Genomic DNA, 53,937 nt, shown 5'->3' with positions numbered 1-53,937 from the left:
CACGAAGGCGCCGCCGTCCGCGGTCTCCGCCGCCGGAGAAGACGATTCGGAGGGGGCGCCAGGCTCCGGCCCGGCGCACCCGACCAGCAGCGCGACGAGGGCCAGAGCTCCGAGCCCTGCCAGCGGCGACCGGGCACTCATCCCTTCACCGCCGCCCCGGCGACAGAATCGACGATCTGACGCTGCGCGAACGCGAACAGGATGAGCACGGGGATCGAGGCGATCGCGGCGCCCGCCATCACGATGCCGAAGTGGGTGCGGTAAGCGCCCTGCAGCATGGCGAGGCCCGGCTGCAGCGTCATGTTCTCGGGCGAGAGGAGCACGTAGACCGGCCAGAGGAAGTCGTTCCAGTTGCCGAGGAACGACAGCACCGCGAGGGTCGCGAGCGCCGGTTTCGCAAGCGGGAGCGCCACCTGGAAGAAGATCCGGAACTCCCCCGCGCCGTCGATACGCGCCGCCTCTTCGATCTCGACGGGAACGCCGAGGAAGAACTGACGCAGGAAGAAGACGCCGAAGGCACTGGCCGCCCCCGGCACCGTGATCGCGAGGATCGTGTCGAGCCAGCCGAAGTTCTCGACGATCAGGTAGTTGGGGATGAGGAACACCACCGGCGGAACCAGCAGCGTCGCGATGATCAGCCCGAACACGATGTTGCGGCCCGCGAACTCGAGCCGCGCGAGGGCGTAGGCGGCCATCGACGCGGTGACGAGGATCAAGATGGTCTGCAGCGTCGCGGCCGCGAAGCTGTTCCACAGCCACAGGAAGATGGGCTGCTGACCGCTCACCAGCAGGGTCTGGTACGCCTCGATCGACACGGGATCGGGCAGCGCGTACGGGTTGCGGACAGCATCCGCATCGGTCTTCACCGAGGTCAGCAGCATCCACACCAGCGGGAAGATGACGACGAGGGCGAGCGCTCCGAGGATGGCGTAGAGCGACGCCCGTGACGCGGCGCGGCGCACCCGAGGCCGCCGCGCTTCGCGGCGCTCACGCCCCTGGTGCGCGGCGGCCGGGCGGACGGGGTCTCGACGGACGGTGTCGGTCATGAGATGGCCTTCTCGGTGCGTTCGCGCTGGATGCGGAAGTTGACGACGCTGATGATGGCGAGGAACGCGAACAGCACATAGCTCATGGCCGAGGCCGGGGCCATGTTGTTCTGCGAGAGCCCCTGATCGGCGATGTACATGATGGCCGTGCGGGTCTCGGTTCCCGGTCCGCCGTTGGTCAGCAGGAACGACTGCCCGAACATGTTCGCCGACGCGAGCACGGTCGTCGTGGTGATGAAGAGCATCACCGGGCGAAGACCCGGCAGGGTGACGCTGAAGAACGTGCGGGCGGCGCCCGCTCCGTCGAGGGCGGCGGCCTCGTAGAGGTCGGTGTTGATGCCCTTCAAGCCGGCGAGGAAGATCACGGTGTTGAGGCCGGCCGTCCACCACACGGTGACCCCGACGAGCGACACCCACACCCAGGGTGTGTCGACGACCCAGGGTGTGTCGGAGGGGAGGCCCAGCATGCCGAGGAGATGGTTCAGGATGCCGGACTGCGTGTCGAACACGTAGCTCCAGATGACGCCGACGATCGCTACGCCGAGCACGTACGGGGCGAAGAAGACGGTGCGGAAGAACGTCGACCCGCGCAGGTTGCGGTTCAGGAGCACGGCGATGAACAGCGGCAGCACCACGAGGAACGGCACGCTCAGCACCACGAACAGCCCCGTGGCACGCATGGCACCCCAGAAGTCGCCCGAGGTGGTCGATCCTGCGGTGAACAGGTCGAGGTAGTTCTTGAGGCCGACGAAGTCCTGACTGTCGCGGAAAGGGCTCCAGTTGGTGAGGCTGATCCACAGCCCGAACACGGCGGGCACGATCACGAAGGTCGTGAACAGCACCAGGAACGGCGCGAGGAAGAGATAGCCGATCAGCGTACGACGGCGGGCAGCGGGGCGCCGGCCGGAACGGCCGCCCCGCCGGGCGCCGGAGCGCGGGGCGGGGACGGCCGTGGCGGCGGCGAGATCAATCGCCATACTTCTCCTGGTTGGACGCGATCACGGCATCCGCCTTCTTCTTGGCGTCGTCGAGCGCCTGCTTCGGCGTCTTCTTGCCTGTCAGCGCCTCGTTGATCGCGGTCGTGATGAGGGCGTTGGCCTCGTTGATGCCCGGCGAGACCGTCTCGTAGTGGGCGTAGTCGAGCTGCTCCATGAACGGCTCGAGGGCGGGGTAGGTCTCGAGCAGGCTCGGGTCCTCGCGCACCGTGTTGGCGGCGGGGAGCTCACCCGTCTCGGCCCAGCCGACGGAGTTGTCGTTCATCCACTTCACGAACGTTGCAGCCGCGGACGTCTTGTCGGCATCCTGACCCTTGTTCGCCGGGAAGACCCAGTGGGTCGAGCTCGACCAGACCGCCTTCTCGTCGCCGATCTGCGGGACCGCGGCGGCCTCCCAGTCGAGGTCGCCGAACGCCGTGTTGGTGGTCTGCCAGACGCCGTTCCAGTTGAAGGCCGTCTGCCCGGCGAGGAGCGCCTTGATGTTGCCGTCCTGGGCGACGTTCTTCGGGCTGTAGCCCTTGTCGACCAGCTCGGTCATCCAGGTGAGCGCCTCGACTCCCGCCTCGGAGTTGAAGGTCGCCTCCTCCACGTTCTCGTCGTAGAGGTCGCCGCCGAACTGCCACAGGAGACTCTGGAACTCGAAGGTCCCGGTGAAGACGTAGCCATCGACCCACTCGCCCTGCACATCGACCGCCTTCAGCGCGTCGAGAGCCGCGAGGTACCCCTCGCGGTCGGCGGGGATCTCGGTGAGATCGGCCTTGGCCATGACGTCCTTGTTGACGAAGAGGCCGAGCGGGGTGACGCTCCACGGGATGGCGTACTGCGCGTCGCGGAAGTCGCCCATCTCGAACACGCCCGGGGGGAAGTCGCCGTCGTCGTACCCGAGGCCACTGATGATCTCGTCGGCGGGCTGGAGCAGGTTCTGCGCCGCGTACGTCGCGAGGTCATCGCCGTGGAGGACCGCGACGTCCGGCCCCTTGCCGGCCTTGATGGCCAACGGCATCTTCGAGGAGATGTCGGCCCACTCCTGCGGAACGTTCTTGACGGTGATGTTCTCGTGCTCCGCGTTGAACTGGTCGATGAGCTTCGGCACGATCGTGGGGGCAGCTCCACCCGTCCAGCCGTGCCAGAACGTGATCTCGACGGCGGGACCGTCGTAGTCCTCGCCGGACACGCCCTCGGGGGCGGCAGTCGACCCGCCGCAGGCGGTCAGCGCCAATGCCAGGGTGGCCGCCAGGCCCACGCCCATCCCGCGCGCAAATCGCGATGTCATGTGATTGCTCTCCTTTGAGTCTCACCCACCCGGACCGTTCCGAGTGCGCTGTGTTGAGATTGCTGCGAATGTACAGCGCTAGAAATTGAGTGTCAATGGGGGTGCGCGCGTGCATCCCGCCGGTTCGCGCGCGGCGGGGTACTCTTTCGGCGGGCACCGGACGATCGGTGCGCCCCGAGGAGAACCGATGCGCGGACCGCGACTACAGGACGTCGCCGAACGCGCCGGCGTATCGATGAAGACCGTCTCGAACGTCGTCCGCGACTACCCGCACGTGTCGGCCCGCACCCGCGCCGTCGTGCAGAAGGCCATCGACGAACTCGGCTACCGGCCGAACATGGTCGCGCGCCGGCTGGCGACCGGTCGGACGGGGTTCATCGCGCTCGCGTTCGCCGACGTCGCGATCCCGTACTTCGCCGAGCTGGCCCATGTGGCGTCGCGCCGCGCGCCCGACTTCGACTACCGCGTGCTGCTCGAGGAGACCGACGCCACGATCGAGGGCGAACGCGCCCTCATCGCCAGCTCGGAGGCGGGCCTGATCGACGGCATGATCTTCCAGCCCTCGCAGATGACCTCCGCGGAGATCGCCCGGCACCGCTCCGAGATTCCGATCGTGCTCCTGGGCGAGACGCGCGCGCCGCTCACCATGGACCACGTGATGATCGACAACGTCGCGGCCGCGCGCGAGATCACCGAGCACCTCCTCGCTCTCGGCCGCCGCCGCATCGGGTTCGTCGGCCACGAGGCCGCGTCGCTCAGCGACACCTCGAAACAGCGCATCCTCGGCTACCAGGAGGCCCTCTCCCACGCCGGCCTCACCCCCGACCCGCGGATGCTGGTGGCCACCGCATCGATCGACGCGGCCGACACGGCGGCGGCCGTGCGGCAGGCGCTCGCCGACGGGTGGGACGTCGACGCCGTCGTCTGCCGCGACGACCTGGCCGCCATCGGCACCCTGCGCGCGCTCCACGAGCGCGGCATCCGGGTGCCGGAGGATGTCGCGGTGACGGGGTGGGACGACACGCGCCTGAGCGCCGTGACATTCCCGAGCCTCACGAGCGTCAGCCCCGACGTCGACACGCTGTTCGCCCGCGCGATGACGCTGCTGCGCGAGCGCATCGCCGGCTACGACGGGGTCGGGCGACACGAAGTCGCCCCGCACCGCATCGTGGTGCGGGAGAGCGCGCCGCACCCTCCGGCGCCGTAACAACGCGGTTTACAGCGCTGCAAACTTGGGGCATGCTGGACGCCATGATCGATGACGACCACCGCTCCACCCCGCTGACCGATCGGGACGACGGGTATCCGCGTCCTCAGCTGGTGCGGTCCGCGTGGCAGAGCCTCTGCGGCACCTGGAGCTTCGCGTACGACGATGACGACCGGGGCGTCGCCGCGGGGTGGCCGGCGGACGGTGTCGTCGACGTTCAGGACATCGCCGTCCCCTTTCCGCCCGAATCGGCCGCGTCGGGCGTGGGCGACACCGGGCTGCACCGCATCGCGTGGTACTCACGCCGCGTGTCCGCGTCCGACCTCGCCGCGGCCGGGCGGGCGGGCGGGCGGATGCTGCTGCACTTCGGCGCCGTGGACTACCGCTGCCGGGTCTGGGTCGACGGTCATCTCGTCGGCGGGCATGAGGGTGGACACACGCCCTTCTCGTTCGACGTCACCGACGCGCTCACCGGGTCGGGTGATCACCTGATCGTGGTGAGGGTCGAAGACGATCCGCACGACATCGCACAGCCCCGCGGCAAGCAGGACTGGCGCGAGCAACCGCACGTGATCTGGTACCACCGGACGAGCGGCATCTGGCAGCCCGTCTGGCTCGAATCGGTGCCCGTGATCCACCTCACGGCGCTCCACTGGACGGCGGACCCCCGTACGGGTCTCGTCACAGCGCGCATCGAGCTCTCCGCCGTGCCGCCGGAACCGGTGCCGGTCTCCGCCCGACTCCGGTTCGACGGGCGGGACCTCGGCCGGATCGCCACGACCGTCGCCGACGACGAGGCGACCCTCGTCATCCCGCTCGCCGAGCTCGCGAACGGACAGGCCTACGAGGAACTGCTCTGGTCGCCCGAGCACCCGCGCCTGATCGACGCCGACGTGCAGGTGGGCGACGACGACGTGCGGTCGTACCTCGGCATCCGGAGCGCGCATGTCGCCCGCGGCCGATTCTTCCTCAACGATCGCCCCTATTACGTGAGGTCCGTCCTGAACCAGGGCTACTGGCCCGAGAGCCACCTCGCCTCCCCCTCGCCTGGCGCTCTCGCCGACGAGGTGTCGCTGATCAAGTCCATGGGCTTCAACGCGACGCGCGTGCACCAGAAGTTCGAGGATCCGCGCTTCCTGTTCGAGGCCGACCGCCTCGGCCTGCTCGTCTGGGGCGAGGCCCCCGCGACGTTCACGTTCTCGCCCGACGCGGTAGAACGCACCACCCGCGAGTGGCTCGAAGTGGTGCGGCGCGACTTCTCGCATCCGTCGATCGTGACGTGGGTGCCACTCAACGAGAGCTGGGGGGTCCAGCACATCGCCACTGATCCGCGGATGCGGCATTTCGCCCGCGCGCTCGTCTCCCTCACCAAGGCGCTCGACCCGACCCGGCCGGTCGTGTCCAACGACGGGTGGGAGCAGGTCGATACCGACATCGTCGCGATCCACGACTACGAGTGGCGGCCCGACGTCGTCCGGGATCGCTATCGCACCCGTGCCGACGTCCAGCGCATGATCGACACCGTCGGCCCGGCCGGTCGCCTGCTGATCCTCAGCGGAGACGTGAGCGATGCCCCCGTGATGCTGACGGAGTTCGGCGGGATCTCGTTCGACGTCGATGCCGCCGACGACGCCTGGGGCTATTCGGCCGCGTCGTCGGCACCGGACTTCGACGAACGCCTCACCGGTCTGATGGCGGCGGTGCACGCGAGCGAGACGCTCGCGGGATTCTGCTACACCCAGCTCACCGACACGCTGCAGGAGACGAATGGTCTCGCGAGCGCCGACCGGACGCCGAAACTCCCGGTCGAGCGGATCCGTGCGGTGATGACGGGCGAGGCGTTCCGCGGCCGCTGAGGCCCCGGAACGCCCGGCCGACGTCAGTCGCGCTTGTGGCGCGGCTTGCGCGCGGCGTCGGAGCCGGCGGCGTCGTCGAACCGGCGCGGGCCGTCGTTCCGGCGCTGACCGGGGCGGCCGCGGTCGGGCGTGATGTTGATGAGCTGTCCCGAGATGCGGGTCGCGCGGAGCCGGTCGAGCACGCCCGGGTCCATCGACGTCGGCAGCTCGACGAGCGAGAAGTCGGGGCGGATCGTGATGGCGCCGAAGTCGTCACGGCCGAGACCGCCTTCGTTCGCGAGAGCGCCGACGATCTGCCGGGGCTCCACGCGGTGGCGACGCCCGACGTCGATGCGGTACGCCGTGAAGTCGCCGCGGCTGCGACGCTCACGCGACCCGCCGTCGGCGCGCTCGGGGCGGCTGCTGCCCTTGTCGTTGCTGCGGGTGCCGCGCTGCGCGTCGGCGGCGAGCGCCTTCGCGAGCTGGTCGCTGGCGGGGTCGAGCAGCAGCGGCGTCTCGCCCTGTGCGACGACGGCCAGCGCGGCCGCGACGTCCTGCTCGGGCACGTCGTGGTTGCGCACGTAGTGGGCGATGACATCGCGGAAGCCGTTGATCCGGTCGGTCTCGCCCAGGGCCGCGGTGATCGCATCGTCGAAGCGCGCGAGGCGGGTCGAGTTGATGTCCTCGGTCGTCGGCAGCTGCATCTGCGTGGGAGCCTGACGGGTCGCGCGCTCGATGTGCGCGAGCAGGTAGCGCTCGCGCGGTGTGACGAAGCTGATCGCGTCGCCCTTGCGGCCGGCGCGGCCCGTGCGGCCGATGCGGTGCACGTACGACTCGGTGTCGGTGGGGATGTCGAAGTTCACGACGTGGCTGATGCGCTCCACGTCGAGACCGCGGGCAGCGACGTCGGTCGCGACGAGGATGTCGAGCTTGCCGTCCTTGAGCTGCGAGATCGACCGCTCGCGCTGGGGCTGCGGGATGTCGCCGTTGATCGGCGCCGCGCTGAATCCGCGGGCGCGGAGCTTCTCGGCGAGCGTCTCGGTCTCGTTCTTCGTGCGGACGAAGATGATCATGCCGTCGAAGTCTTCGACTTCGAGGATGCGGGTGAGCGCGTCGACCTTCTGCTGGTAAGACACGATCAGGTACCGCTGCGTGATGTTGACGTTCGTCGACGTCTTGGTCTTGACGGTGATCTCTTCCGGGTCGCGCAGGTACTGCTGCGCGAGACGGCGGATCGAGGGCGGCATCGTCGCGGAGAACAGGGCGACCTGCTTCTCGGCGGGCGTCTTCGCGAGGATCTGCTCGACGTCTTCGGCGAAGCCCATCTTCAGCATCTCGTCGGCCTCGTCGAGGACGAGGTTCTTGAGCTGCGAAAGGTCGAGGGTGCCCTTCTCGAGGTGGTCCATGATGCGGCCGGGCGTGCCGACGACGATGTGCACGCCGCGCCGGAGGGCCGACAGCTGCACGCCGTAGCCCTGGCCGCCGTAGACGGGGAGGACGTGAACGCCCTTCATACGGGCGGCGTAGGACTCGAACGCCTCGCACACCTGGAGCGCGAGCTCACGGGTCGGTGCCAGGACGAGCGCCTGAGGCGTCTTCTGGGAGAGGTCGAGGTTCTCCATGATGGGCAGGGCGAAGGCTGCGGTCTTGCCGGTTCCGGTCTGCGCCATGCCGACGACGTCACGGCCGCCGAGAAGGACGGGGATCGTTGCGGCCTGGATCGCGGAGGGCGTCTCGTAGCCGAGGTCCTTGATGGCGGCGAGGACGGGACCGGTCAGGCCGAGCTCTTCGAAGCCCGGTCCCGTCGGTACGTCGGCGGATTCGGGGGCGTTTTCGATGTCACTCACCTGCCCACAGTACTAGAGGGGGCTGGGAGACCGTGGGACGGATGCGGCCGCGGGCTCAGCGGCCGACGGGCACCCGGGTTATCTCCGCCCACAGCGTGTCGAGCGAGAGCCCCAGAACACCGGCGAGCGCGGCAATGGTGGGAAAGGCGGGCGTCGCGATCCGCCCTCCCTCGATCTTGCGCACCGTCTCGGGAGACACCCCGGCGGCGAGAGCCACGTCGAGAGTCGATCGGTCACCACGCGCGGCGCGAAGCACACGTCCCAGCCGCTGGCCGCGCTGGATCTCCGCGTCGGAGAGGGCGAGCCGGACCATCATGCCCTCGATCATAACCGAACCGCCGGTATAGTTATTGGGTGATCGAGATCCTCACCCCTGACCAGATCGACCGCGCCCGCACGACGGGCGGACTCGTGGGCGACATCCTGCACGGCATCAAGGAGCGCGTGAAGCCGGGGACGAACCTCCTCGAGATCGATGCGTGGGCGAAGGACATGATTCTCGGCGCCGGAGCCGAATCCTGCTACGTCGACTACGCGCCGTCGTTCGGACGCGGCCCGTTCGGCCACTACATCTGCACCGCCGTCAACGACGCCGTGCTCCATGGCCGGCCGCGCGACCAGCGCGTCGTCGCGGGCGACCTGCTCACCCTCGACCTCGCGATCAAGACGAGCGGGGTCGCCGCCGACGCCGCCATCAGCTTCACCGTGGGCGGCGGCGCGCACGCCGAGAACGATCCGCTCATCACCGCGACGCGGGAGGCGCTCGCCGCCGGCATCGAGGCCGCGCAGCCCGGCGCACGCATCGGCGACATCTCGCACGCGATCGGCGAGGTGCTCTCGGGGGCCGGCTACCCCATCAACACCGACTTCGGCGGGCACGGCATCGGCACGACGATGCATCAGGATCCGCACGTGTCGAACACGGGGCGTCCGGGCCGCGGCTACCAGCTCCGTCCCGGCCTGATGCTCGCGATCGAGCCGTGGGTGATGGTCGACACCGCCGAGCTCGTCGTCGACGACGACGGGTGGACGCTCCGGAGCGCGACGGGATGCCGCACGGCGCACACCGAGCACACGGTCGCCATCACCGAGACCGGCAACGAGATCCTCACCCGCCCGACGCGGTGATCACCGTCGGATGCCGCGAAATGGCATCCGCCATCGGGCCCCGCTTGGGTACGCTCGGAGAGTGACCGAACGCGCTCCGCTCTCCCGCAAACTGACCGCCATCGCCGAGTCCGCGACCCTCAAGGTCGACGCGAAGGCCAAAGCGCTCCAGGCGGCCGGTCGCCCCGTGATCTCCTACGCGGCGGGCGAGCCCGACTTCCCGACGCCGCAGTTCATCGTCGACGCCGCCGCAGAGGCGCTCCGCGTGCCCGCGAACTTCCGCTACAGCCCTGCCGCCGGGCTCCCCGTGCTCCGGGAGGCGATCGCCGCGAAGACGCTGCGCGACTCCGGCCTCGAGGTCTCCCCCTCGCAGGTCGTGGTCACCAACGGCGGCAAGCAGGCCGTCTACCAGGCGTTCCAGGCCGTCGTGAACCCGGGCGACGAAGTCCTCCTCCCGGCGCCGTACTGGACCACCTACCCCGAGGCCATCGCCCTGGCCGACGGCATTCCCGTCACCGTGTTCGCCGGCGCAGACCAGGAGTACAAGGTCACCGTCGAGCAGCTCGAAGCCGCGCGCACCGAGAAGACCACCGTGCTCGTCTTCGTCTCACCCTCGAACCCGACGGGCGCGGTCTACACCGCCGACGAGACGACGGCGATCGGCGAGTGGGCGCTCGAGCACGGCATCTGGGTCATCACCGACGAGATCTACCAGAACCTCGTCTACGAGGGCGCCCGCGCCGTCTCCATCGTCGAGGCCGTTCCGGCTCTCGCCGCCCAGACGATCCTCGTCAACGGCGTCGCGAAGACCTACGCGATGACCGGCTGGCGCGTGGGCTGGATGGTCGGACCGAGCGATGTCATCAAGGCCGCCGCGAACCTGCAGTCGCACCTGAGCTCCAACGTCAACAACGTCGCCCAGCGGGCCGCGCTCGCCGCACTCACCGGGCCGCAGACCGAGGCCGAGCAGATGCGTCAGGCCTTCGACCGTCGCCGCGGCACCATCGTCGGTGAACTCGCGAAGATCCCCGGCGTGACGGTTCCGAACCCGCTCGGCGCGTTCTACGTGTACCCCGATGTGAGGGGGCTGCTCGGCAAGACCTGGGACGGCACGACCGTGACGACGTCGCTCGAGCTCGCCGATCTCATCCTCGAAAAGGCCGAAGTCGCCGTCGTCCCCGGTGAGGCCTTCGGCCCGTCGGGCTACCTGCGGCTGTCGTACGCCCTCGGCGACGACCAGCTGCTCGAGGGTGTCCAGCGCCTCCAGCGCCTGTTCAGCTGACGGCGGCCGCCGCCGGCTTCGTCCGGTCGCGCCTCAGAGCTCGACGCCGAACAGCACGGGCTCCGGCTGGAGGAGCACGCCGAACTCCGACTGCACGCGCTGCTGGATGAGCCGTGCGAGAGCCGCGAGCTCCTCCGCCGTCGCCGATCCCCGGTTGGTGAGGGCGAGGGCGTGCTTGGTCGACAGCGAGGCGCGCGAGCGGGGCAGGCGGAAGCCCTTCGGCATCCCGGCCTGCTCGATGAGCCACGCCGCACTGACCTTCACAGCGTTCGGCTCGGCGGGCCGCGGCGGAATGAACCCCTCGAAGCGGTCGAGAGGGATCACGGTGTCGGGTTCGTCCTCCCGCACGATGGGCCAGCGCGGGGCCTCGGGCGGAAGCGTCGCCGCGAACGTGGCCGAGACGACGGGGTTCTGGAAGAACGACCCGGCGCTCCAGGTGTCGGGATCGCCGTCGTCGAGCACCATGCCCTTCCGCGCCCGGATCGCGAGCACCGTGTCGCGGATCCACGAGATCGACACGGCCGCGTCGCCCGCCAGTCCCAGTGCCGTCCGCAGCTGCGCGCCCTGCACCACGACGTCACCGTGACCCACCTGGGTGAGCTCGAGGGTCACCGACAAGATGACGGCCGAGCGCTCCGGGACGGAGCCATGATGCTGCTTGAGGACCGAGGTGCGCAGGCCCAGTCCGAGCTCGGATGCCGGGACGGTCGAGACCTCCCCGGTGTCTTCGTCGATCAGGTCGACCTCGACGAGGGTCTCGACGACCTCCTGACCGTACGCCCCGATGTTCTGGATGGGCGCCGCGCCGGTCGTTCCGGGGATGCCCGACATGGCCTCGATGCCGCTCAGCCCGGCCGCGACGGTCTGAGCGACCAGGTCGTCCCACGAGTGCCCGGCCTGCACCTTGAGGCGGACCGCCCCGGGTCGGGGCGACGCCAGACGTTCGATGCCGCGCGAGCGGACGAGGATCACCGTGCCGTCGAACTCGCCGTCGCGGAAGAGGAGGTTCGATCCCCCACCGACGACGAGCCAGCGGTCGCCGCCCGCCCAGACATCGCGCAGCGCGTGCACGAGCTCGTCCTGGGTGCGCGCCTCGATCATCCGCCGGGGCGATCCGCCTACGCGGAGGGTGGTGAGGTCCGCCAACGGGACAGGGGTGATCTCGGGCATGACGGCGTTCAGGCCCCCGGCCGGATGCGGACCTGCGCCTTGCCGAGCACGGTGGTGTCGGCGTGCGTGACGGTGAGGTCGATCCGCGTGTACTCCGCGTCGACGGCGCCGACCTTGGCCACGACCGACACGTCGGCGCCGCCCTCGGCATCGACGACGACGGGGCGCGTGAAGCGGACGCCGTACTCGAGGATCCGGCCGGAGTCGCCGAGCCACTCGACGATCGTCTCGACGGCGAGCCCCATCGTCAGCATCCCGTGGGCGAGGACGCCCGGAAGGCCCACGCGGGCGGCCACGTCATCGCGGTAGTGGATGGCGTTGAAGTCGCCTGATGCGCCCGCGTAGCGGACGAGGGAGGCACGGGTCAGGTGCACGGTGCGCTCGGCGACCACGGCGCCGACCTCGAGGGCGGTCATTCGTCGCCCCCGACCAGCAGCACGGAGGTCGCCGTCACGACGTGCGACCCCGCGGCATCCGTGATCTCGGCTTCGCTTGTGACCATGGCGCCCTTTCCGAAGGCTCGGATGCCGGTGACGGTCAGTGCGCCGGTCAGTTCGTCGCCGGCGACGATCGGCCGGGTGTAGCGGAAGCGCTGCTCGGCGTGCACGACGCGCTCGAGGACGATGCCCGAGTCGGGCTCGGCGAGCAGCTGCTGCAGCGTCTGGTCCTGGATGACCATGGCGAACGTCGGCGGGGCGACGACGTCGTCGTAGCCGAGCGCGCGGGCGGCCGCAGGGTCGTCGTGCTGCGGGTCGGTCGCGAAGACAGCGCGAGCGAACTCGCGCACCTTCTCACGTCCGACGAGGTACGGTACGGTCGGCGGGAAGACACGACCTTGCAACTCGGGGTTCACGGGCACCCGACGATCCTACCGGCGCGTCCTCCGCAGGGGCTCTCGTCGGGTGTCGGCGGCGTCGACCGTGCGTCAGCGCGTACGCCGCGCGCGCCAGGCCTTGATCGACAGCTGGATGGCGATGAACGCGAGGTAGGCGGCGAAGAGGATGTTCGCGGTCATCGGATCGACGAGCGTCGCGAACCATGCGCCGAGGGCGGTGGTCGTGCACGCGGCCGCGCCGATGAGCACTCCGGCGAGCAGGTCGACGTTGCGGCGCCGGAGGTTGCCGATCGTCCCCGAGATCGCCGTCGGGATCATCATGAGCAGCGACGTGCCCTTCGCCTCGAGGTCGCTCATGCCGAAGAGGATCATGAGCGCCGGGACGACGATGACCCCGCCGCCGACCCCGAGGAGCCCGGCCATGACCCCGGTGATGAGCCCGAGCACGACGAAGCCGGTTCCGGTGAACCAGGTGAGCGGCACGTCGGCGTCGCGGGACGGGACGACGATGAAGAGCATCACGATCACGACGAGCAGGAAGCCGATGAACCCCCATCGGATGGCGTTCTGAGGCAACCGCGCGAGCAGCCAGGTGCCGATCTGCGCCCCGATGACGGCGGCGGCTGCGAGGATGACGGCCGGCACCCAGGCCACCGAGCCGACCGTCGCATACGAGATGACGCCCACGGCGGCCGTCGGGACGATCGCGGCGAGCGAGGTTCCGGCGGCGCGGCGCTGGTCGAAGCCGAGCAGGGTCACGAGCATCGGGACGATGACCGTGCCGCCGCCGACGCCGAACATGCCCGACATCAGGCCCGCGATCAGGCCGATGACGACGGCGAGGACGAAGAAGCGGGGGGTGCGGGTGGGCGCGGCCGCTTCGCTCATGCAGAGCCGCCCGGAGAGAAGATCACCGGACGAGCGTACTCCGGGCCCGCCTGCGCCGATCGTCCTACGATCGGGGTATGGCTTCTTCTCTCGTCCTCGTGGCCAACGCGGCCGACGGCTCCCTCAGCACCTTCCGCCTGAACGGCGGTCATCTCGAGCGGATGACGGTGACCCCCGGCCTGACCGGGTGCTCCACCTTCGCCGTCGACGGCGGGCGCGGATTCGTCTACGCCTCGGTGAAGCCCGACTCAGACCACCCCGAGGCGGGCATCGTCACGCTCTCGATCGACCGCGAGACGGGTGAGCTCGCTCTCCGCTCGCGCCGCGACCTGCCGGGCGGCGCGATGAACTACCTGACCCTCACCCGCGACGGCACCGCCCTGCTGGGTGCCGCCTACAGCGGGGGCTACGGCATCGTCTGCCCTGTCGAGGACGGCGCGGTCGGTGAGCCGGCCGCCGAGGTGAGCTTTCCGCGCCTCCACTCCGTGGCGGCGAGCGCTGACGGCCGGTTCGCCTACTTCGTCTCGCTCGAAGCCGACCTCGTCGCGCAGTACGCCCTCACCGACGACCTCTCCCTCGAGGCGCTCGAGCCCGCGTCGGCGCCCGCGCCCGGCGGCAGCGGCCCCCGCCACCTCGTCGTGTCGGATGCCGGCGACGCGGTCTACGTGCTGACGGAGTTCACGGCCGAGGTGCTCCGCTACGGCCGTGACCCCGAGACAGGCACGCTGACCCTGACGGATGCCGTTCCGGCCCACGACCCGGCGCTGTCGCTCGGGCGCAGCGTCATCGATGAGGATCCCCGCGCCAACGGGTACGTCTGGGGCGCGGACCTGCACCTCGGTGACGGCGTGCTCTGGGCCTCGGAGCGCACGGGGAGCACCCTCGCGGCGGTCGACGTCGGCGAGGACGGCGCGCTCTCCGCGCCGGGGTCGTTCACCGTCACCGAGACGCAGCCGCGCGGATTCGCCCTGAGCCCCGAGCGCGACCTGCTCGTCGCGGCCGGTGAGCGCTCGACGAGCGTGTCGCTGTACGCCGTCTCGGGCGAGCGTCTCGAGCTGCGTCAGCGAATCGAGACCGGGCAGGGCGCGAACTGGGTGCGCTTCGCCTGACCCGCCTCAGCGGAGGAACTGGAGCGGATCGAACTCGGCGATCGGGATGATGCGCACGCGCGGCAGCTGCGCATCGAAGGCGTGCGCGTCGTATTCGAGGTCGAAGAAGCGGATGCCGGGGATCTGAGCGAAGCCCGCGTTGCGGAACTCCTCGAAGGCGAGGACGCCCAGGCGGCGCGAACCGTCGGCGAGTGCGCCCATGTCGTCGACGAAGTCGCCGTCGTGGCTGATGAGCACGACGTCGCCCTCGCGGTCCTGCAGCGCCTGCAGGGTGCGCTGGATCGCGACGTCGACGACCTTCTCGTCGGGCTCGCCCGCCAGCGGGACAGGCTGGTAGCCCATCGCGAGGAGCGCCTGAACGAACGACATCGGCAGGTTGGTCGACGCGTTGAGGAAGAACAGGCCTCGCGCGGTCTGGTTCCACTGCCCGGCGAGGTAGGTGAGGATGCGGTCCCACCGCGGCCGCTCGTCCGGCTGCGGGCGGCGGCCGAGGATCGACCCCCCGAGCGTCGCGTCGATGTTCTCGCCGTCGACGAGCACCCACGTCGTGCGCTCTTCGGTCATGTCCTGCCTCCCGTTCGCGCATCGCGCGTCGGCCTCATCCTAGGCCGGGCGCCGGCCCTCCGATCGCCGCACGGCGCGGCCGGCGATCAGGGTCGGCGCCCGAAGATCCCGCCGAAGAGGGAGTGGAGCAGAGGGAGCACCGAGCCGGTCATGAGCACGGTGCCGAAGACCGGGTCGTCGGGTCGGAGGATCGCTCCGCCGACGAAGAGCCCTGCGAACAGCATCGCGGAGAGGGTCCGGCGGCCCAGTCGCTCGAGCCCGGCGACGCGCCGCTCGAGGGCGGGGTCGGCGCGGGTGATCCTGCCTTCCTCGAACCGGGTCAGGAAGCCGTCGACGTGACCGGGGAGCTTCGCCGCCGTGCCCACGAAGGCGACGGCGCGGGCGGCGAGGTCGCGGACGACGCCGCCACCCTCCTCGCGCACCAGGCGCCCGGCGTAGGGCTCGACCGCATCCCACAGGTTGAACTGCGGGTCGAGCGCGCTCGAGACACCCGATGTGAGCGACATCGCACGCACGATGAGCAGGAAGTTCTCGGGCAGCTGGAACGGAAGGCTCCGCACCACGTCCTGGAACTCCATCGCGAACGCGCGGAACTCCCGAGGATCGACCTCGCGCAGCTGCGCGAACCCCATCCCGCCGAAGCGCGCGAACAGCTGGGTCATGGCGCGCTCGAGCTCGGTCGTGTCGGCGGAGGGAAGCAGCACGCCCACATCGCGAATGCTCTGCACGAGCGCTGCCCCGTCGCGAGAGGCGACGGCGATCATCAGGCGCCGGAGACCGCTGCGGAGGGTCGGTGGAACCTCGCCCATCATCCCGAAGTCGATGAACGTGAGGCGCCAGCTGCGCGATTGCGGCGTCTCCTTCGGAATCCGGGTGACGAAGATGTTGCCCGGGTGGGGGTCGGCGTGGAAGAACCCGTGGGCGAAAACCTGGTCGAACATCACCGAGGCGAAGACCGCGGCGACCTCGGCCGGATCGATGCCCGCCGCCTGCAGCGCCTCATGGTCGGTGATCTTGATGGCCGACACGTCCTCGAGCGTGAGTGTGCGGCGCGAGGTCCGCTCCCACACGATGCCGGGCACACCGACGCGCTCGTCGCCGGCGAAGTTCGCCGCGAACCGCTCGGCGTTGGCGGCTTCGTTGAGGTAGTCGATCTCTTCGAGGCTCGTCACCGCGAACTCCTCGACCAGCGCCGGCGCATCGACGCGATCGGAGACGATCCGCACGCGTGTGAGCCAGCCGCCGACCCGCCGCAGTGCGGCCAGGTCGGTGTCGACGATGAGCTGAATGCCGGGGCGCTGCACCTTGACGATGACATCGCTGAGGCCCGACTGCTCGGCATCCTCCGATGAGAGGCGGGCACGATGGGCCTGGCCCAGCGAGGCGGCGGCCACGGGGGCGGGATCGAAGCGCTCGAACGCGCGGGTCAGCGGGACGCCCAGCTGCCCCTCAGCCACAGACCGGATGCCGTCGAACGAGACGGCGGGCACTTCGTCCTGCAGGCCCTCGAGCTCTTTCGTGATCTCGGGGGGCAGCACGTCGAGGCGCGACGACATGAACTGCCCCACCTTGATCATCAGTCCGCCGAGGTCGACCGCGAGGGCGTGGAAGCGCCGCGCGATGCGCTGCAGGCGCACGGCGCGGCCGCGCGCTCCCAGCGCGCCGAGTCCGATGCGCGGAAGGAACAGTTCGAACCACCAGGTGACCGCCAGTGCCCGCGCGGCGAAGCGCAGGATACGGCGGTACCGGCGGCGTGCTGAGCGGTCGTCGGGGAAATCGACCCGACGCCCCCGTGCCACGCGGCTCAGCCCTGAGCGAGCAGCGCGTACAGCCGACGACGTGCGTCGTCGATGACGTCGACCGCCTGCTGCACCTGCTCGGGGGTGCCGGTTCGCGCGACCTGCGCGGCTGCCTGTGCCAGCTCGACGCCCGCCTTGGGAAGAGCGGTCATCCGCACGTTCTCTTTGGGGGTGCTCTCCCAGGGCGCGGACTTCGTGCCGGTGGCTTCGGTCTCTGCGCGGCCGTGGTCGGTCAGCGCGTACGTCTTGCGTCCGCCCGCTTCCTCCGCGGTGATGAGGCCCTCGTCGGCGAGGAGCTGAAGGGTCGGATAGACCGACCCCGCGCTCGGCTTCCACGAGCCGTTGCTGCGCTCGTCGATCTCCTGGATGATCTGGTACCCGTGCATGGGGCGCTCGGCCAGAAGGGCGAGCACGGCGGCGCGGACATCCCCGCGGCTCATCCGCGGGGTGGCGGGACGGTGCTCGAAGGCCGTGCGGAGCTGGTCGACGGCCTCCCAGACGCCGGCGCCCAGGTTGCCGATGCCGAAGCCGGGGGTGTTGCCGCCGAAGCCGCTGCCCGAGAAGCTGCTGCCGAATGGATTGCTCATGAGGTCTCCTTCAGAGTGGTTACCGATAGTCAACGATATATCGGTAACGGGCGGCGGCGGCCGTCTCCCGACGAACTCATAGGTGCGATCGGGGGCGCATGACCGGGACTTTTCGCACTTTTGCCTGACATGCGGCGTCCAGGGAACACAAGGGAAGCGTCCAGGAACGTGGGCCAGACTCGACGACTTGTGCCCGCCCGAACGGTCACACGCGTCGTCACGACGCGCTTTCCCGACACGAAACGCTCCTCACTTCATGCCTACTGACACGACTTCGCACGCCACCCGCCGCTCCAACCGCCTCACCGAACGTCGACTCCGCCGCCGCCCCCTGCTCGTCGCGACCACCATCACCGCGACCCTCGTCGTCGCCGCCAGCGCGACTGCCATGGCACCGGTGCCCTCCGCGGCACAGGACTCCGAGCCCGCTCAGGTCACGTACGCGCTCGCATCGTTCCGCACGGCGTTGCCCGAGACTCTCGACACCGCACTCACCACGCCGCCGGCCCCGGTCGCCGAGACCGCCCTCACGAAGGCGGATGCCGCGATCGCCGCGTCAAAGGATGTCACCGCCGACATCAAGAAGTCCGGACTCGATGTCGGCACGAAGGACACCGCCGTCGACACGTCGGACCTCCTGACCGCGGTCGACACCCTCGAGACGCTGACCAGCCTTCCGCTGTTCGACGCCGATGACGCCGCTGCCGAGGTCGATGCCGAGGCCGCTCAGGTCGGTGAGGAGGCGAGCGCACTGCGCGGACGCCTCGACGCCGCCGTCGAGAAGGAGAAGGAGCGCAAGGCCGCCGAAGCCAAGCGCAAGGCCGAAGCCAAGGCCGCCGCCGAGCGCAAGGCCGCCGAAGAAGCCGCGGCCGCGGAGGCCGCAGCGGAAGAAGCCTCGTCGTCCTCGTCGTCCTCGTCTTCCTCGTCGTCGTCTTCGTCGTCCTCCTCATCGTCGTCCAGCGCCCCGCGCGCGGCGAGCGGGACCAGCGCGGGAGCCGCGCAGTCCACCGCCCGCAGCATGCTGGGTGGCTACGGCTGGGGCGACGACCAGTTCTCGTGCCTCGTCTCGCTGTGGAACAAGGAATCGTCCTGGAACTACAAGGCGTCGAACCCGTCGAGCGGTGCGTACGGCATCCCGCAGGCGCTCCCCGGCAGCAAGATGGGCAGCGCCGGCAGCGACTGGCGTACCAATCCGGCGACGCAGATCGCCTGGGGGCTCGGCTACATCGACGGTCGCTACGGCAGCCCCTGCGGCGCCTGGGGACACTCGAAGTCGGTCGGCTGGTACTGACCCTCACGAACCGTGGATGCCACGGGGATGCACCTGATCGGGTGCGCCCCGTGGCATCCGTCGTTTCGGAAGCCGGAACCGGATCGGGAACAAAACTCAGCTCGTGAAGAAGACCTCGGCGACGCGGCGCAGATCCGCCAGGTCGCTGACGCCGGCCAGTTCGCGCGCGGAGTGCATCGACAGGATCGGGATGCCGACATCGACCGTCGCGATTCCGAGACGCGTGGCCGTGATGGGGCCGATGGTCGACCCGCAGGGCACCGCGTTGTTCGAGACGAACTCCTGGCTGCCGACGCCCGCGGCGGCGCACCAGCCGTTCCAGGCGGCAGCGCCGACGCCGTCGGTCGCGTAACGCTGGTTGGCGTTGATCTTGAGGATCGGTCCCGAGCCCAGACGGGGCTGCACGACCGGGTCGTGCTTGTCGGCGTAATTCGGGTGCACCGCGTGGCCGACATCGCTCGAGACGCACCAGGAGCCCGCCAGGGCGCGGAACTGCTGTTCGCGGTCGGCGCCGAGCGAGACCTGCACGCGCTCGAGGACGTCGGCGAGGAACGGTCCTGCGGCGCCCGACCGCGTGGCGGAGCCCACCTCCTCGTGATCGAAGACGGCGAGCATCGCGATCCGGGCGCCGTCGAAGCCGTCGGCGGCCCGCCCCAGGGCGACGACGCCGGCGTGGACCGAGGCCAGGTCGTCGAGCCGGCCTGACGCGAAGAACACGTCGTCATGCCCGAACACCTCCCCGCGCGCCGCGTCGGCGGTCACGACGTCGTAGCCGCGGATGCGGGCGGCATCCACCTCGGCATGGCGGGCGAGCTCACCGAGGAGATCGGCGGAGTCCGCTTCGCCGAGCCCCCACACGGGCTGCGTCTGACGCTGACGGTCGAGCGCCAGGCCGTCGTTGACCTCGCGATCGAGGTGGATCGCGAGCTGCGGCAGCCGCAGGAGGGGCCCGGTGGCGGCGAGGACGCTCGACCCGTCGTCGAGGACGAGGCGTCCCGCGAGGCGGAGCTCCCGGTCGAGCCAGGAGTTCAGCAGCGGCCCGCCGTAGACCTCGACGCCGGCCTGCAGCCAGCCGAGCGAGCCGGTCGTCGGCCGGGGCTTCAGCTTGAAGGCCGGCGAATCGCTGTGGGCGCCGAAGATGTGCACCCCCGTGGCCGCATCGGCGGTTGCCGGAACCACCCAGCCGATCACCGCGCCGTCGCGGACGACGAAGAAGCGGCCGCCGGGCTGCGAGGGCCACGCGTCGCGCTCGCTCAGCTCACGGAAGCCGGCGCCCCGAAGCCGACGGGCCACCTCGGCCGCGGCGTGGTAGCTCGACGGCGACGCCGCCACGAAGTCGGCGAGGTCGTCGGCGTGCCCCCGGGCCGCCGTGCCTGCCGGGGCGACGGAACGATCAGGATCGGCGGACTCGGGCAGGACGGCATCGGACACAGAAGACCTCCGGGGGACGCGAGCGGACCCTCCGATCGTAGTTCGCGGCCTCAGGGGGTCGCGTCTGCCGCGGCTCGCTCCCCCGCACCATCGGCCTCGCGCCGCGACGGACGCGAGCCGCCGAGCGCCAGCGTCGCCGCGAGCCCGATTGTGAGGAACCCGGCGGCGGTGAAGGCGGACGCCCGGGTGCCGTCCGAGAACGCCGCGCGGGCGGCATCCGCATACGACGCGGTCGCCGGATCGGCGGCGAGACCGTCGATCGCCGCTCCGGCGGAATCGACGACGGCGGCGACGACCTGATCGCGCTGGGCGGCGGGAGCGCCGGCATCGTCGAGCGACGAGCCCAGGAGTCCGCTCGTGGTGGTGAACAGCACGGTGCCGAGGATCGCGACGCCGAGCGCCGACCCGACCTGCCGCGCGGTCGACTGCGTGCCCGAGGCCTGACCCGACTGCTCCACCGGGATGTCCTGCAGGACGACGCCGGTGAGCTGGGCCGTGGCGAGCCCGACCCCGAAACCGTAGACGCCGAGCGCAGGGATCAGCCATCCCCATGCGGCATCCGGACCGACGATCAGACCCACCCAGACGATGCCGACGATCTCGGCGGCGATGCCGACCCGCACGATCACGACGGCCGGGATCCGGTTCGACAGGGCTCCCGCCGCGCCGCTGGCGAAGAACGAGCCGGCGGCGAGCGCCAGCAGGAGGAAGCCGACCTGGAGAGCGTCGAAGCCGAGGACGAACTGCAGCCACAGCGGCAGGGACAAGATGATGCCGAACTCGCCCAGGGAGACGACCAGCGCCGCCACGTTGCCGTTGCGGAACGATGCCGTGCGGAACAGCGAGAAGTCGATGAGCGAGCTGCGACCCGCCCGCGCCCTCGCGAGACCCCACCAGATGAAGGCTGCCAGCGAGAGAGCCGACGTCGCGAACGCGAACGGGATCGGCGAGACGCTGAGCGGCCAGGTCCGCCCGCCGATCGAGAGCCCCTCCTCTGTCGTCCACCATCCGAACGACCGGCCCTCGATGAGGCCGAACACGAGGAACCCGAAGAGAAAGACCGACAGGAGTGCGCCCACGCCGTCGATGGGACGCCGCACGCGCTCCCGCGACTCGGCGACCGTCAGCAGCACGCCCACGATGATGATCGCTCCGAGCGGCACGTTGATGCCGAACGCCCAGCGCCACGAGAAGGCGGTCGTGAGCCACCCGCCGAGGAGCGGGCCCACCGCGGCCATGCCGCCGATCGTCGACCCCCAGACGGCGAAGGCGATCCCGCGCTCTTTGCCGCGGAACGTCGAGTTGATGAGCGAGAGTGTGGTGGGGAGGATCATCGCCCCGCCGACGCCCTGCACCAGCCGCGCGAGGATCAGCAGCTCCCCGTTCGGGGCGAGTCCCGCCAGCACCGACGACGCGGCGAAGACGGTCACGCCGATGAGCATGACGCGGCGCCGTCCGAACCGGTCGGCGAAAGCGCCGAACAGGAGCAGGAGCGAGGCGAAGACGAGGGTGTATGCCTCCTGGACCCACTGGACCTCCGTCGAGGTGATCTGCAGCTCCTCGACGATCGACGGCACCGCCACGTTGACGATCGTCGAGTCGACGATGATCAGGGAGACGGCGACGCTGATGAAGACCAGCCCGAGCCAGCGGCGCGATTCCTTGGCCATGACATTTCCCTCGCTTATCTAGCAATACCGGGTAGACGATACTCCTTCGCGGGAGGGATGCACGTCGCGGAACGTCAGAGGCGCACGAGCTCGACCTCGGTCAGCGCTCCGCTGTCGACGGTGACGCGGAGGAGGGTGTGATCGGGCTGGCGTCGCCGGTCGGTCGGCGAACCCGGGTTGAGGAGGCGGAGTCCGCCCGGGGTGGTCGTATCCCAGGGGATGTGGCTGTGACCGAAGACCAGCAGGTCGGTGTCCGGGTACGCGGCATCCATCCGCTGCTCGCGGCGGGTCGCCCCTCCGGTCTCGTGCACGACCGCGACCCGCACGCCCTCGATGACCCGCCGCGCAACCTCGGGGAGCCTCCCGCGGAGGTCGTCGCCGTCGTTGTTGCCGTACACGCCGAGCACGTCGCCGTGCATCTCGAGCTCGTCGAGGACGGATACCGAGACCCAGTCGCCCGCGTGGACGATGAGATCCGCGTCGTCGGCGGCGCGGAGGACAGCGTCCGGCAGCGCCCGGGCCCGGCCGGGGATGTGCGTGTCGGAGAGGAGGAGCAGTCGTGTGGTCACTCCTCGATCGTGGGGGCTCGGCGCTCCCCTGTCGAGCGGGGGTGTCGAGCGGGGGTGTCGAGCGGGGATCCCTATCGAGCGGGGATCGCAGGGTAGCGGCATCGCGCGGCCGGCGACACCCCGTCGTGACCTGCCCACCCGCGCGGCACACTCGTCGAGTCCGCCGACCGGCGGGCGCCGCGACACGAAGGAGCGACGATGAGCCTGAACGACGATTCCACGCCCAGCGAGATCACCATCGATCCCGCCGACGCGCCGCTCGGCGACACGACGGTGGGTGCGACGGACGCCGCCGACGCCGAGTTCGAAGGCCGGCCGGTGGGCGACGACGCCTCCGGCGACGACAACTTGCATCCCGAGACGCAGGGCGACGACCCCATCATCGCCGAGCTCGGCGAGGACGGCGAGGGCGACCTCGCCCCTGAAGACGTCTGACCCCCCGCGGCAGATGATGGACCAGCACGGGCACGGCGCCGGCGGCGGGATGCTGACGCTCGCCCTGCTGGTCCCCTTCGCCGTCGCACTGGCGGCCTACCTGGGCGCGGCGATCCAGGACCGCCGACGCGACCGCGGCTGGCCGCTCTGGCGGATGGCGACGTGGTCCCTCGGGATCGCGATCGCCGCCGCGGGGTTCGTCGGACCGCTCGCCGATCTCGCGCACGACAGCGTCGCGGCGCACATGACGGTGCACGTCCTGACGGGGATGGCGGCACCTCTGCTGCTCGTCGTCAGCGCACCGATCACGCTGGCGCTTCGCGCCCTGGCCGTCACCCCGGCGCGCCGGCTGAGCCGGCTGCTCCGCAGCAGACTCGTACGGGTCGCCGGCCATCCCGTGACGGCGGCGATGCTCACCGTGGGCGGACTCTGGGCGCTGCACCGCACGCCCCTGGGCGAGGCCCTGGGCGCCGCTCCGCTCGGCCACACGGTGATGTCGCTGCACTTCCTCGCTTCGGGGTTCCTGTTCACCGCCGCGATCGTGCCCGTCGACCCGGCACCGCACCGCGCGTCGCTCGCCGTGCGGGCGGTCGTGCTCTGGGCAGCCGTCGCCGCGCACGGCATCCTCGCGAAACTCATCTATGTCGATGCGCCCACCGGAGCCGTGGCCGCGGACGCGCGCGTCGGCGCCGAGATCATGTTCTACGGCGGAGACCTCGTCGACGGCGTGCTGATCGTCTTGCTCTGCGCGGAGTGGTACCGGGTCACCGGTCGCCGGCATGTCCGTGCCGAGACCCGCCCCCGCGCGACAGGAGCACTCGCATGACGACGACCGACCGACGCGCGACGTGGCGGCGCGGATCCGCCTGGCGCAACCGCTCCTTCGCCGCCGGGTTCCTCCTCGGCATGGCGGCGATGGCCGCGGTCGACGAGATCGTCTTCCACCAGCTGTTGCAATGGCACCACTTCTACGACGGCGCGACGAGGGAGATCGGGATCGTGTCCGACGGCCTCCTGCACGCCACCGAGCTGTTCGGTTTCGTCGCCGGTGTCTTCCTCCTGCTCGACGCGCGCCGTCGCCGCAGCATCTGGCCGGCGGCAGCATGGGCGGGTTTCCTCGTCGGGCTCGGGACGTTCCAGCTGTGGGACGGCGTCGTCGACCACAAGATCCTCCGGCTGCACCAGATCCGGTACGGCGTCGACCTCCTCCCCTACGACCTGATCTGGAACCTCGGCGCCGGCGCGCTCCTGGCGACCGGGCTCATCATGACCGCCGTCATCGGGCGCCGCGCGCGGCGGACCGAGTGAGCCCCGCGCACAGTGCCCGGGCACGACGAAGGGCCCCGCGCATCACGCGAGGCCCTTCGTGTCGATGGCTCAGGAGTCGGGCGCCGACTCAGAAGTCGAAGTCGCCGATGTTCTCCGCGTCGAAGACGAACGGGTCTCCGAGCAGCACGGTGCCGTCGGCACCGACCTCGAACGAACCGAGCTTGCCGGCCTCGAACGAGTCGCCCTCTTCGCCGGTGATCTCGCCGGTGACGAGCGCCTGCGCGGCGAACGTCGCGAGGTAGCCGAGGTCAGCCGGGTTCCACAGTGCGAACGACGTGACGGTGCCGTCCTCGACGTACTCGCGCATCTGGTTCGGGGTGCCGAGTCCGGTCAGCGCGACCTTGCCCTTGAAGTCCGACGTCGACAGGTAGCGCGCCGCGGCGGCGATGCCGACCGTGGTGGGCGAGATGATGCCCTTGAGCTCCGGGTAGGTCTGCAGGAGCGCGGCCGTCTTGTCGAACGAGGTCTGGTCGTCGTCGTCGCCGTAGACGACCTCGACCAGCTCGATGTCGGGGTGGCTGGCCTCGAACTCGCTCTTCATGAGCTCGATCCAGGCGTTCTGGTTCGTCGCGTTGGCGGATGCCGACAGCACGGCGACCTGACCGGCGTCGCCGATCTGCTCGGCGATGAGGTCGACCTGCACCTTGGCGATGCCCTCGGAGGTGGCCTGGTTGATGAACAGGTCACGGCACTCGGGGTTCGTGTCGGAGTCGAACGTGACGACCTTGACCTCGGCCGAGCGGGCCTCGTCGAGCGCGTCGCAGATCGCCTCGGGGTCGTTCGCCGAGACGACGAGCGCTCCGGTGCCCTGCTGGGCGGCGGTCTGGATGTACTGCACCTGCGAGGTGGGGCTGGCCTCGGAGGGGCCGACCTCTTCGAACTGCCCGCCGAACTCTTCAGCCGCCTCCTCGGCGCCCGAGCTGGAGGTGTCGAAGTACGGGTTGCCGAGGTTCTTCGGCAGCATCGTGATCGAGACGTCGGCGTCGCCGCCGCCTTCTCCCGGAGCCGGGGTGCCTCCGCCGCCACCGGCGCTGCAGCCGGCGATGACGAGAGTGGCACCGATGGCGAGCGCGGTGACGACACCGACACGGCGCGTGCGCGTGAATCCGAACATCATTGTTTCCTTCCGTGGTGCGAGGGTTCGCGTGGTTCTATCGAGTCGGACCGGCGGCGCTTTCGGCGTCGCGTCGTCCTTTTCTTCGCCCGATGGCCGCGGCCCTGCTCTTGTGCAGCCATGCGAGGAGACTTGCCGACACCACGGAGAGGATGAGAAGCACTCCCGTGATGACGTTGATGATGTCGCTGGTCACTCCCGCCAGGCGCAGGGCGCTGCCCAGGATGCCGATGAGCAGCACTCCGGCGATGACGCCGTGCAGCGCACCGCGTCCGCCGAAGATCGAGACGCCGCCGAGGAGGACGGCTGCGATGATCTGGAGCTCCATGCCCATCGCGTTGTCGCCGCGGGCGTTGGAGTACAGCAGCGTGAAGTAGACGCCTGCGAAGCCCGAGACGGCCCCCGACATGACGAAGAGCAGGAACTTGCTGCGTGCGACGTTGATGCCCGAGAAGTGGGCGGCCTCTTTGTTCAGACCGATCGCGTAGAGCGAGCGACCGAACGGCGTGAAGTGCAGGAGCACCGCGAATACGAGGGCGAGGATCACGAACGGGATGATCACGACGGGGATCGGCGTGCCGGGGATGTTGGCCTTCGCGAGGTCGGTCCACTCCTCGGGGAAGTCGGTGATCGCGGTCGTGCCGAGGAGTCCGACGGCGATGCCGCGGAAGAGGGCGAGCGTGCCGATCGTCACGGCGAGCGAGGGCAGCCCGACCACGGTCACGAGGAACCCGTTCACGATGCCGGCGAGGGCGCCGACGACGATCGCGACGAACGCCGCCGCGGGGAAGGGCAGCCCCGCCTGGGTGAGGATGCCGGTCGTGACGCTCGAGAGCCCCACGATGCTCGCCACCGACAGGTCGATCTCCTCGGTGATGATGATGAGGGTCATCGGCAGGGCGATGAGCAGGATCGGCGCGATGTCGCGCAGCAGGTAGGTCACCGTCAGTGGGCTGTCGAAATTGCGGACCGTACCGAGAGCGACGACGACGACGAGGATCAGCACGCCGATGATGGTCGCCTCGCGGGTGAGCAGCGCGCGACGCCAGAGGGGCCGGCCGTGGTCGTGGTAGGTCCGTGTGGTGGCGGTACCCGTGGTGACGGCGGTCATCGGTCGTCCTCCCGTTGTGCGATGAGTCGTCGATGCTGGCGGACGGCGAGGACGCGGTCGAGCACGATCGAGCCGAGGATGAGGATGCCGACGACGGCGCGCTGCCAGAAGTCGTCGATGCCGAGGATCGGGAGGGCCCGGTTGATCGTGAGGAGGAGGAATGCGCCGATGGCGGCGCCCCACACCGTTCCCACACCGCCGGAGATGGCGACGCCGCCGATCACGGCCGCACCGATCGCCTGCAGCTCCCAGCCGAAGCCGGCCGCCGAGCTCACGGTTCCGTAGCGCGCGGCGTAGAGCACGCCCGCGAGCCCCGAGAGGGCGCCCGAGACGACGAACGCCGTGATCACCCGGCGGTTCACGCGGAGTCCGTAGAGGTGCGCAGCCGCGGGGTCGGAGCCGATCGCGTACAGCTCGCGACCGGCGCGCATGTTGCGCAGGTACCACGCCCCGGCGATCAGGACGATGACCGCGATGATGGTCAGGATCGGAATGCCGATCACCTGCTCGGTGCCGAGGCCCCGGAAATCGCGCGGCAGGTCCGACGCGTTGATGCGGTCGCTGCCAGCCCAGGCGACGTTGATGCCGCGGTAGATGTACATCGTGCCGAGCGTGATGACGAGAGCCGGCACCTTCGCCCATGCCACGAGGAGGCCGTTGATCGCGCCGAGGAGCGCGCCGAGGGCGACACCGGCGACGAAGACGACGATGGCGGGGAGGCCCTCCATGTCGATGAAGAGCCGCCCGGTGAGATAGGCCGTCAGCCCGACCACGGAGCCGACCGACAGGTCGACGCTCCGGGTGATGATGACGATCGCCTGTCCGACGGCGACGAGAAGGAGCAGCGACGGTGTGAGCAGGAGGTCGCGGAAGCCGTCGGCCGAGAACAGGAAGTTCGGGTTCGCGGCGGTGGCGGCGACGACGACGAGCACGAGGGCCACGGCGATGCCGGTCTCCCGTGCGGTCGCGATCTGTCGGACGGCGCGGCCGAGGCCGTTCGTCTCGGCCGCGGCAGGGCGGCGCGTCGTGGTGGTGGTGGTGGTCATGCTGCGGCCTCCGCGTCCGCTGTCGCCGCGAACATCACGGCTTCGGGTGTCGCTTCGGCTCGCGTGAACTCTCCGGTGAGCCTGCCCTCCCGCATCACGAGGACGCGATCGGCCATCCCGAGGACTTCGGGCAACTCCGACGAGATCATCAGAATCGCCAGGCCCTGCTGAGCCAGTTCGCTGAGGAGACGGTGGACCTCGGACTTGGTGCCCACGTCGATGCCGCGGGTCGGCTCGTCGACGATGAGCACCGTGGGCTCGGTCGCGAGCCACTTGCCGAGGACGACCTTCTGCTGGTTGCCTCCCGACAGGGTGCCGGTCTCGGCATCCAGAGCAGACGTCTTGACCTCGAGCCGGCTCGCCCAGACCCGGGCGGCCGAGTTCTCGAGCCCCGTCCAGATCAGGCCCCACTTCGCGAGCTTCGACCGGATCGCGAGCGTGATGTTGCGCGAGACGCCGTCTTCGAGCACGAGGCCCTGCTTGCGGCGGTCTTCCGGGACGAGCGCCACGCCGCGGGCGGTCGCCTTCTGCGGGTTGCCCTTGGGCAGGTTCGCCCCGTGGAGCGTCACCGATCCCGACTCATACGTGTCGACGCCGAAGATCGCCCGCGCGACCTCGCTGCGCCCGGCGCCGACGAGACCGGCGAGGCCGACGATCTCCCCCGCACGGAGCTCGAACGAGATGTCGCTGAACACGCCGCGGCGGGTGAGCCCGGTGACCGACAGCACCACCTCGCCGACCTCGGCGGGGAGCTTCGGGAAGAGCTCGGTCACGTCGCGGCCGACCATCTGGCGGACGAGTTCGTCGACGGTCGTGTCGGCGAGGACGGTCGTGTCGACGTATGCCCCGTCGCGCATGACCGTCACGGTGTCGCAGAGCGCGAAGACCTCATCGAAGCGGTGGGAGATGAACAGCAGCGCGCGGCCCTCGTCGCGGAGGCTGCGGGCGACGGCGAACAGGCGCTCGACCTCGACGCCCGAGAGGGCAGCGGTCGGCTCGTCCATGATCAGCACGCGGGCGTCGAGCGAGATGGCCTTGGCGATCTCGATGATCTGCTGATCGGCGATCGACAGTCCTTCGGTCACCCGGTCGGGGTCGAGTCCCACGCCCAGCCGGTCGAAGATGCGGGCGGCCTCGTCGCGCATCGCCTTGCGGTCGATGCGTCCGACGCGGTTGGTCGGCTGACGACCCATGAAGATGTTCTCCGTGACGGAGAGGTCGGGGAAGAGCGTCGGCTCCTGGTAGATGACCGCGATCCCCGCCGCTTTCGACTGGGCGGTGCTCGTGAAGTCGACGGACTCGCCGCCGAGGGTGAACTCCCCCGAGTCGCGGCGGTACAGGCCGGCGATGATCTTGACGAGCGTGGACTTGCCGGCGCCGTTCTCGCCGACGAGCGCATGGATCGACCCCGATGCGAGGCGGAGGCTTCCCGACCGCAGGGCGACGACGGGGCCGAACGACTTCACGACGCGCGTCAGTTCGAGCGCGGGCGGTGAGCTCTGTGGATCGGCGGCGAAGACCACGGATGCCTCCTCATTGAGGGTGAGTGTCGGGTTTGATCAGTGCCTGAATCGATTCAGGACGATTTCACGCTACTGTATGGAAACGAACTCCCACGGTCAAGTCGCCCAGCGACAGTGACCGAATCGTGACCCCGGTGGAACAAGGAGGTGCCATGCCGGTCCGCATTCGCGACGTCGCCGAGCGCGCGGGCGTCTCCGTCGGGACGGTCTCCAACGTCTTGAACCGCCCCGAAGAGGTCTCCTCCGAATCGGTCGAACGCGTCACGCGCGCCATCGAGGAACTCGGATACATCCGCAACGATGCGGCACGAAAACTGCGCGCCGGCATCTCGACGACCGTCGGCTTCGTCGTGCTCGACGGGCAGAACCCGTTCTACAACGACGTCGTCCGCGGCGCCGAAGACGAGGCGACCCGCCACGGCATCGCGATCCTCTACGGCAATACCGACGAGGACGTCTCGCGGGAGCGTATGTACCTCGACCTGTTCCAGGAGCAGCAGGTGCGCGGGCTGCTCATCGCCCCGTACGGCGACGTCACCGCACGGCTGCAGCGCCTCCGCGCGAGCGGTATCGCGGCCGTGCTCGTCGACCGGTTCAGCGGCGACGGCCGGTTCTCCTCGGTCTCCGTCGACAGCGTCGCCGGGGGTCGCCTGGCCGTCGAGCACCTCATCGAGACCGGGCGACGGCGCATCGCGTTCGTCGGCGGACCGTTCGACATCCGCCAGGTCACCGACCGCCTCGCGGGCGCTCGCGCCGCGGCGGAGAACGCCGGGGCCCACGTCGACCTCGAGGTCGTCGCGACCGGCGCCATGACGGTCGACGAGGGCGCCGCTGCGGGCGCGCGCCTCCTGGCGAGGCCGCGCCGAGAGTGGCCCGATGCGCTCTTCGCCGCCAACGATCTCCTCGCCCTGGGGCTCCTGCAGGCGCTCGTCATCGACGGGCGCGCATCGGTTCCGGGCGACATCGCGATCATCGGCTTCGACGACATCCCGTTCGCGGGCGCCGCGGCTGTGCCGCTCTCGTCCATCCGGCAGCCGAGCCGCATGATCGGCCGCACCGCGCTGCGCATCGTCCTCGAGGAGGCCGATGACCCGGGCAGCATCCCCCGTCAGACCGTCTTCCCGCCCGAGCTGATCGTCCGGGCCTCGACGGCGGGCTGACCCTCAGAAGTCCGTGTGCCCGAGGTCGGGCGCCGCCGAGAAGACGACCTCGCCCGAGCCGGCGTGCAGCTCGAAGACGATGAGCTCGTTGCGACCGGCGCGAAGAGCGGATGCCGGCACGTACAGCGTGTGCTGCGGGCCGCGCGACCAGTAGCGGCCGAGCGGGAAGCCGTTGATCCAGGCGACGCCCTTGCCCCAACCCGACGTGCGCAGGAACAGGTCGGCGGGTTCGGCGAGCTCGATGTCGGCACGACCGAAGCAGGGGCCGGCGAGGCGGTCGCGCTCCGGCGCGGCGTCGAGCGCGGACCGCACCGGATCGAGGTCGGTGAGGTCGAGGGGCAGCACGCGCCAGTCGGCGAGGGGACGCCCGTCGACGCTCACGCCGCCGAGCAGGCCTTTGGGCTCGCCGATGCGGGGGCCGTAGTTCACGCGGCCCTGGTCTTCCACGAGGAGATCGAGGGTTCCGCTCGCGTCCGCCGGCAGCGCGAGCGACGTGTCGTGATGGTCTCGGGCCAGCACCCCGATCGTGGCGCCGTCGACGCGGACGACAGCGCGGTCGCGCACCTCCCCCACATGCAGCACCCCGCGCCCGGGGGCATCGATCCGGGTGCGATACAGCGCGAAGCCGGTGTAGGCCTCGAGGTCGTCCATCGTGGGCGGTTCGGCGCGGTCGTGCCACACGCCGAGGTCGTCGGCGACCTCGTCGAGGGGCACGGTCCGGGTGATCCGGGCCGTCGGGGTGGGCGCGGGGGCGCGGCCCGAGGGCGCGTCGCCGACGTCTGCGTAGCGTGCGAGGACCTCGCGGAACGCCCAGTACTTGGCCGTCGGGGCTCCGGTCTCGTCAAGCGGAGCGTCGTAGTCGTAGCTCGTGACGAGTGGCTGGTACACGCCCTTGTCGTTCGCACCGTTCGTGAAGCCGAAGTTCGTGCCGCCGTGGAACATGTACAGGTTGACCGAGGCGCCGAGGGCGAGCAGGTCGTCGAGGTCGCGCGCCGATTCCTCCGGCGTGGTCGTGTGGTGGTGGGCTCCCCAGTGGTCGAACCACCCGTCCCAGAACTCCGAGCACATCAGGGGCCCGGTGCTCTGATGGGCGCGAAGAGTCGCCAGCCGTTCCCGCGAGCGCGAGCCGAACGAGGCGGTCTTGTGGAGGCCCGGGATGCTGCCCGCCTCGAGCATCTCGGGCGTCGGCTGATCGACGGTCGTGAAAGGCACGGTGAGACCGACCGCCCGATTGAGGTCGACGAGAGCGGCGAGGTAGTCGGCATCCGAGCCGTAGGCACCGTACTCGTTCTCGATCTGCACGAGCAGGATCGGGCCGTCCCGGTCGATCTGCCTGGGCACGAGAACGGGCGCCAACGCACGGAGGTACTCCTCGACGGCGGACAGAAAACGCGGTTCGTTCCGACGGATGCCGACGCTCCCCGATCGGAACAGCCACGCCGGGAGCCCGCCGTTGTCCCACTCCGCGCAGATGTACGGCCCCGGGCGGACGATCGCGTACATCCCCTCGGCCTGCACATCGTCGAGGAACCGGCCGAGGTCGAGCGCGCCGGTCAGATCGAACTCGCCCTCGCGCGGCGCGTGGGCGTTCCACGGGACGTAGGTCTCGATCGTGTTGAGGCCCATCTGCTTCGCCTTGCGGATGCGGTCGCGCCACTGATCGGGATGCACGCGGAAGTAGTGCAGGGCACCCGCGAGGATGCGGAACGGCCGGCCGTCGAGCTCGAAGTGCTCGTCGCCGATGCGGAAGTCGGGCATGGTTCTCCGTGGCGTAGGGGAAAGACGGGAGACGACGAGGGGCGCGGCGACGGAGCGCCGCGCCCCTCGAGGTGGGTCACTCGACGGTGAAGCCCTGCTGGTTGCCGTAGTCGACGAGCTGCTTCTGCCAGGTCGAGAGTCCCTCGTTCAGGTCTCCGGACGACAGGTACGACTGGCCGACGGTGTCACCGAAGATGCTGTTCGCGTACACCTGGTACGGGAGGTACTGCCATCCGGTGGGCACGTTGTTCGCGGCGTCGACGAGGACCTCGTTGATCTTCTGGCCGCCGAAGTACTCGGGCGCCTTGGCGAGGAACTCGTCCGACTGCAGGTCCGCCGTCGTCGCGGGGAACCCGCCCGAGGCGAGGAACACCTCGATGGATGCCGGGTCGGAGTTCAGCCACTTCAGGAAGGCCGCAGCGAGCGCCGGGTTCTTGCTCTGCTTCAGGACGACCTGGCCACCGCCGCCGTTCTCGGCCGTCACGGGGGTTCCGTCGTACGTCGGCATCGGGGCCACACGCCAGTCACCGGCGGCCTCGGGCACCGAGGACTCCAGCACACCCGGCATCCATGCACCGGTCAGAAGGGTCGCGATCGTGCCGTCGCCGAGGGCGCGGTACCACTCGTCGCTCCAGCCGGGCGTCGTGGCGAGCAGCTTGCCGTCGACGAGACGGTTCCAGCTGTCGGCCCACTTCTTGGAGCCCTCGTCCTGGAGGTTGACGGTCACGTTCGTGCCGTCGGCGCTGAACGGCTTGCCGCCGGCCTGCCACATCATGCTCGTCGCGAAGCCGGCGTCGCCGGTGTCCGAGGTGATGTAGGCGTCGGGGTCGGCGGCGTGCAGCTTCTCGGCCGCGGCGACGTACTCGTCGTACGTGGTCGGAACGTCGATGCCGTACTTGTCGAAGACGGTCGCGTTGTAGAACATCGCCATGGGGCCGGAGTCCTGCGGCAGGCCGTAGACAGCGTCGCCGACGGTCACAGCGCCCCACGGGCCGGGAGTGTACTGGTCCTCGAGGTCGCCGAAACCGTAAGGGGCGAGGTCGACGAGCGACTCCGACAGGGCGAACTGCGGAATCGCGTAGTACTCGACCTGCGCGACGTCGGGTGCGCCCGATCCGGCCGTGATCGCGTTCTGGAGCTTGGTGTACTCCTCGGTGTTCGTGCCGGCGTTCACGAGCTTCACGTCGACGTTCGGGTACGCCTTCTCGAATGCGGCGACCTGGGCCTCGGCGGACGGCGTCCAGCTCCAGTAGGTGATGGTGCCGCCCTCTTCGAGCGCTGCGGCGAGCTCATCGGCGTTGGCCCCGGGGGCGGCGGTGTCGGGTGTGCTCGCGCCGCAGCCGGCGAGAGCGAGGCCGAGCGCCAGAACCGACGCCGTGGCGGCCACGACCGTGCGCGGCCGTGATCGGGTGATGGAGGACATCTTGTTGCCTTTCGTTGTTCCACTGCACTGTGAAGGGATGAGGAGGATGACGGTCGCGGGGGTCACTGCTTGACACTTCCTGCGCTCAGGCCGGACTGCCAGAAGCGCTGCAGGACGAGGAACGCGATCACGATCGGGATGATCGTGAGGAGCGATCCGGTGATGACCAGGTTGTAGATCGGCTGGGCGGCGACACCGGTGGCCTGCGCGCTCCACTGGCTGAGGCCGACGGTGAGCGGGTACCAGGTCGGCTCGCTCAGCATGATGAGGGGAAGGAAGTAGTTGTTCCAGGTCGCCACCACCGCGAACAGCAGCACCGTGACGATGCCGGGGGCGAGCAGCCGGAGCGAGATCGTGAAGAAGGTCCGGAACTCCCCCGAGCCGTCCATCCGGGCCGCCTCGAGGAGCTCCGTGGGAACGGCGTCGACCGCGTACGTCCAGATCAGGTAGAGGCCGAACGGGCTGATCAGCGAGGGCAGGATGACCGCCCACGGGGTGTTCGTGAGTCCCAGCTGACTGAACATCAAGAAGGTCGGCACGGCCAGCGCGGTGCCCGGGATCGCGATGGCTCCCAGGACGACCGCGAACACGGCCCGGCGGCCGGGGAAGTTGTACTTCGCCATTCCGTACCCGGCCACCGTGGCGAGCAGCGTCGCACCGCCGGCTCCCACGACGACGTAGAGCAGCGTGTTGCCGAACCACTGGACGAAGATCCCGTCGCGGTACGTGACCGTGTCGACGATGTTCTGCCAGAGGGCGAAATCGGGGCCGAACCAGAGACCGAAGGTGGAGAAGAGGTCTGCCTGATCCTTCGTCGCGTTGATCAGCAGCCAGGCGAGCGGCACGACCGAGTAGATGACGAAGATCGCCATCACGATCGTCAGGGCGATCGACTTGCGCTGACGCGGAGGCGTGCGACGCACATAGGTGGGCCGCTTCGAGCGGGGGCGGGCGGGGGCGGTGAGCGTCTGCGTCGCGGTCATCTCAACGCACCTCCTGTCGTGAGCCGCGCAACTGCACGATGTAGGCGATGGTCGCCGTGATCACGCCCATCACGATCGCGACGGTGGCGGAGTAGTTGAACTGCTGACCTGCGAACGAGAGGTTGTAGGCGTACATGTTCGGGGTGAAGAAACTGGAGATGACGTTCGGCGCGAGGTTCTTCAGCAGGTTCGGCTCGTTGAACAGCTGGAAGCTGCCGATGATCGAGAAGATCGTGGCGATGACGATCGAACCGCGCAGCGACGGGATCTTGATGCCCGAGATGATGCGGAACTGGCCGGCCCCGTCGATCTCGGCGGCTTCGTAGAGCTCGGTGGGGATCACCTTCAGCGCGGCGTAGAAGATGAGCATGTTGTAGCCCATGAACTCCCACGTGACGATGTTGCCGATCGACGCGAGGATCCAATCGGCGCTGAACGGCCGCAGGAACTCGAACCCGATGAGGTCGTTGATCGAGCCCGACAGGCCGAACTGGTTGCCGTAGATGAAGCCCCAGATGAGGGCTGCCACGACACCGGGCACGGCGTAGGGCAGGAAGATCGCGATGCGGAAGAAAGACGACCCGTGCAGGCGTGCACTGTCGATCGCGAGGGCCGCGACCAGCGACAGGACGAGCATGATCGGCACCTGGACGACCAGGAAGAGGGTGACGCGCCACAGTGACTCCCAGAACTTGGCGTCCTGGAACAGCGCGATGTAGTTGTCGAGGCCGACGAAGCCGTTGCCGCCGACGAGCTGCTGGCGGAACAGCGTGAGATAGAGCGCGTACACGACCGGTGCCACGAGGACCGCGAGGAAGACGATCATGAACGGGCCGACGAATGCCCAGCCCCGCCAGTCGCGGCGGGTGCGCCGCCGGGCGGGCAAGGCGAACGCCGTCGGGGGCGAGGGGGGTGCTGACGCCGTCGTCATGATCAAAGTCCGTTCGTTGACCGAGATGCAGAATGTTTACGCGAACATTCCGGTGGCGAGCATAACATGTTTGCGTAATCATGGAAGAGTGGATTCCGACGGAAGACAACGAGGCTGCACAGCATGACGACGACTGACCCTCCCCCGGCACGGCCGCGCCGCCGGGCCGCGTCGATGGCCGATGTCGCCCGGCACGCCGGCGTCTCGTCGCAGACGGTGTCGCGGGTCTCGAACGGGTTGAGCAACGTCGACGAGACGACGCGATCCCGCGTGCTCGACTCGATGCGTGCGGTCGGCTACCGGCCCAATGGCGCGGCGCGGGCACTCAAGTACGGCCGGTTCCACACCGTCGGCGTCATCATGTTCACCCTCGAGACGCTCGGCAACGTCCGCACTCTCGACGCGATCGCGACCGAGGCCGCCGCGGCGGACTACAGCGTGACCCTCATGCCGGTCCCCGACCCGACGCTCGGGTCGGTCACCGGCGCCTATCGCCGCCTGAGCGAGCAGGCCGTCGACGGGATCATCATCATCTTCGAAGCCTCCCTGCTCGACCGGGTCGAGATCACCCTGCCGGTGGGCCTGCCCGTCGTCGTGATCGACTCGAACGCCGGTTCCGGCTTCACCGTCGTCGACACCGACCAGGCGCTCGGGGCCCGCCTCGCCACGCAGCACCTGCTCGACCTCGGCCACCGCCAGGTCTGGCACATCGCCGGGCCGGCGTCGTCGTTCTCGGCGACGCACCGCACCGAATCGTGGGCCGCGACCCTTCGTGGTGCGGGCATCGAACCTCCGGCGGTGGTGCACGGCGACTGGTCGACCGATTCGGGCTACCGCATCGGGCTCGAGCTCGGACGACGCCCCGAAGTGACGGCGATCTTCGCCGCCAACGACCAGATGGCCCTCGGCACGATGCGCGCGCTCCACGAGCTCGGACGAGCGATACCGGGCGATGTCAGCGTCGTGGGCTTCGACGACATGGATGAGGCCCGCGCGTTCTGGCCGCCGCTCTCCTCCGTGCGCCAGAACTTCCGCGACGTGGGGCGCGTGGCGATGGAACGCCTGCTCGCCCAGATCGCCGACCCCACCCCGACGGGCGAGACGACGCTGATCCCGACGGAGCTGGTCGTCCGCGACAGCAGCGGGCCGGCGCCCACGCGCTGACGCACGAGTGCCGGCCCGCTGAGGCCCGAGAGGAGTGCCGGCTCAGTGCGCGGCGGCGACCGGTTCGGCAGCGTTCGCAGGGCGGCGCACGAAGAACGTGAGCACGACGGCCGCTGAGGCGATGATCGCACCGACGAAGAATGCGGTGTGCACACCGGTCGCGGTCGCCGCGACGGCATCCGCTCCCGACTCGGCAGCCTGGGCCGCACCGACCGACATGAGCGTGACGAACAGCGCCGTGCCGGCGGCACCGGCGACCTGCTGGAGCGTCCCGACCGTCGCGCTGCCGTGCGAGTAGAGCCTGCTCGGAAGCGAGCCGAGCGCCGACGTGAGGAGCGGCGTGAAGACGCAGCCGAGGCCGAGGTTCAGCGTCACGTGCACGGCGATGACCCACCCGATCGTGGTCGAGGCGTCGAACGTGGTCATGCCCCACAGCGCCGCGGAGGCCACGAACATGCCGGGGATGACGAGAGGCGTCGGCCCGAAACGGTCGAACAGCGCACCGACGATCGGCGCGATGATGCCCATCAGGATGCCGCCGGGAAGCAGCATGAGCCCCACCGTGAGGGTGTCGAGGGCGAGGACCTGCTGCAGGTAGATCGGCAGCAGGATGAGCGATCCGAACAGCGCGGCCATGACCACGACGACGAGCGCGACGGCGATGCTGAAGGACCGCGACTGGAAGGTGCGCAGGTCGAGCAGGGCCGCATCCGTCTTCTGCAGGCGGAGCTGACGACCCACGAAGGTCGCGAGGGACAGGGCGCCGATGACGAGGGGGATCCAGACCGGCACCGGCGCGTGCCCGGAGGCTGCCTCGCCGATCGAGCTGAGACCGAAGATGAGACCGCCGAAACCGACGGCCGACAGGACCACCGAGAGCGGATCGAACTTCGCGTCGCGCGTCTCGGTGACGTTGCGCACCCAGAGGGCGCCGAGCGCCAGGGCGAGCAGGGCGATGGGCAGCACGAGCCAGAACATCCAGCGCCAGTCGAGGACCGACAGGATGAGCCCCGAGACCGTCGGACCGATCGCGGGTGCGACGGCGATGACGATGCTGATGACGCCCATCATGCGGCCGCGGTGACTCGGCGGGACGACATTGAGCACCGTCGTCATGAGCAGGGGCATCATGATCGCCGTTCCCGACGCCTGGACGACACGGCCCGTCAGCAGCATGCCGAAGCCCGGCGCCAGCGCCGCGATCAGCGTGCCGACGGCGAACAGCGACATGGCGGTGAGGAAGACGCCGCGCAGCGGGAACCGCGCGAGCAGGTAACCGGTGAGCGGGATCACCACGGCCATGGTGAGCAGGAAGCCGGTCGTGAGCCACTGCGCGGTTGCGGCGGTGATCGCGAGGGCCTCCATGAGGCGCGGGAGCGCGACGCCCATGATGGTCTCGTTCAAGATCACCACGAAGGCGGCGGCGACCAGGAGCGCGATCACGGGTCCGGTGCGGACGGCGGGAGCCGCGACCGCGGGCACAGCGGCGGTGTCGGGGCGGGAGTCGTGCAGAGTCATGGGGGCCTTCGGATCGTGCGGACGGAGGGTCGGCTCACCGTCGTGCCGACCTGTCGATACTACATGGCAGTGACTGCCACTTTGGCGGCGTGTGCGAGAATTGTCGACATGACCGACTCCGCTCCCCCCGTTCCGCTCGAGGGCCTGCGTGAGCGGCGCCGGCGCGAGACGCTGCGGGAGCTCTCGGATGCCGCGATCGAGCTGTTCGAGCAGCACGGCGTCCACCGGACCACCGTCGACGACATCGCCCGCCGCGCCGGAACGTCGCCGCGTACGTTCTTCCGCTACTTCCCGACCAAGGAGGCGGCGGTCTTCGGCGATGCCGAGGATGCCGCAGCCGTCGAGCGCGACGTCGCAGAGGCGATCGCGTCGGGCGTGCCGCTGGTGCAGGCGATCGAGCAGAGCTGGCTGGTCCTGATCGACCACTTCGACTCCCACGCCGACGAGCATCCGCGTGCGCTCCGGGTGCGGCGCCTCGTCGGCAGTGAGCCGACGCTGCTCGCCCTGGCGCTGCGGAACGAGGCCGAGCAGGCCGACCGGCTCACCGCCGCCGCGATCGCCGCCGCAGGGGAGGATGCCGATGCTCTCGGCTCGCGCGCGGGCATCGCATCGATCGCGCTCATCATCCGGCTGTCGTTCGAGGAGTGGGCCCGCCGCGCGGAGGACGGCGGCCACGCCCGCGTCCGCGCCATCTACGCCGAGATCCGACGCAGCGTCGCGGCCCTCGCCGGCCAGCTCAACGACGTCGACTGATCGCACGGCGCGGCCTCGTCACGCGGGCCGCGAGAGCAGATACTGATCGGATGCCTGTGTCCTCTGCATCCTGGTCGCATCCCGGCCCCGCCGGGCCGGGGCTCCGCCTCGAGCGCCTTCCCGTACCGGTGATCCACGCCTTCGCTCGCGGCGAGGTGCCCGCAGGCGCCGAGCGCTTCGCCACGCCGTTTCTCACTGGACCGGACGGGGCCTGGCTGTGGCGCATCCGCAGTGAGCAGATCGCGCGCTCCCCCGGTGACGCCGACTGGGTGGCCCGGGCGGTGATGGTCGCCGGCGAGCCCCTCCCGGTCGGCGTCGCCGGGTTCCACGGTCCGCCGGATGAGCGCGGAATGGTGGAGGTGGGCTACCGGATCGATCCGGCGCACCGGCGACGCGGCTACGCCCGGCGATCGTTGCGAACCCTGCACGCCGTCGCGGTCGCCGACCCCGGCGTGGCGGTGCTGCGCGCGACCGTGAGCCCCGACAACCCGGCGTCCCGCGACCTCGTCCTGTCGGAGGGTCTCGTCGAGGTGGGTGAGCAGTGGGACGACGAGGACGGGCTCGAGATCATCTACGAGATCAGCGCCCGCGTCGGGGCGGACGGATGAACACGCCGGCCAGCGCGACACCCCCGGCAGCGATGAACGCGGCGGGCAGGCCCACGGCATCCGCTGCCGCACCGAGAAGCGGCGCCCCCAGCGCCTGACCGAGGGCGAGCGCGAGGAAGACGACGCCGACGCCCCGCGCCGGTGACGCCTCGTACACCCTCGTGCTCCAGACGAGCAGGATGCCGGTGAGGGCGATGTAGACCGCGCCGAACACCGCCGAGGCGACGAGAGCCACGAGCGCGAGGTGCGAGGCGAGGCCCAGGCCGACGGTCGCGGCGGACGCGCCGACCAGGAGGCCCGTCCACGCCCGCGGTGCACCTATGCGCTTTGCGAGGTCGCCGGCGACGGCGCCGAGGAGCCCGCAGGCCCCGAGCACGATCCAGGTCACGGTCGCGAACAGGCGGTCATGGCCGCCGTCTGCCGTCAAGAGGTCTTGCCCGAAGGTCCAGACCGCTGCCGTCGCGATCCCCATGACGGCCGCCGCGAGCAGCAGCCGCCGCGCGCCGGCCGGGAGCCAGCTCTCGCTCCCGGCGCCGGGGGCGTGCACCGCCGCGCGCCCGCGCGGCACGACGACGCCGACCCACAGCGTCACGGCGACGGCGATCGCGGCGAACACGGCCCAGGCGATGCGCCACTCGTCCTGTGCGAGCAGGCCCACCGGCCCGGAGACCATCACGCCGAGCCCCGTCCCGGCGTTGACGACCGTCTGCACCCGGTCACGGCGCGGGACGACGACGCGACGGGCCACCGCATCGGCGAGGGGCGGAGACGCCACGCCCGTGCTCGCCCCGGCGATCATCACCCCGAGGGCGAGCAGCACGGCGTTCGGCGCAGCGGCGATCAGCGTGGTCCCACCCGCGGCGAGCACACCTGCGGCGATCGCGACGGCGCGGGCGCCGAGGCGTGGGGTGAAGAAGGTCGCCGCGACGATGCCGACGCAGTAGGCGGCATAGCTGCCCGAGGCGATGAGGCCCGCCGTCGCCGCGTCGAACTCGAACGTCGCACGGAAGGCCGGGAGGAACAGACCGTACGCGAAACGGGCCAGGCCGTAGCAGACCGCGATGAGGGCAAGCCCGCTCAGCGCCAGGTGGCGCGTCTGCCCGGGGGTGAACGGCTCAGTGGCGTGACGATCCGGCATCCGCTCTCCTCTCGCTACTTCACCGATCTGTGAAGTAGGCTCGAGCGTACGGGATGACGAGAGGACATGCCACGATGACGACCATGACACCGGGCGCGCAGCGCATCCTGGATGCCGCGACGTCGCTGTTCTATGCGCGCGGGATCGCCGCTGTCGGGGTCGACACGATCGCCGCGACCGCCGGCGTCACGAAACGGACGCTCTACGACCGCTTCGGGTCGAAGGACGCCCTCGTGTCGGCCTATCTGCGGGCACGCGACGCGACCTGGCAGGCGCGATGGGAGGCGCGCATCGAGGCGGCGACGTCGCATCGCGCTCTCACGGTGTTCGATGCGTACGCGGAGGATGCCGATCCGTCGGGCCGGGGCTGCGCCTTCATCAACGCCGCAGCGGAACTCGCCGACGACCATCCGGCGCGGGCCATCGTGCGAGACCACAAGGCGGCCGTCCGCGCCCGCATCCATCGCCTGCTCATGGACGAGCGCGCCCCGCAGGCGGACACTCTCGCCGACCACATCTTCTTGCTCGTGGAGGGCGCGATCGCGGTGCAAGGGGTCGACGGCGACAGCGGGCACCTTCGTCAGGCGCGGGGCCTGGCGGCATCCCTGCTCACGCGCTGACGACCCCACGCATCAGGTGGTCATTCCGCGAAGAACCGCCTGCTCCTCGCCCGTGCAGTCGATGCGGGCGCCGTCCGCGGCCTCCCAGTACCAGGAGGTCTCTCCACCGACGGGCTGTTCGGCAAGGGTGAGCGTCAGGGTGCCGAACGTCGGATCCTGCTTCTGAACGCCGGGCATCAGTTCGATGTGTTCCATGACGCGAGCGTAAGCGCGGCGGCCTCCCCCGCCACCGGGGTGGACATCGGGCCGCATCTGGGGCACGTCGCCGGCGTCGCGCGGTGCGAGAGGACGGTAGTGAGACAGACGCGCAGCGAGGCGCTCCTTCGCACGGCCGTACCGAGTTCGCGCCGTGATGTTCGTCTCGAACGAGATCTTCAAAGCAGCCCTACCCCCGGTGTGACGACGCGTAGGTTCTGCCTGCCGACCGTGACGTCGCCAGGTCTCCTCGCAGGCTTCTAGGTCCACCGGTCCAGGCGGCGAGAACCGAGCGCCATCAGAGCAACGGCCACGAGGGTGACGAGGGTCGCCAGGAGCCACGGCCACAAGGACGTTTCGACGCCGACAATCGAGCGTTGCTCTTCGAGAGTCACCGACCCCTGTGGCGCGTCCCCATACGAGGTGACGGTGATCGCGGGAGCCAGCAGAACGGCCACCACGACGACGGCGATCCCGCCGACCACGAGCCAGGATCCGAGCACCCTCCGCGCACTGGTCATGACGAGAGTGTTGCGGACAAACCAGCTCTGCGCGCCTTCTGGTTATCGAATCGCAACCGCATCCCGATGCCCGTTGCCCGTTGCCATCACTTGCGGCCAGGAAGCCGGATGCGGCGCAGTCGCCGCTTCGCGGCTACTTCGAGGACACCCAGACGTTCTCGGAGATCATGATCCGGCCTTCTCCGCCGCGGTGGCTGAGATCGGCCGCAACTTTGGCGCTGTCACTGATGCGCACGGACACGAAGTCGCGCTCGCACTCTGTGTTCTGCCACACGTCGTCGAGGACGAGCGACAGGCACAGCGAGTCACCGTCGTCGGACGCACGCGAGAGGTAGACGTCATACTCATCTGCCTTCCCGACGTAACGAAGAGTCGCGACGTCGATGCCGCCTCCAGCCCCGTCGACGACCGAATCCGGTCGATCTGCCGCGGTCTGCTCTCTCGCGAACTCGGCGGGCGAGCACGACGTCAACAGCAGGACGGTCGCGAGCAGGGTCGGTACCACGAAGCGACGTGAACTCATACGCCGAAATGTACCTCGCTACCATCCGCTCTGTCTGGGCAATCGGAAACACCGCGCGGTCGCGCAGAACCGCTCGATGCCGCATCCGCCTCGCTGACTCCGGCGCTACTCTCGCACCATGGGCGAATCGGAAAAGGCGAGGTGGTCGCGCCGCGCGGACACGGCGTCGCGGGATGCCGCCTGGTCACCGGCATGAACGAGCCTGAGGAAGTGATCCGATACGTGCCGAGCCGGCCTGACCTGCTCCAACAGGAGGCGACGAAGCGACTCCCCTTTGTGGTCACACAACTCGCGGCGACAGGCCTCGTCATCGTGTGCGAGCTCGACGACGTGCCGCCAGAGAATAGGCGACCGTCGCTTCACATCGGCATCACGCAGTACCTCCGGCTGTCCGACGGGTCGATGATCCGTCTCGACATGGATCGCGGCCTGTCATCGTTCGCACACGGCCACTCTCGCCCTGTCTCGTGGAAGCGCTCCGCTGCCGACGTGATCGAGGAGATCCTCACGATCGTGAAAGCCGACGACCCCGACCCGGAATCGCTTCCTTGGGATGAGCATGCGGAAGCAGCCCGGCTCCGAGGCATTGACGTAGACGCTTCCGTGCTTCGAGAGTTGCCCCACACAGTCCTGCTGTCGGACGACCTCGCGCGGATCTTCACGTCCTGACGAGATGCGGGCCCCTTTCGTCAGTGGCGCGCGAGTGCCTCGATACGGGCGTCGATGAGGGAGGCGTGCTCGTCGATAGCGCGACGGTCGCCGCCATCGACGGCGAGGGTGTCACTCTTCCACCTCATCATCTCGTTGCGGATCTCCATCTCGGTCTCGGTGTCGCCGGCAGCGCGGGCCGCGCTCACGAGCAGGTGCGTAAGCATGGTGTGGCGTTCCTGCATGCAGTCATAGGCCACGGTGTCGTTGACTCGCCATGAGCTGCTCATGCGTTGCCCTCTTCCGTCGATGCGAACTCTCAGCGTAACGAGCGGGCCAGCGAGCCCCCGGTGCCCAAGCCCGCACCTGCCAAACAGCCCCGAGCCCCCGCGACCTGGCGGTGTTCAGCCGCGGGACTCGGGCGGGCGCTTTGCCGAAAAGCGAGGCTCCACGCCGGAAGCCGAGCCCTTCTAGGCAGGTGACGGGCGTAGAAGGCAAAAGGCGTTGCTTTGGCGACCAGAGCCGTCACTCGTGTCACTTTCAGAGCTAGATCGGACTGTTCGGCGAAGGTGCCTCCGCGTGGAGGTGATGTCCCAAAGGGGACACCACCTCGACCGCTAATCTGCTTGCGGTCCCCACCTGTCTCGGCGATGACGAGCGCCTTGCAAATGACGAAACCCCCGGGTGGAGCCGGGGGTTTCGAGTAGCGGGAGCGGGGCTTGAACCCGCGACCTCACGATTATGAGTCGTGCGCTCTGACCAGCTGAGCTACCCCGCCACGAAGCTCTCGGGGGGATGAACCCCCGGATGCTACGAGCCCCGAGTCAGGATTGAACTGACGACCCCTTCCTTACCATGGAAGTGCTCTACCACTGAGCTATCGGGGCGTGCTGCCCGCTAGCGGGCAACTAGAAGAGGATATCAGAGCCTCGGCATCCTTCAGAACGCGAGCTCAGTCCTCGGTGTGCGCATACATCCACGTCATGGGATCGACGCGCTCGGTTCCCCCCAGCAGCACCTCGAGGTGCAGGTGCGGCCCCGTGGCCTTGCCGGTCGATCCGACCTGCCCGATCACGTCGCCGGCCTCGACCGTCTCGCCAGGCGAGACGCGCAGCGAGCCGTACTCCATGTGGCCGTACCGGGTCGAGACGAGCTGGCCGTCGATGATGTGGTCGAGGACGACCGTCACGCCGTAGTCGCCGCCGGCTTCGGTGGCGATGCGCACTGTCCCTGCAGCGACGGCGTGGATCTCGGCGCCGCGGCCGGGGGTCAGGTCGACTCCGCGGTGGGGCGTGGCGAACTTCGACAGGTACGAGGTCGACCCGAAGGCTGCAGAGATCGGGACGCCGACAGGGAAGGGCCACTGGATGTCGGCGCTAGCGTCGTTGACCCAGGTGCCGGCGAACTGCGTGACTCCCGAGTCGGCGGCCACGTCGGCCATCGATTCGATGTCGTACTGGTCGGCGCGGACGAGGTCGCTCGACTTTGCATCGGATGCCGCGACGTACGCCTGGATCTCGGTCTTCGCGCTCGCCTTCTGCGGCGCGAGGATCGAGACGTCTCCGGTCGCAGCGGGGCCGAAGGCGCTGACGGCCGACACCGGCACGGTCGTCCCGACCATGAGCATGCCCACGACACCCACCACGGTGGCCGAGAACGACGCCGCAGCGGCGCGCTGCAGCATGATCTTGGTGCGGCGGGGCTTCGGCGGGAGGGATGCCGCTCGGATGCGACCGGTCTGCACGACGGGCTCGGCATCGGCGGCGGCGCGGGCGACCTGAATCGGAGTCTCGCCCGTGAAAGAGAAGACCCGGGCCGCGAGCTCGAATTCATCGATGCTCGGCCCGGGCTGGTCTGCGGAGACGTGTGTGGACGTCGCCGAGGGAAGGACGACGGGTTCGCTCAGGAACTCCGGGGTCGACGACTCGACGACCGACCGCGTGCGGTTCGATCGGGTGCGACGCAAGGGAAGAGCGGATGCCGCCGCTTCCACGACGATCTGCTCGACGAGCGATGCCGCGACGACAGCCTCGACCTCGACCTGCTCCGCTTCGACGCGCTGGGCTGCGAGTCGACGGTACTCCGCGCGCGTCAGCGCAGGACCATCGGTCGCGGCGGCTCGCCGGTCACGACGGGCGCCGAGGGCGTCGGTCGAGGAGGTGTTGAGGGTCAAACGTGCAGGCTCTCACATCGTGCGGTGGGCAACCGCGGGCTTCGGGCTTGAGAAGATCCCTCGCTTCGGGCAGCGAAGGTAACGATCAGGTAAACACGCTACACGACTGCGCTGAAAAAGGCATGTGCGCGCTCACAACCCGATCGCCGAAACGATGCGCGCGTGCAGAGCGGGCCCTGCCGCCACAGTCATATCGCGGCCCGGAGCACCGTGCGGAGCGCCGGTGACGACTCCCCCGGCTTCGCGCACGAGGAGCGCTCCGGCGGCGTGATCCCACGGCTGGAGCCCTCGTTCGAAATACCCGTCGAGGCGGCCCGCCGCGACGTACGCGAGGTCGAGCGAGGCCGATCCCGCCCGGCGGAGGTCGCGCAACAGCGGCATGACCGCCGCCACCCGTGCGAGATCTCCGGCATGGGTCGCGGGGTCGTATCCGAACCCCGTCGCGACGAGTGCGCCGGCACCACCCACCTCGGAGACCGCGAGGCGCGTGCCGCCCAGCCACGCGCCACCGTCGCGCATCGCGTGGAAGCTCTCCCCCGTGACCGGCTGGTGCACGGCACCGGCGATCGCCGACCACAGGTGCGGCTCGGGCTCCCCTTCGACGGCCGCGATGCTCACGGCGTAGTGCGGGATGCCGTAGGCGTAGTTGACCGTCCCGTCGATCGGATCGACGACCCAGGTGATGCCGCTCGAACCGGTCTCGGCACCGGACTCCTCACCCCAGAAGCCGTCCTCGGGGCGGTCATTCTCGAGACGGGCGCGGATCAGCGCCTCGACCTCGCGGTCGGCGTCGGTGACGATGTCGGCGAGCGCGGATTTCGTCGCCGCCACGGCGACCCCCTCCTCGCGGCGCCGGCGGGCGAGGTCGCCCGCCTCGCGGGCGATGTCGAGAGCGAGATCGGCGAGCGCGGCGGCATCCATGGCTCCACGGTATCGCCGCCCGCTAGGTTGAGCGGCATGACCACCTCCCGCGACGTCATCATCGTCGGCGGCGGGCACAACGCCCTCGTCTCCGCCGCCTACCTCGCTCGGACGGGCCTGCGGGTGACCGTGCTCGAACGCCTCCCTCATGTCGGCGGCGCCGCGGTCTCCGAGCGGCCGTGGGCCGGCGTCGATGCACGGCTGTCTCGGTACTCCTACCTCGTGAGCCTGCTGCCGGCGTCGATCATCGCCGACCTGGGGCTCGACATCCACCTCATCCGGCGTCGGTACTCGTCGTACACGCCGCTTCCGGGCGATCCGGAGCGCGGCATCCTGATCGACAACGGTGACGCGGCCGCGACGGCGTCGAGCTTTCGACGAGCGCTGGGCGACGACGGCGAGGCAGGGCGCTTCGCGGCGTTCTCCTCCCGCCTCACTCCCCTGGCCGCCTCGCTCTTTCCCACGGTGACACAGCCGTTGCGCCGTGAGGGCGAGGTGCGGGCTCGCCTCGGCGACGACGAGCTGTGGGATGCCGTGACGGCCCGCCCGCTCGGCGGCCTCCTGCGCTCGTCGTTCGAGAGCGACGTCGCGCGCGGCATCGCCTTCACCGACGGCTTGATCGGGACGTTCGCGCACGCGGATGACCCGACGCTCCGACAGAACCGGTGCTTCCTCTATCACGTCATCGGCGGCGGCACCGGCGACTGGGACGTCCCCGTGGGCGGCATGGGGAGCGTCAGCGCGGCACTCGAGCGCGCCGCCCGCAGTGCCGGCACCGAGATCCGCACGGGCGCAGCAGTGACGGCGATGACACCCGACGGCGAGGTGACGATCGACTCCGGCGAGACGCTGCACGCCCGGCTCATCCTCAGTGGAGTGGGGCCCGCTGTCCTCGCCGACCTGCTGGCGGCCGGAGGGTCAGGTGCGGCGCGACGGCCCGCCCCCGAGGGCGCGCAGATCAAGGTGAACATGCTGCTCTCCCGCCTGCCCCGGCTGCGGGATGCCTCGGTCGACCCCGTGGCGGCCTTCGCGGGCACGTTCCACATCAACGAGACGATGACCCAGTTGGATGCCGCGCATGCCCGCGCGCTGAGCGGAGAGGTTCCCGATCCGCTGCCGGCGGAGATCTACTGTCACTCGCTGACCGACCCGACGATCCTGGGAGCAGACCTGCGTGCGAGCGGTGCGCAGACCCTGACCCTGTTCGGCTTGCAGGTGCCGCACCGGCTGGTCGCTGCGGGGGTGGCCGGTCGCGAGGCGCTGCTCGCTGCGGCTCAGCGCTCGCTCGACTCGGTGCTCGCTGAGCCGATCTCGGGAGTCGTCTACGAGGCCCCCGACGGCACGCCGTGCATCGAGGCGCGGTCTACCGCCGACCTGGAGGACTCGCTCGGAATGACCGGCGGCGACATCTTCCACGGCGATCTGTCGTGGCCGTGGGCAGCCGACGACGACCCGCTCGACTCGCCCGCAGAGCGGTGGGGCGTCGCGACCGCCCATGAGCGCGTTCTGGTGTGCGGGTCGAGCGCGAGGCGCGGCGGCGCGGTCAGCGGGATCGGCGGCCACAACGCCGCCATGGCGGCGCTGGAGCTGCTGTCCCGCTGACGACGACTGTCAGGGCTGCGGCGGTGCGGGCGGAGCCGGCGGATATCCGGGCTGCTCGGGCGCCGGGGGGACCGACGGCGCCTGCGGCTGAGTGGGCGCGGGCGGTGCCGACGGCTGGCCCGGTGCGGCAGGCTGCTGCGGCTGGGCGGCGGGCTGCTGCGGCTGAGGGTAGGTGGGCCAGCCGGTGTAGTACGCGTTCCAGTCCGGTGAGCCGTCGGGCAGGACGGGAAGCGGCGTGCGGCCGTCGGCGTACGTCGGCCATCCCTGCGGAGCCTGCGGAGCGTACCCGCCCTGAGGAGCCTGGGGAGCCTGCGGAGCGTAGCCGGTCGGCGAGCCGTAACCACCCTGGGCGGCCTGCGGGGCATAACCGGCCTGCGGGCCCGCCACCTGGTGCTGCGGCGCACCGTAAACGGGGGCGGGTCGCGGCTTACGCGGTGCGAAGAGCGCGTTGACGAGGGGGACGAGCGCCGTCCCGACGGCGACCAGGATCGCCAGCGCCACGACGACCTTCCAGTAGACGTCACGGAAGTCGACGAACTCCTCTAGCAGAAGCGGCAGGATCAGCATGACCGCGAGGATGACGAGCAGCCCCATCGTGACGTAGGCGACGACACTCGTGAACGTGGTCTGGTAGCGGGCGAAGGCCTTCGAGTACAGCCGGATGTGCAGGAGCGCGCCCTGCAGGATCAGGACGATCACCAAGAAGCGGAAGAAGCGCTCGAAGCCGACGGCGTACTGCCCGGCGCTCTCCGGCATCCAGATCATGAAGGCGCCGACGATGAGCGCGAGGACCCACGAGACCATGCTCGCCAGCGTGAACCAGTCGGGGCGGCGGGGGGCAAGGACCGACTCGAGGATCGAGATGCCGGCAAAACCGGCCAACAGCAGGATCGTCAGGAACGCCCTGCCGATGATGCCGTCGCTGTCACCGATCAGGACCCAGATGACGCAGACCACGGCCGCGGCGATCAGGGCGCCGATGGCCACCCAGATCGCGATGCGGAAGATCTTCGTCGGATTCGGCGCAGTCGGTGCACTCATCGGAACTCCTCTCGGGGGCGTCGCCCCCATGCGCCCATCCTGTCAGACCACGCCACCCGCGGAAGGGCCACTCACAGGCATCCCGAAAGCCGCGCTGCGCGGCCGGGTGTGAAGAAGGGGTGTCAGCGTTCGCGATCGTCCCAGCTGAACAGCCGGGCGGCGGCGAGCGCCACCGCGGCCGTGCACGCCGCCATCAGCAGCCACAGGACCGGAACGGGTGCGACCGGGGGCATCCCGGCGAGGTCGGCACTCGCCGCCTGGATGAACCACGAGCTCGGCAGCCAGTCGAGCGCCACCGCGAGCCAGTCGGGCAGAACCTGCTTCGGGAAGACATCACCCGACGCGAACATGACCGCGATCGGGAGCAGGACCGAGACGGCGTTGATCAGTTCGGGGCTGCGCGACCGAGAGGCCAGCAAATACGCGAAGGAGAAGAACATCAGCGTGCCCAGCACGACCGTCACGGCAAGGGACACCACGCCGCCGGGAGCGAGATAGCCCATAGCGACGGCGATCCCCGCCACGGCGACCCCGATCGCGAGCGTCGCCACCGCCCGGACCGGCGTCTGGGCCGCGATGAAGGTCAACTTTCGGACGGGCGTCGTCCCGAGCATGCGCAGGGTGCCCCGTTCGCGCATGACGACGATCGGGAGCGCCGTCCCCATGAAGGCGACGGCCATGATGCCGACCGCGGCGATCGTCGCGAGGTTCGCGCGGACGAGGTCGAGGTGGGCGAACCCGGTGGAATCGGTGACTCGGATGCCGGGAGCGTCGACGCCCGATCGCTCGACCTCGCGGACCAGATCGAACCAGCGGGGCGGATCGGCGACGTCCAGCGTCACGCGAGCGCCCTCGGCGCTGACCTCGACGGCGACGTTGGCGGCCGCCGGGTCGATGCGGATCCCGGCCGCCTCGAGAGACGACTGCGCCCGCGCGACGGCATCGCCGTCGCCGCTGAGCGCCACGACCGGTGCGGGCCGATCGGCGACGTTCACCGCGAAGTTCAGGCCGACGATCAGCGCGAAGAGGAATCCGACCATGAACACGATCGAGAACGAGCCCTTGCGATTGCGGACCAGCTCTTTGGCGCTCGCGCTGCTCAGCTCTCGGAAGGCGGATCGCGGGGCATCCGGGGTGCGGACGGTCACGAGGCCGCCCTCCCCGAGATGACGGGCGCATCCGCGAGGAACGCGAGGTAGGCGTCCTCCAGCGTGTCCCGACGCACCCGGTAGTCGCTCGCGCGCAGCGCGGGAGCGAACGTGAGCGCGCGGATCACGCCATCGGGATCGGCGGTCGCGGCGGTGACGGTCCGCACGGCGCCCCGGACCGTGGCGCTGATCTCGGCATCCGGGAGGTGGGTACGGAGGGCATCCTCCGTCGTCTCGACGGGCACTCGGAAGGTGACCGTCGTCATCGCCGCGCGAGCGCTGATCAGGTCATCGGGAGACCCGAGGGCGCGGAGGGTTCCCCCGACGAGGATGCCGACACGGTCGCACAGTTCCGTGGCCTCCGTCATGTCGTGCGTGGAGACCACCACGGTGGTGCCGCGCGACTGCACTTCACGGATCAGATCGTGCAGGTCGCGCTTGGCCTGGGGGTCGAGCCCTGCAGACGGCTCGTCGAGGATGGCGAGCCGCGGCTCCCCCACGAGGGCCGCTCCGATGAGAAGCCGCCGCTGCTGGCCGCCCGACAGGTCACGGGCGCGGGTGCCCGACTGCGAGGTGAGTCCGAGCTGGTCGACGAGGTCGCCCACCGCGCGCGGACGGGTGTGGAAGGAGGCGTACATGCGCACCGTCTCGAGGACGGTCAACGACTCGAACAGCGCGGCGCTCTGAGGCTGCATCCCGACCCGCGCCGTCGTCGCGGTGCGCTCGCGGGCCGGGTCGACGCCAAAGACGCGCACGCCGCCGGAGGTCGGCCGACGAAGCCCGGCGACGGTCTCGAGGAGCGTGGACTTGCCTGCCCCGTTCGGTCCGAGCAGCCCGAAGATCTCGCCGTCGGAGACCTCGAGGGAGACGTCGTCGAGGGCGAGCGTGCTGCCGTAGACCTTCGTGACCCCCTCGACCTCGATCGGATGCCGGCCCGTGATCGCCTCGCCCATTGCACTCCCCACTGTCGCTGCATGCACCCCCAGCCTGGCGAGCGCGGACGATCAGCGCCTCCCCCGTGCGACGGAGACCGCGGACGAGCCGCGTCAGGGGGCGGGCAGCGGCTCGTGGTGGCCGGCCGACTTCCGCTCGAGGAAGGCGCAGAGGTCGGCGGCGATGTCGAGCTCTGCCGTGAGAGCGTGCGTCTCCTCGTAGGTCAGGAGGGTCTCGCGCAGCTGGGGTTCGAACACGACCCGCCACCGCCCGTCATCGTCCGCCGGTGGACGGACGTAGACGGTCGTAGTCGCATTGCGCAGCGGGACGACGACGAGGCCGCCGTCGTCACCCTCCGAGCTGTCCTGCATGACGACCTTGGTCAGGCCGCCGTCGCCGCGGATCGAGATGAATTCGTCGAGCCAGCTCTCCAGCGTGGCCTGGCTGCGATACGTCATCGTGCATCATTTCCGGTCGTGCTCCGCGCGGGCTGGCGAGCGATGGACTCGCGCCGCCGCGGGATGAATGAGGAGTCGGTCCTGCGTCCTGATGAGCCGACAGTAACAAAAAAGACCACGGCGAGGGGCCGTGGTCTTTCGTCTGGTGGCGAGTGAGGGATTCGAACCCCCGAATGCAATGCAGTCTGATTTACAGTCAGATCCCTTTGGCCGCTTGGGTAACTCGCCAGGTGCGCACCCGCCCGGCTTGTGCAGTCGACCGGAGGCGCGATCACCTATCTTACCCTCCCGCGCGGCCCAGCGAAAACCGGGGTCTCAGTGCGCGGTGGCGACGCGTCCGACGAACGATTCGAGACGGTGGCGCGTGCCGTCGATCCGCCGATCGACGCTGGCGCGGATCTCGCTCGGCGCGAGGGGACTCGCGATCCGCACGTTCTCGTGACACGTCAGATCGGCGCAGACATAGGTGCCGACGCTGTCGCCGCGGTCACCGGCATCCCCTGTCCGGCGCGCGGTGAACATCGTCACCTGGTTGCCGGGCTGCATGGTGTGGCAGATGTTGCACATGGCGGAGTGTCCCGCGGAGCCGCTCGCGGCGCGCAGCACGATGCCCGTCGGCTCGCCCTCGATCTCGGCGACGACGTATCCACGGCTGCGCGTGGTGGGGTCGCGCCACGCGAGGAAGTCGAGGTGGTCCCACTCGAGGATGGGGAAGTCGTGGGGCAGTTCGAGACGCTCGCGTTCGTCCTTCGTCGCATTGACGAGCACGTCACGCAGCTGGTCAGATGTCAACGGCTGCATCCTCCGAGTCTACGAACGACCGAGGGCTCCGGCGTCGTCTGCCCTTAGTTCGCGAGGCTCAGCATGAGGGAGACACCCAGGACCAGGACGAGCCCGGAGATCGCGCCGACGACGGGCCACGCGAATCCGCGGCGACGGACGACCGCGAAGACCACACCGACGACGCCGAGCAGAAGGGCGAGCACGCCGCCGGCGACGATCAGGGGCAGCGAGATGAACAGCCCCCACCCGTACTGCTCATCGACAGCCGCGACGAGCGCCAGGACGATGGCGGTGGGCACGAGGGCGATCGCCGCGACGACGACGGCGGCCACGCCCCAGGCGCGCTGGGCGGTCACGGATGATACTGCCGGAGTGGTCACGACCGCCAGCCTAGGGGGGCGCGACACCGGCTCGGTAGACTCGGCATATGGCCGACAGCTCATTCGACATCGTTTCCAAGATCGATCGCCAGGAAGCCGACAACGCGCTCAACCAGGCCCGCAAAGAGGTCGAGCAGCGGTACGACTTCAAGGGCACCGGTGCGTCGGTCGAGTGGAGTGGCGAGTCGGTCCTCATCAAAGCGAACAGCGAGGAGCGCGCGAAGGCCGTTCTCGACGTGTTCCAGTCGAAGATGATCAAGCGCGGCATCTCGCTCAAGAGCCTCGAGACCGGCGACCCCGTGGCATCCGGCAAGGAGTACCGCATCGTCACGACCCTCAAGGAGGGCATCTCCTCGGAGGACGCGAAGAAGGTCACCAAGCTCATCCGCGACGAAGGCCCCAAGTCGGTCAAGGCGCAGATCCAGGGCGACGAGCTCCGTGTGCAGTCGAAGTCGCGAGACGACCTCCAAGAAGTGCAGCGGATGCTGAAGGCGGCCGACCTCGACGTCGACCTGCAGTTCGTGAACTACCGCTGAAAATGCCCCATACCGGTCGGAACACCAGTGCCGGGGTCGTCTGGTCGCGCGTCGAAGACGGATTCCACGTCGCGAGCCGCGCCGGCAACTTCCTCGGCTACATCGATCGCCGACGCGACGGCGCCTTCGAGGCGTTCGACATGCGCTCCCGCTCGATCGGCCGCTTCGCCGAGCTGGTGGCGGCGATGCGCGCCGTCAGCACGCAGTCACCTCCCGCGGCCACCGTCCCGGGCGTCTTCACGATCCGAGAGACACGATGACCCCCGAGAACGATGAGCGCCTGATGTCGGTCGTGTACTCCAGCCGCGCGCGGGAGGCGTTCGACGACGAGGCGCTTCGCAACCTGCTCGCCGAGAGCCGCACGAACAACGCGCGGCGCGACGTGACCGGGATGCTGCTCTACCGCGGCGGCCGGTTCGTCCAGATTCTCGAGGGGCCGGAATCGGCCGTCCGCGACGTGATGGCGACCATCACCGACGACCCGCGGCACACCGATGTCCGCGTGCTGATCGACGAGTTCATCGCCGAGCGGAACTTCGCCGAGTGGACCATGGGGTACGAGCCGATCCACGCGTCGGAGGGCTCCGCTCCCGACGGCTTCCGCGACACCTTCGACGACCTCGAGAGTCACGCCGACCCGTCGGCGACGCTGCGCGCCGCGCGTGAGCTGAGCCTCTGGTTCCGCGTGCGCGCCAGCCGCGGCCTCTGACCCTCACGCCCCCTCGCCTGCGCGGCATCCGACCCGAGGCATCCGATACGCGGCATCCGACCCGCGACGACGACACGCGGCATCCGACCGCGACGACGACGCGCGGACCGAGAACCCTCCGGAGAGGGCCTCGATCCGCGCGGTGATCGTCCGTGTCAGCTCAGGGTCTGAGCGAACGGGTCGAAGTCGGCGGGGACCGCGGGCACGGGGGCCACGGTGCTGCCGATCTCGAGATATGCGCCGGTCT

General features: G+C 69.8%; 58 protein-coding genes and 3 tRNA genes (2 of these 61 cut by a window edge). 19 read left to right on the top strand and 42 right to left on the bottom strand.

Translation table 11 applies throughout. The features are described 5' to 3' along the window. The 4 genes in view from ACJJV7_RS14190 to ACJJV7_RS14175 are tightly spaced (each overlapping or abutting the next) and all read right to left on the bottom strand, a layout consistent with a single transcriptional unit that may run on beyond the window. Positions 1-141, bottom strand: partial view of a glycoside hydrolase family 43 protein gene (locus ACJJV7_RS14190; RefSeq protein ID WP_405373667.1) — the beginning only. The gene continues 846 nt to the left of window position 1, outside the view; the window shows 141 of its 987 coding nt (coding positions 1-141); it begins with the start codon at positions 139-141; the stop codon falls past the left edge of the window. Next, the gene (locus ACJJV7_RS14185; RefSeq protein ID WP_405373669.1) at positions 138-1,046 is read right to left on the bottom strand and encodes a carbohydrate ABC transporter permease; all 909 of its coding nucleotides are present in this window, start codon (positions 1,044-1,046) and stop codon (positions 138-140) included. Before ACJJV7_RS14185 ends, ACJJV7_RS14190 begins: the two co-directional genes overlap by 4 nt. Beyond that, positions 1,043-2,023, bottom strand: coding sequence for a carbohydrate ABC transporter permease (locus ACJJV7_RS14180; RefSeq protein ID WP_405373671.1), 981 nt, complete (start codon positions 2,021-2,023; stop codon positions 1,043-1,045). The genes ACJJV7_RS14185 and ACJJV7_RS14180 overlap by 4 nt, the downstream gene beginning before the upstream one ends. Then, positions 2,013-3,314 carry an ABC transporter substrate-binding protein gene (locus ACJJV7_RS14175; protein WP_405373673.1) on the bottom strand — a complete coding sequence of 434 codons (1,302 nt, stop codon included), beginning with the start codon at positions 3,312-3,314 and terminating at the stop codon, positions 2,013-2,015. Before ACJJV7_RS14175 ends, ACJJV7_RS14180 begins: the two co-directional genes overlap by 11 nt. Before the next feature lie 187 nt (positions 3,315-3,501). Here ACJJV7_RS14175 and ACJJV7_RS14170 point away from each other — a divergent pair, with 187 nt between their 5' ends. Both ACJJV7_RS14170 and ACJJV7_RS14165 read left to right on the top strand, forming a co-directional pair. Then, positions 3,502-4,521: a LacI family DNA-binding transcriptional regulator gene (locus ACJJV7_RS14170; protein ID WP_405373675.1), complete on the top strand. Its 1,020-nt coding sequence runs from the start codon at positions 3,502-3,504 to the stop codon at positions 4,519-4,521. Positions 4,522-4,553: 32 nt separating this feature from the next. Beyond that, positions 4,554-6,377: a glycoside hydrolase family 2 protein gene (locus tag ACJJV7_RS14165; protein ID WP_405373677.1), complete on the top strand. Its 1,824-nt coding sequence runs from the start codon at positions 4,554-4,556 to the stop codon at positions 6,375-6,377. A gap of 23 nt (positions 6,378-6,400) precedes the next feature. Here ACJJV7_RS14165 and ACJJV7_RS14160 read toward each other — a convergent pair whose 3' ends face one another. Together ACJJV7_RS14160 and ACJJV7_RS14155 are read right to left on the bottom strand one after the other, a co-directional pair. After that, positions 6,401-8,194 (bottom strand): DEAD/DEAH box helicase, encoded by a 1,794-nt coding sequence (locus tag ACJJV7_RS14160; RefSeq protein WP_405374905.1) that lies wholly within the window; start codon positions 8,192-8,194, stop codon positions 6,401-6,403. A gap of 64 nt (positions 8,195-8,258) precedes the next feature. After that, positions 8,259-8,516: a helix-turn-helix domain-containing protein gene (locus tag ACJJV7_RS14155; RefSeq protein WP_405374907.1), complete on the bottom strand. Its 258-nt coding sequence runs from the start codon at positions 8,514-8,516 to the stop codon at positions 8,259-8,261. Between the two features lie 41 nt (positions 8,517-8,557). On the opposite strand from ACJJV7_RS14155, the gene map reads away from it, so the two are divergent. Continuing rightward, positions 8,558-9,331: a type I methionyl aminopeptidase gene (gene map, locus ACJJV7_RS14150; protein WP_405373678.1), complete on the top strand. Its 774-nt coding sequence runs from the start codon at positions 8,558-8,560 to the stop codon at positions 9,329-9,331. 61 nt (positions 9,332-9,392) lie between these two features. Continuing rightward, positions 9,393-10,592, top strand: a complete 1,200-nt coding sequence (locus tag ACJJV7_RS14145) for a pyridoxal phosphate-dependent aminotransferase (RefSeq protein ID WP_405373680.1) — start codon at positions 9,393-9,395, stop codon at positions 10,590-10,592. A gap of 33 nt (positions 10,593-10,625) precedes the next feature. Here ACJJV7_RS14145 and ACJJV7_RS14140 read toward each other — a convergent pair whose 3' ends face one another. The 4 genes from ACJJV7_RS14140 to ACJJV7_RS14125 form a co-directional block, all read right to left on the bottom strand. After that, a complete protein-coding gene (locus ACJJV7_RS14140; RefSeq protein WP_405373682.1) occupies positions 10,626-11,762 on the bottom strand; it encodes a UDP-N-acetylmuramate dehydrogenase in 1,137 nt (378 codons plus the stop codon). Positions 11,763-11,770: 8 nt separating this feature from the next. Further along, positions 11,771-12,178, bottom strand: coding sequence for a MaoC/PaaZ C-terminal domain-containing protein (locus ACJJV7_RS14135; RefSeq protein ID WP_405373684.1), 408 nt, complete (start codon positions 12,176-12,178; stop codon positions 11,771-11,773). Next, on the bottom strand, positions 12,175-12,621 hold the full coding sequence (locus ACJJV7_RS14130) for a MaoC family dehydratase N-terminal domain-containing protein (protein WP_405373685.1): 447 nt from the start codon (positions 12,619-12,621) through the stop codon (positions 12,175-12,177). Before ACJJV7_RS14130 ends, ACJJV7_RS14135 begins: the two co-directional genes overlap by 4 nt. Positions 12,622-12,687: 66 nt before the next feature. Then, positions 12,688-13,485, bottom strand: a complete 798-nt coding sequence (locus ACJJV7_RS14125; protein ID WP_405373687.1) for a sulfite exporter TauE/SafE family protein — start codon at positions 13,483-13,485, stop codon at positions 12,688-12,690. A 77-nt stretch (positions 13,486-13,562) separates the two neighbouring features. Between ACJJV7_RS14125 and ACJJV7_RS14120 the strand changes: the two genes are divergently transcribed. Beyond that, a complete protein-coding gene (locus ACJJV7_RS14120; RefSeq protein WP_405373689.1) occupies positions 13,563-14,594 on the top strand; it encodes a lactonase family protein in 1,032 nt (343 codons plus the stop codon). A 6-nt stretch (positions 14,595-14,600) separates the two neighbouring features. Here the strand turns inward: ACJJV7_RS14120 and ACJJV7_RS14115 are convergent, their stop codons facing one another. The 3 genes from ACJJV7_RS14115 to ACJJV7_RS14105 all read right to left on the bottom strand — a co-directional run bounded on the left by ACJJV7_RS14115 (position 14,601) and on the right by ACJJV7_RS14105 (position 17,544). Further along, positions 14,601-15,158, bottom strand: coding sequence for an NYN domain-containing protein (locus ACJJV7_RS14115; RefSeq protein ID WP_405373691.1), 558 nt, complete (start codon positions 15,156-15,158; stop codon positions 14,601-14,603). Positions 15,159-15,244: 86 nt separating this feature from the next. Next, positions 15,245-16,966 carry an ABC1 kinase family protein gene (locus tag ACJJV7_RS14110; protein WP_405374909.1) on the bottom strand — a complete coding sequence of 574 codons (1,722 nt, stop codon included), beginning with the start codon at positions 16,964-16,966 and terminating at the stop codon, positions 15,245-15,247. Then, a complete protein-coding gene (locus tag ACJJV7_RS14105) occupies positions 16,963-17,544 on the bottom strand; it encodes a PadR family transcriptional regulator (RefSeq protein WP_405373693.1) in 582 nt (193 codons plus the stop codon). Before ACJJV7_RS14105 ends, ACJJV7_RS14110 begins: the two co-directional genes overlap by 4 nt. A 256-nt stretch (positions 17,545-17,800) precedes the next feature. Between ACJJV7_RS14105 and ACJJV7_RS14100 the strand changes: the two genes are divergently transcribed. Further along, the gene (locus ACJJV7_RS14100) at positions 17,801-18,835 is read left to right on the top strand and encodes a hypothetical protein (RefSeq protein ID WP_405373695.1); all 1,035 of its coding nucleotides are present in this window, start codon (positions 17,801-17,803) and stop codon (positions 18,833-18,835) included. A gap of 96 nt (positions 18,836-18,931) precedes the next feature. On the opposite strand, the gene ACJJV7_RS14095 is transcribed toward ACJJV7_RS14100, so the two are convergent. The 3 genes from ACJJV7_RS14095 to ACJJV7_RS14085 form a co-directional block, all read right to left on the bottom strand. Continuing rightward, positions 18,932-20,251: a M18 family aminopeptidase gene (locus ACJJV7_RS14095; RefSeq protein ID WP_405374911.1), complete on the bottom strand. Its 1,320-nt coding sequence runs from the start codon at positions 20,249-20,251 to the stop codon at positions 18,932-18,934. A gap of 65 nt (positions 20,252-20,316) precedes the next feature. Next, entirely contained in the window at positions 20,317-21,936 is a 1,620-nt protein-coding gene (locus ACJJV7_RS14090) for a DHA2 family efflux MFS transporter permease subunit (protein ID WP_405373696.1), read from the bottom strand. 74 nt (positions 21,937-22,010) lie between these two features. After that, positions 22,011-22,505, bottom strand: coding sequence for a metallophosphoesterase family protein (locus ACJJV7_RS14085; RefSeq protein WP_405373698.1), 495 nt, complete (start codon positions 22,503-22,505; stop codon positions 22,011-22,013). A gap of 198 nt (positions 22,506-22,703) precedes the next feature. Between ACJJV7_RS14085 and ACJJV7_RS14080 the strand changes: the two genes are divergently transcribed. Genes ACJJV7_RS14080 through ACJJV7_RS14070 form a run of 3 tightly spaced genes read left to right on the top strand, consistent with a single transcriptional unit; the run spans position 22,704 to position 24,248 of the window. Beyond that, on the top strand, positions 22,704-22,940 hold the full coding sequence (locus ACJJV7_RS14080) for a hypothetical protein (RefSeq protein ID WP_405373700.1): 237 nt from the start codon (positions 22,704-22,706) through the stop codon (positions 22,938-22,940). A 13-nt stretch (positions 22,941-22,953) separates the two neighbouring features. Further along, a complete protein-coding gene (locus ACJJV7_RS14075) occupies positions 22,954-23,766 on the top strand; it encodes a cytochrome c oxidase assembly protein (RefSeq protein ID WP_405373702.1) in 813 nt (270 codons plus the stop codon). Next, entirely contained in the window at positions 23,763-24,248 is a 486-nt protein-coding gene (locus ACJJV7_RS14070) for a DUF2243 domain-containing protein (RefSeq protein WP_405373704.1), read from the top strand. The genes ACJJV7_RS14075 and ACJJV7_RS14070 overlap by 4 nt, the downstream gene beginning before the upstream one ends. An 88-nt stretch (positions 24,249-24,336) precedes the next feature. On the opposite strand, the gene rhaS is transcribed toward ACJJV7_RS14070, so the two are convergent. The 4 genes from rhaS to ACJJV7_RS14050 are packed head-to-tail and all read right to left on the bottom strand — an operon-like array spanning position 24,337 to position 29,063. Then, a complete protein-coding gene (rhaS, locus tag ACJJV7_RS14065) occupies positions 24,337-25,383 on the bottom strand; it encodes a rhamnose ABC transporter substrate-binding protein (RefSeq protein WP_405373706.1) in 1,047 nt (348 codons plus the stop codon). A 37-nt stretch (positions 25,384-25,420) separates the two neighbouring features. Next, positions 25,421-26,494, bottom strand: a complete 1,074-nt coding sequence (locus ACJJV7_RS14060; RefSeq protein ID WP_405373708.1) for an ABC transporter permease — start codon at positions 26,492-26,494, stop codon at positions 25,421-25,423. Beyond that, the gene (locus ACJJV7_RS14055) at positions 26,491-27,540 is read right to left on the bottom strand and encodes an ABC transporter permease (RefSeq protein WP_405373710.1); all 1,050 of its coding nucleotides are present in this window, start codon (positions 27,538-27,540) and stop codon (positions 26,491-26,493) included. Before ACJJV7_RS14055 ends, ACJJV7_RS14060 begins: the two co-directional genes overlap by 4 nt. Next, positions 27,537-29,063 (bottom strand): sugar ABC transporter ATP-binding protein, encoded by a 1,527-nt coding sequence (locus tag ACJJV7_RS14050; RefSeq protein WP_405373712.1) that lies wholly within the window; start codon positions 29,061-29,063, stop codon positions 27,537-27,539. Before ACJJV7_RS14050 ends, ACJJV7_RS14055 begins: the two co-directional genes overlap by 4 nt. Positions 29,064-29,215: 152 nt before the next feature. Here ACJJV7_RS14050 and ACJJV7_RS14045 point away from each other — a divergent pair, with 152 nt between their 5' ends. After that, positions 29,216-30,223: a LacI family DNA-binding transcriptional regulator gene (locus ACJJV7_RS14045; RefSeq protein WP_405373714.1), complete on the top strand. Its 1,008-nt coding sequence runs from the start codon at positions 29,216-29,218 to the stop codon at positions 30,221-30,223. A 3-nt stretch (positions 30,224-30,226) separates the two neighbouring features. On the opposite strand, the gene ACJJV7_RS14040 is transcribed toward ACJJV7_RS14045, so the two are convergent. From ACJJV7_RS14040 to ACJJV7_RS14025, 4 genes are all read right to left on the bottom strand, one after another. Continuing rightward, positions 30,227-31,981, bottom strand: coding sequence for a glycoside hydrolase family 35 protein (locus ACJJV7_RS14040; RefSeq protein WP_405373716.1), 1,755 nt, complete (start codon positions 31,979-31,981; stop codon positions 30,227-30,229). Between the two features lie 76 nt (positions 31,982-32,057). Beyond that, complete coding sequence (locus ACJJV7_RS14035; RefSeq protein ID WP_405373718.1) at positions 32,058-33,404, bottom strand: ABC transporter substrate-binding protein; 1,347 nt, start codon at positions 33,402-33,404, stop codon at positions 32,058-32,060. A 62-nt stretch (positions 33,405-33,466) separates the two neighbouring features. Continuing rightward, positions 33,467-34,387, bottom strand: coding sequence for a carbohydrate ABC transporter permease (locus ACJJV7_RS14030; protein ID WP_405373720.1), 921 nt, complete (start codon positions 34,385-34,387; stop codon positions 33,467-33,469). 1 nt (position 34,388) lies between these two features. Further along, positions 34,389-35,318 carry a carbohydrate ABC transporter permease gene (locus tag ACJJV7_RS14025; protein WP_405373722.1) on the bottom strand — a complete coding sequence of 310 codons (930 nt, stop codon included), beginning with the start codon at positions 35,316-35,318 and terminating at the stop codon, positions 34,389-34,391. A gap of 123 nt (positions 35,319-35,441) precedes the next feature. On the opposite strand from ACJJV7_RS14025, the gene ACJJV7_RS14020 reads away from it, so the two are divergent. After that, positions 35,442-36,482 carry a LacI family DNA-binding transcriptional regulator gene (locus tag ACJJV7_RS14020; RefSeq protein WP_405373724.1) on the top strand — a complete coding sequence of 347 codons (1,041 nt, stop codon included), beginning with the start codon at positions 35,442-35,444 and terminating at the stop codon, positions 36,480-36,482. 42 nt (positions 36,483-36,524) lie between these two features. Here the strand turns inward: ACJJV7_RS14020 and ACJJV7_RS14015 are convergent, their stop codons facing one another. Further along, positions 36,525-38,000: an MDR family MFS transporter gene (locus tag ACJJV7_RS14015; protein WP_405373726.1), complete on the bottom strand. Its 1,476-nt coding sequence runs from the start codon at positions 37,998-38,000 to the stop codon at positions 36,525-36,527. Between the two features lie 108 nt (positions 38,001-38,108). Between ACJJV7_RS14015 and ACJJV7_RS14010 the strand changes: the two genes are divergently transcribed. Then, positions 38,109-38,753, top strand: coding sequence for a TetR family transcriptional regulator (locus ACJJV7_RS14010; RefSeq protein ID WP_405373728.1), 645 nt, complete (start codon positions 38,109-38,111; stop codon positions 38,751-38,753). 50 nt (positions 38,754-38,803) lie between these two features. Continuing rightward, positions 38,804-39,361, top strand: coding sequence for a GNAT family N-acetyltransferase (locus tag ACJJV7_RS14005; RefSeq protein WP_405373730.1), 558 nt, complete (start codon positions 38,804-38,806; stop codon positions 39,359-39,361). Here the strand turns inward: ACJJV7_RS14005 and ACJJV7_RS14000 are convergent. Beyond that, on the bottom strand, positions 39,333-40,499 hold the full coding sequence (locus ACJJV7_RS14000; RefSeq protein ID WP_405373732.1) for a YbfB/YjiJ family MFS transporter: 1,167 nt from the start codon (positions 40,497-40,499) through the stop codon (positions 39,333-39,335). The two genes, ACJJV7_RS14005 and ACJJV7_RS14000, sit on opposite strands and share 29 nt — an antisense overlap. A 74-nt stretch (positions 40,500-40,573) precedes the next feature. Here ACJJV7_RS14000 and ACJJV7_RS13995 point away from each other — a divergent pair, with 74 nt between their 5' ends. Next, complete coding sequence (locus ACJJV7_RS13995) at positions 40,574-41,119, top strand: TetR/AcrR family transcriptional regulator (protein ID WP_405373734.1); 546 nt, start codon at positions 40,574-40,576, stop codon at positions 41,117-41,119. A gap of 12 nt (positions 41,120-41,131) precedes the next feature. On the opposite strand, the gene ACJJV7_RS13990 is transcribed toward ACJJV7_RS13995, so the two are convergent. The 3 genes from ACJJV7_RS13990 to ACJJV7_RS13980 form a co-directional block, all read right to left on the bottom strand. After that, on the bottom strand, positions 41,132-41,314 hold the full coding sequence (locus ACJJV7_RS13990; protein WP_405373736.1) for a hypothetical protein: 183 nt from the start codon (positions 41,312-41,314) through the stop codon (positions 41,132-41,134). A 260-nt stretch (positions 41,315-41,574) separates the two neighbouring features. Further along, positions 41,575-41,835, bottom strand: coding sequence for a hypothetical protein (locus ACJJV7_RS13985; RefSeq protein WP_405373738.1), 261 nt, complete (start codon positions 41,833-41,835; stop codon positions 41,575-41,577). A 133-nt stretch (positions 41,836-41,968) separates the two neighbouring features. Next, on the bottom strand, positions 41,969-42,358 hold the full coding sequence (locus tag ACJJV7_RS13980) for a hypothetical protein (protein ID WP_405373740.1): 390 nt from the start codon (positions 42,356-42,358) through the stop codon (positions 41,969-41,971). 276 nt (positions 42,359-42,634) lie between these two features. Here ACJJV7_RS13980 and ACJJV7_RS13975 point away from each other — a divergent pair, with 276 nt between their 5' ends. After that, entirely contained in the window at positions 42,635-43,027 is a 393-nt protein-coding gene (locus ACJJV7_RS13975; RefSeq protein WP_405373742.1) for a hypothetical protein, read from the top strand. A gap of 20 nt (positions 43,028-43,047) precedes the next feature. Here ACJJV7_RS13975 and ACJJV7_RS13970 read toward each other — a convergent pair whose 3' ends face one another. The 5 genes from ACJJV7_RS13970 to ACJJV7_RS13950 all read right to left on the bottom strand — a co-directional run bounded on the left by ACJJV7_RS13970 (position 43,048) and on the right by ACJJV7_RS13950 (position 46,100). Then, entirely contained in the window at positions 43,048-43,296 is a 249-nt protein-coding gene (locus tag ACJJV7_RS13970) for a hypothetical protein (protein ID WP_405373744.1), read from the bottom strand. A gap of 414 nt (positions 43,297-43,710) precedes the next feature. After that, positions 43,711-43,784, bottom strand: a tRNA-Met gene (locus ACJJV7_RS13965). A 37-nt stretch (positions 43,785-43,821) separates the two neighbouring features. Next, a tRNA-Thr gene (locus ACJJV7_RS13960) sits at positions 43,822-43,893 on the bottom strand. A gap of 65 nt (positions 43,894-43,958) precedes the next feature. Beyond that, complete coding sequence (locus ACJJV7_RS13955) at positions 43,959-45,179, bottom strand: M23 family metallopeptidase (protein ID WP_405373746.1); 1,221 nt, start codon at positions 45,177-45,179, stop codon at positions 43,959-43,961. Positions 45,180-45,311: 132 nt separating this feature from the next. Further along, the gene (locus tag ACJJV7_RS13950) at positions 45,312-46,100 is read right to left on the bottom strand and encodes an inositol monophosphatase family protein (RefSeq protein WP_405373748.1); all 789 of its coding nucleotides are present in this window, start codon (positions 46,098-46,100) and stop codon (positions 45,312-45,314) included. Positions 46,101-46,136: 36 nt separating this feature from the next. Here ACJJV7_RS13950 and ACJJV7_RS13945 point away from each other — a divergent pair, with 36 nt between their 5' ends. Continuing rightward, on the top strand, positions 46,137-47,702 hold the full coding sequence (locus ACJJV7_RS13945; RefSeq protein WP_405373750.1) for a phytoene desaturase family protein: 1,566 nt from the start codon (positions 46,137-46,139) through the stop codon (positions 47,700-47,702). 9 nt (positions 47,703-47,711) lie between these two features. Here ACJJV7_RS13945 and ACJJV7_RS13940 read toward each other — a convergent pair whose 3' ends face one another. The 7 genes from ACJJV7_RS13940 to ACJJV7_RS13910 form a co-directional block, all read right to left on the bottom strand. Next, complete coding sequence (locus tag ACJJV7_RS13940; RefSeq protein ID WP_405373752.1) at positions 47,712-48,743, bottom strand: hypothetical protein; 1,032 nt, start codon at positions 48,741-48,743, stop codon at positions 47,712-47,714. Positions 48,744-48,865: 122 nt separating this feature from the next. Beyond that, a complete protein-coding gene (locus tag ACJJV7_RS13935; RefSeq protein WP_405373754.1) occupies positions 48,866-49,891 on the bottom strand; it encodes an ABC transporter permease in 1,026 nt (341 codons plus the stop codon). Next, complete coding sequence (locus ACJJV7_RS13930) at positions 49,888-50,844, bottom strand: ABC transporter ATP-binding protein (protein WP_405373756.1); 957 nt, start codon at positions 50,842-50,844, stop codon at positions 49,888-49,890. Before ACJJV7_RS13930 ends, ACJJV7_RS13935 begins: the two co-directional genes overlap by 4 nt. Positions 50,845-50,937: 93 nt before the next feature. Continuing rightward, complete coding sequence (locus ACJJV7_RS13925; RefSeq protein WP_405373757.1) at positions 50,938-51,282, bottom strand: hypothetical protein; 345 nt, start codon at positions 51,280-51,282, stop codon at positions 50,938-50,940. 143 nt (positions 51,283-51,425) lie between these two features. Next, positions 51,426-51,510, bottom strand: a tRNA-Tyr gene (locus ACJJV7_RS13920). Between the two features lie 87 nt (positions 51,511-51,597). Then, positions 51,598-52,083, bottom strand: a complete 486-nt coding sequence (locus ACJJV7_RS13915) for an FBP domain-containing protein (RefSeq protein ID WP_405373759.1) — start codon at positions 52,081-52,083, stop codon at positions 51,598-51,600. A gap of 44 nt (positions 52,084-52,127) precedes the next feature. Then, positions 52,128-52,445: a hypothetical protein gene (locus ACJJV7_RS13910; protein ID WP_405373761.1), complete on the bottom strand. Its 318-nt coding sequence runs from the start codon at positions 52,443-52,445 to the stop codon at positions 52,128-52,130. Between the two features lie 47 nt (positions 52,446-52,492). Here ACJJV7_RS13910 and ACJJV7_RS13905 point away from each other — a divergent pair, with 47 nt between their 5' ends. Genes ACJJV7_RS13905 through ACJJV7_RS13895 form a run of 3 tightly spaced genes read left to right on the top strand, consistent with a single transcriptional unit; the run spans position 52,493 to position 53,690 of the window. Continuing rightward, entirely contained in the window at positions 52,493-52,981 is a 489-nt protein-coding gene (locus ACJJV7_RS13905; protein WP_405373763.1) for a YajQ family cyclic di-GMP-binding protein, read from the top strand. Positions 52,982-52,983: 2 nt separating this feature from the next. Next, a complete protein-coding gene (locus ACJJV7_RS13900) occupies positions 52,984-53,241 on the top strand; it encodes a hypothetical protein (RefSeq protein ID WP_405373765.1) in 258 nt (85 codons plus the stop codon). Further along, complete coding sequence (locus ACJJV7_RS13895; protein WP_405373766.1) at positions 53,238-53,690, top strand: BLUF domain-containing protein; 453 nt, start codon at positions 53,238-53,240, stop codon at positions 53,688-53,690. Before ACJJV7_RS13900 ends, ACJJV7_RS13895 begins: the two co-directional genes overlap by 4 nt. Positions 53,691-53,845: 155 nt before the next feature. On the opposite strand, the gene ACJJV7_RS13890 is transcribed toward ACJJV7_RS13895, so the two are convergent. After that, on the bottom strand, positions 53,846-53,937 hold the 3' portion of the coding sequence (locus ACJJV7_RS13890; RefSeq protein WP_405373767.1) for a Gfo/Idh/MocA family protein. The gene runs 1,039 nt beyond the window's last position; 92 of the gene's 1,131 nt are visible here — the last part of the coding sequence; its start codon lies off the right edge, out of view; the stop codon is at positions 53,846-53,848.

Source organism: Microbacterium sp. Ld4 (assembly GCF_045066555.1).
Lineage (GTDB): Bacteria > Actinomycetota > Actinomycetes > Actinomycetales > Microbacteriaceae > Microbacterium.
Note: the sequence above shows the minus strand (reverse complement) of the source record. Positions and strands in the feature narration are given on the sequence as shown.

What these genes read in the sequence shown, in the direction of transcription:
- ACJJV7_RS14185 (WP_405373669.1), bottom strand. Translation starts at nt 1,046, where the DNA reads ATGACCGACACCGTCCGTCGAGACCCCGTCCGCCCGGCCGCCGCGCAC.
- ACJJV7_RS14180 (WP_405373671.1), bottom strand. Translation starts at nt 2,023, where the DNA reads ATGGCGATTGATCTCGCCGCCGCCACGGCCGTCCCCGCCCCGCGCTCC.
- ACJJV7_RS14175 (WP_405373673.1), bottom strand. Translation starts at nt 3,314, where the DNA reads ATGACATCGCGATTTGCGCGCGGGATGGGCGTGGGCCTGGCGGCCACC.
- ACJJV7_RS14170 (WP_405373675.1), top strand. Translation starts at nt 3,502, where the DNA reads ATGCGCGGACCGCGACTACAGGACGTCGCCGAACGCGCCGGCGTATCG.
- ACJJV7_RS14165 (WP_405373677.1), top strand. Translation starts at nt 4,554, where the DNA reads ATGCTGGACGCCATGATCGATGACGACCACCGCTCCACCCCGCTGACC.
- ACJJV7_RS14155 (WP_405374907.1), bottom strand. Translation starts at nt 8,516, where the DNA reads ATGGTCCGGCTCGCCCTCTCCGACGCGGAGATCCAGCGCGGCCAGCGG.
- ACJJV7_RS14140 (WP_405373682.1), bottom strand. Translation starts at nt 11,762, where the DNA reads ATGCCCGAGATCACCCCTGTCCCGTTGGCGGACCTCACCACCCTCCGC.
- ACJJV7_RS14135 (WP_405373684.1), bottom strand. Translation starts at nt 12,178, where the DNA reads ATGACCGCCCTCGAGGTCGGCGCCGTGGTCGCCGAGCGCACCGTGCAC.
- ACJJV7_RS14125 (WP_405373687.1), bottom strand. Translation starts at nt 13,485, where the DNA reads ATGAGCGAAGCGGCCGCGCCCACCCGCACCCCCCGCTTCTTCGTCCTC.
- ACJJV7_RS14120 (WP_405373689.1), top strand. Translation starts at nt 13,563, where the DNA reads ATGGCTTCTTCTCTCGTCCTCGTGGCCAACGCGGCCGACGGCTCCCTC.
- ACJJV7_RS14115 (WP_405373691.1), bottom strand. Translation starts at nt 15,158, where the DNA reads ATGACCGAAGAGCGCACGACGTGGGTGCTCGTCGACGGCGAGAACATC.
- ACJJV7_RS14105 (WP_405373693.1), bottom strand. Translation starts at nt 17,544, where the DNA reads ATGAGCAATCCATTCGGCAGCAGCTTCTCGGGCAGCGGCTTCGGCGGC.
- ACJJV7_RS14100 (WP_405373695.1), top strand. Translation starts at nt 17,801, where the DNA reads ATGCCTACTGACACGACTTCGCACGCCACCCGCCGCTCCAACCGCCTC.
- ACJJV7_RS14090 (WP_405373696.1), bottom strand. Translation starts at nt 21,936, where the DNA reads ATGGCCAAGGAATCGCGCCGCTGGCTCGGGCTGGTCTTCATCAGCGTC.
- ACJJV7_RS14080 (WP_405373700.1), top strand. Translation starts at nt 22,704, where the DNA reads ATGAGCCTGAACGACGATTCCACGCCCAGCGAGATCACCATCGATCCC.
- ACJJV7_RS14075 (WP_405373702.1), top strand. Translation starts at nt 22,954, where the DNA reads ATGATGGACCAGCACGGGCACGGCGCCGGCGGCGGGATGCTGACGCTC.
- ACJJV7_RS14070 (WP_405373704.1), top strand. Translation starts at nt 23,763, where the DNA reads ATGACGACGACCGACCGACGCGCGACGTGGCGGCGCGGATCCGCCTGG.
- rhaS (WP_405373706.1), bottom strand. Translation starts at nt 25,383, where the DNA reads ATGTTCGGATTCACGCGCACGCGCCGTGTCGGTGTCGTCACCGCGCTC.
- ACJJV7_RS14060 (WP_405373708.1), bottom strand. Translation starts at nt 26,494, where the DNA reads ATGACCGCCGTCACCACGGGTACCGCCACCACACGGACCTACCACGAC.
- ACJJV7_RS14055 (WP_405373710.1), bottom strand. Translation starts at nt 27,540, where the DNA reads ATGACCACCACCACCACCACGACGCGCCGCCCTGCCGCGGCCGAGACG.
- ACJJV7_RS14045 (WP_405373714.1), top strand. Translation starts at nt 29,216, where the DNA reads ATGCCGGTCCGCATTCGCGACGTCGCCGAGCGCGCGGGCGTCTCCGTC.
- ACJJV7_RS14040 (WP_405373716.1), bottom strand. Translation starts at nt 31,981, where the DNA reads ATGCCCGACTTCCGCATCGGCGACGAGCACTTCGAGCTCGACGGCCGG.
- ACJJV7_RS14035 (WP_405373718.1), bottom strand. Translation starts at nt 33,404, where the DNA reads ATGTCCTCCATCACCCGATCACGGCCGCGCACGGTCGTGGCCGCCACG.
- ACJJV7_RS14030 (WP_405373720.1), bottom strand. Translation starts at nt 34,387, where the DNA reads ATGACCGCGACGCAGACGCTCACCGCCCCCGCCCGCCCCCGCTCGAAG.
- ACJJV7_RS14025 (WP_405373722.1), bottom strand. Translation starts at nt 35,318, where the DNA reads ATGACGACGGCGTCAGCACCCCCCTCGCCCCCGACGGCGTTCGCCTTG.
- ACJJV7_RS14020 (WP_405373724.1), top strand. Translation starts at nt 35,442, where the DNA reads ATGACGACGACTGACCCTCCCCCGGCACGGCCGCGCCGCCGGGCCGCG.
- ACJJV7_RS14015 (WP_405373726.1), bottom strand. Translation starts at nt 38,000, where the DNA reads ATGACTCTGCACGACTCCCGCCCCGACACCGCCGCTGTGCCCGCGGTC.
- ACJJV7_RS14010 (WP_405373728.1), top strand. Translation starts at nt 38,109, where the DNA reads ATGACCGACTCCGCTCCCCCCGTTCCGCTCGAGGGCCTGCGTGAGCGG.
- ACJJV7_RS14005 (WP_405373730.1), top strand. Translation starts at nt 38,804, where the DNA reads ATGCCTGTGTCCTCTGCATCCTGGTCGCATCCCGGCCCCGCCGGGCCG.
- ACJJV7_RS14000 (WP_405373732.1), bottom strand. Translation starts at nt 40,499, where the DNA reads ATGCCGGATCGTCACGCCACTGAGCCGTTCACCCCCGGGCAGACGCGC.
- ACJJV7_RS13995 (WP_405373734.1), top strand. Translation starts at nt 40,574, where the DNA reads ATGACGACCATGACACCGGGCGCGCAGCGCATCCTGGATGCCGCGACG.
- ACJJV7_RS13990 (WP_405373736.1), bottom strand. Translation starts at nt 41,314, where the DNA reads ATGGAACACATCGAACTGATGCCCGGCGTTCAGAAGCAGGATCCGACG.
- ACJJV7_RS13985 (WP_405373738.1), bottom strand. Translation starts at nt 41,835, where the DNA reads ATGACCAGTGCGCGGAGGGTGCTCGGATCCTGGCTCGTGGTCGGCGGG.
- ACJJV7_RS13980 (WP_405373740.1), bottom strand. Translation starts at nt 42,358, where the DNA reads ATGAGTTCACGTCGCTTCGTGGTACCGACCCTGCTCGCGACCGTCCTG.
- ACJJV7_RS13970 (WP_405373744.1), bottom strand. Translation starts at nt 43,296, where the DNA reads ATGAGCAGCTCATGGCGAGTCAACGACACCGTGGCCTATGACTGCATG.
- ACJJV7_RS13950 (WP_405373748.1), bottom strand. Translation starts at nt 46,100, where the DNA reads ATGGATGCCGCCGCGCTCGCCGATCTCGCTCTCGACATCGCCCGCGAG.
- ACJJV7_RS13945 (WP_405373750.1), top strand. Translation starts at nt 46,137, where the DNA reads ATGACCACCTCCCGCGACGTCATCATCGTCGGCGGCGGGCACAACGCC.
- ACJJV7_RS13940 (WP_405373752.1), bottom strand. Translation starts at nt 48,743, where the DNA reads ATGAGTGCACCGACTGCGCCGAATCCGACGAAGATCTTCCGCATCGCG.
- ACJJV7_RS13930 (WP_405373756.1), bottom strand. Translation starts at nt 50,844, where the DNA reads ATGGGCGAGGCGATCACGGGCCGGCATCCGATCGAGGTCGAGGGGGTC.
- ACJJV7_RS13925 (WP_405373757.1), bottom strand. Translation starts at nt 51,282, where the DNA reads ATGACGTATCGCAGCCAGGCCACGCTGGAGAGCTGGCTCGACGAATTC.
- ACJJV7_RS13915 (WP_405373759.1), bottom strand. Translation starts at nt 52,083, where the DNA reads ATGCAGCCGTTGACATCTGACCAGCTGCGTGACGTGCTCGTCAATGCG.
- ACJJV7_RS13905 (WP_405373763.1), top strand. Translation starts at nt 52,493, where the DNA reads ATGGCCGACAGCTCATTCGACATCGTTTCCAAGATCGATCGCCAGGAA.
- ACJJV7_RS13900 (WP_405373765.1), top strand. Translation starts at nt 52,984, where the DNA reads ATGCCCCATACCGGTCGGAACACCAGTGCCGGGGTCGTCTGGTCGCGC.
- ACJJV7_RS13895 (WP_405373766.1), top strand. Translation starts at nt 53,238, where the DNA reads ATGACCCCCGAGAACGATGAGCGCCTGATGTCGGTCGTGTACTCCAGC.